General features: G+C 70.2%; 44 protein-coding genes (1 of these 44 running past the window's edge). 29 read left to right on the forward strand and 15 right to left on the reverse strand.

Going from position 1 to position 57671, the window contains the following annotated elements:
• The first annotated feature begins 80 nt into the window (after positions 1 to 80).
• The 5 genes from ACIO3P_RS24125 (at position 81) to ACIO3P_RS24145 (ending at position 6232) form a co-directional block, all read left to right on the forward strand.
• Positions 81 to 1103 carry a LacI family DNA-binding transcriptional regulator gene (locus ACIO3P_RS24125; RefSeq protein WP_401852132.1) on the forward strand — a complete coding sequence of 341 codons (1023 nt, stop codon included), beginning with the start codon at positions 81 to 83 and terminating at the stop codon, positions 1101 to 1103.
• 155 nt (positions 1104 to 1258) lie between these two features.
• Positions 1259 to 2608 carry an extracellular solute-binding protein gene (locus tag ACIO3P_RS24130; RefSeq protein ID WP_401852133.1) on the forward strand — a complete coding sequence of 450 codons (1350 nt, stop codon included), beginning with the start codon at positions 1259 to 1261 and terminating at the stop codon, positions 2606 to 2608.
• A gap of 7 nt (positions 2609 to 2615) precedes the next feature.
• Positions 2616 to 3575 carry a carbohydrate ABC transporter permease gene (locus ACIO3P_RS24135; RefSeq protein WP_401852135.1) on the forward strand — a complete coding sequence of 320 codons (960 nt, stop codon included), beginning with the start codon at positions 2616 to 2618 and terminating at the stop codon, positions 3573 to 3575.
• Positions 3576 to 3592: 17 nt separating this feature from the next.
• Positions 3593 to 4489 carry a carbohydrate ABC transporter permease gene (locus ACIO3P_RS24140; RefSeq protein WP_329825456.1) on the forward strand — a complete coding sequence of 299 codons (897 nt, stop codon included), beginning with the start codon at positions 3593 to 3595 and terminating at the stop codon, positions 4487 to 4489.
• A 75-nt stretch (positions 4490 to 4564) separates the two neighbouring features.
• Positions 4565 to 6232 carry a glycoside hydrolase family 13 protein gene (locus ACIO3P_RS24145; RefSeq protein WP_401852138.1) on the forward strand — a complete coding sequence of 556 codons (1668 nt, stop codon included), beginning with the start codon at positions 4565 to 4567 and terminating at the stop codon, positions 6230 to 6232.
• A gap of 60 nt (positions 6233 to 6292) precedes the next feature.
• Here the strand turns inward: ACIO3P_RS24145 and ACIO3P_RS24150 are convergent, their stop codons facing one another.
• The 5 genes from ACIO3P_RS24150 to ACIO3P_RS24170 form a co-directional block, all read right to left on the reverse strand.
• Positions 6293 to 7645, reverse strand: coding sequence for an MFS transporter (locus tag ACIO3P_RS24150; protein ID WP_329825458.1), 1353 nt, complete (start codon positions 7643 to 7645; stop codon positions 6293 to 6295).
• Between the two features lie 99 nt (positions 7646 to 7744).
• Positions 7745 to 8668, reverse strand: coding sequence for an amidohydrolase family protein (locus ACIO3P_RS24155; RefSeq protein ID WP_401852140.1), 924 nt, complete (start codon positions 8666 to 8668; stop codon positions 7745 to 7747).
• A 154-nt stretch (positions 8669 to 8822) separates the two neighbouring features.
• Positions 8823 to 9506 carry a 4-carboxy-4-hydroxy-2-oxoadipate aldolase/oxaloacetate decarboxylase gene (ligK, locus tag ACIO3P_RS24160; protein WP_401852141.1) on the reverse strand — a complete coding sequence of 228 codons (684 nt, stop codon included), beginning with the start codon at positions 9504 to 9506 and terminating at the stop codon, positions 8823 to 8825.
• Between the two features lie 25 nt (positions 9507 to 9531).
• Positions 9532 to 10557 (reverse strand): amidohydrolase family protein, encoded by a 1026-nt coding sequence (locus ACIO3P_RS24165; RefSeq protein ID WP_401790048.1) that lies wholly within the window; start codon positions 10555 to 10557, stop codon positions 9532 to 9534.
• Between the two features lie 52 nt (positions 10558 to 10609).
• The gene (locus ACIO3P_RS24170) at positions 10610 to 11806 is read right to left on the reverse strand and encodes a 4-oxalomesaconate tautomerase (RefSeq protein WP_401852143.1); all 1197 of its coding nucleotides are present in this window, start codon (positions 11804 to 11806) and stop codon (positions 10610 to 10612) included.
• Positions 11807 to 11966: 160 nt separating this feature from the next.
• Between ACIO3P_RS24170 and ACIO3P_RS24175 the strand changes: the two genes are divergently transcribed.
• Positions 11967 to 12647: a GntR family transcriptional regulator gene (locus tag ACIO3P_RS24175; RefSeq protein ID WP_401852145.1), complete on the forward strand. Its 681-nt coding sequence runs from the start codon at positions 11967 to 11969 to the stop codon at positions 12645 to 12647.
• A gap of 106 nt (positions 12648 to 12753) precedes the next feature.
• Here ACIO3P_RS24175 and ACIO3P_RS24180 read toward each other — a convergent pair whose 3' ends face one another.
• The 5 genes from ACIO3P_RS24180 to ACIO3P_RS24200 form a co-directional block, all read right to left on the reverse strand.
• Positions 12754 to 13845, reverse strand: coding sequence for a hypothetical protein (locus ACIO3P_RS24180; RefSeq protein WP_401852148.1), 1092 nt, complete (start codon positions 13843 to 13845; stop codon positions 12754 to 12756).
• Positions 13846 to 14036: 191 nt separating this feature from the next.
• A complete protein-coding gene (gene couO / locus ACIO3P_RS24185; protein ID WP_401852151.1) occupies positions 14037 to 14903 on the reverse strand; it encodes a 4-hydroxyphenyl-beta-ketoacyl-CoA hydrolase in 867 nt (288 codons plus the stop codon).
• A gap of 43 nt (positions 14904 to 14946) precedes the next feature.
• Positions 14947 to 16914 carry an acetoacetate--CoA ligase gene (locus ACIO3P_RS24190; protein WP_401852153.1) on the reverse strand — a complete coding sequence of 656 codons (1968 nt, stop codon included), beginning with the start codon at positions 16912 to 16914 and terminating at the stop codon, positions 14947 to 14949.
• Positions 16915 to 17045: 131 nt separating this feature from the next.
• Positions 17046 to 18356 (reverse strand): aspartate aminotransferase family protein, encoded by a 1311-nt coding sequence (locus ACIO3P_RS24195; RefSeq protein ID WP_401852154.1) that lies wholly within the window; start codon positions 18354 to 18356, stop codon positions 17046 to 17048.
• On the reverse strand, positions 18353 to 19714 hold the full coding sequence (locus ACIO3P_RS24200; protein WP_329825477.1) for an aminotransferase class III-fold pyridoxal phosphate-dependent enzyme: 1362 nt from the start codon (positions 19712 to 19714) through the stop codon (positions 18353 to 18355). The genes ACIO3P_RS24195 and ACIO3P_RS24200 overlap by 4 nt, the downstream gene beginning before the upstream one ends.
• A gap of 317 nt (positions 19715 to 20031) precedes the next feature.
• Here ACIO3P_RS24200 and ACIO3P_RS24205 point away from each other — a divergent pair, with 317 nt between their 5' ends.
• The 8 genes from ACIO3P_RS24205 to ACIO3P_RS24240 all read left to right on the forward strand — a co-directional run bounded on the left by ACIO3P_RS24205 (position 20032) and on the right by ACIO3P_RS24240 (position 29954).
• Positions 20032 to 21387 (forward strand): MFS transporter, encoded by a 1356-nt coding sequence (locus tag ACIO3P_RS24205; protein ID WP_329825478.1) that lies wholly within the window; start codon positions 20032 to 20034, stop codon positions 21385 to 21387.
• Complete coding sequence (locus ACIO3P_RS24210; protein WP_329825479.1) at positions 21384 to 22412, forward strand: hypothetical protein; 1029 nt, start codon at positions 21384 to 21386, stop codon at positions 22410 to 22412. The genes ACIO3P_RS24205 and ACIO3P_RS24210 overlap by 4 nt, the downstream gene beginning before the upstream one ends.
• Positions 22409 to 23389: a phosphotriesterase gene (locus tag ACIO3P_RS24215; RefSeq protein ID WP_401852157.1), complete on the forward strand. Its 981-nt coding sequence runs from the start codon at positions 22409 to 22411 to the stop codon at positions 23387 to 23389. The genes ACIO3P_RS24210 and ACIO3P_RS24215 overlap by 4 nt, the downstream gene beginning before the upstream one ends.
• 60 nt (positions 23390 to 23449) lie before the next feature.
• Complete coding sequence (locus ACIO3P_RS24220) at positions 23450 to 24166, forward strand: TetR/AcrR family transcriptional regulator (protein WP_329825481.1); 717 nt, start codon at positions 23450 to 23452, stop codon at positions 24164 to 24166.
• A gap of 200 nt (positions 24167 to 24366) precedes the next feature.
• Positions 24367 to 25020 carry a DUF4360 domain-containing protein gene (locus tag ACIO3P_RS24225; RefSeq protein ID WP_329825482.1) on the forward strand — a complete coding sequence of 218 codons (654 nt, stop codon included), beginning with the start codon at positions 24367 to 24369 and terminating at the stop codon, positions 25018 to 25020.
• A gap of 835 nt (positions 25021 to 25855) precedes the next feature.
• The gene (locus tag ACIO3P_RS24230; protein ID WP_401852159.1) at positions 25856 to 27397 is read left to right on the forward strand and encodes a hypothetical protein; all 1542 of its coding nucleotides are present in this window, start codon (positions 25856 to 25858) and stop codon (positions 27395 to 27397) included.
• Between the two features lie 171 nt (positions 27398 to 27568).
• Entirely contained in the window at positions 27569 to 29020 is a 1452-nt protein-coding gene (locus ACIO3P_RS24235; RefSeq protein ID WP_401852161.1) for a PQQ-dependent sugar dehydrogenase, read from the forward strand.
• Positions 29010 to 29954, forward strand: coding sequence for a LamG-like jellyroll fold domain-containing protein (locus tag ACIO3P_RS24240; protein ID WP_401852164.1), 945 nt, complete (start codon positions 29010 to 29012; stop codon positions 29952 to 29954). The genes ACIO3P_RS24235 and ACIO3P_RS24240 overlap by 11 nt, the downstream gene beginning before the upstream one ends.
• Before the next feature lie 46 nt (positions 29955 to 30000).
• On the opposite strand, the gene ACIO3P_RS24245 is transcribed toward ACIO3P_RS24240, so the two are convergent.
• Complete coding sequence (locus ACIO3P_RS24245) at positions 30001 to 32010, reverse strand: beta-galactosidase (RefSeq protein WP_401852165.1); 2010 nt, start codon at positions 32008 to 32010, stop codon at positions 30001 to 30003.
• On the opposite strand from ACIO3P_RS24245, the gene ACIO3P_RS24250 reads away from it, so the two are divergent.
• The 12 genes from ACIO3P_RS24250 (at position 32009) to ACIO3P_RS24305 (ending at position 48423) form a co-directional block, all read left to right on the forward strand.
• Positions 32009 to 32149: a hypothetical protein gene (locus tag ACIO3P_RS24250; RefSeq protein WP_401852167.1), complete on the forward strand. Its 141-nt coding sequence runs from the start codon at positions 32009 to 32011 to the stop codon at positions 32147 to 32149. The genes ACIO3P_RS24245 and ACIO3P_RS24250 overlap by 2 nt on opposite strands.
• Before the next feature lie 636 nt (positions 32150 to 32785).
• Positions 32786 to 34447: an ABC transporter substrate-binding protein gene (locus tag ACIO3P_RS24255; RefSeq protein ID WP_401852170.1), complete on the forward strand. Its 1662-nt coding sequence runs from the start codon at positions 32786 to 32788 to the stop codon at positions 34445 to 34447.
• A gap of 65 nt (positions 34448 to 34512) precedes the next feature.
• A complete protein-coding gene (locus tag ACIO3P_RS24260) occupies positions 34513 to 35496 on the forward strand; it encodes an ABC transporter permease (RefSeq protein ID WP_401852564.1) in 984 nt (327 codons plus the stop codon).
• 6 nt (positions 35497 to 35502) lie between these two features.
• Positions 35503 to 36402, forward strand: coding sequence for an ABC transporter permease (locus ACIO3P_RS24265; protein WP_329825488.1), 900 nt, complete (start codon positions 35503 to 35505; stop codon positions 36400 to 36402).
• A 58-nt stretch (positions 36403 to 36460) separates the two neighbouring features.
• Positions 36461 to 37564 (forward strand): ABC transporter ATP-binding protein, encoded by a 1104-nt coding sequence (locus tag ACIO3P_RS24270; protein ID WP_329825489.1) that lies wholly within the window; start codon positions 36461 to 36463, stop codon positions 37562 to 37564.
• Positions 37561 to 38664, forward strand: a complete 1104-nt coding sequence (locus tag ACIO3P_RS24275) for an ABC transporter ATP-binding protein (RefSeq protein WP_401852172.1) — start codon at positions 37561 to 37563, stop codon at positions 38662 to 38664. The genes ACIO3P_RS24270 and ACIO3P_RS24275 overlap by 4 nt, the downstream gene beginning before the upstream one ends.
• Positions 38661 to 39704 carry a LacI family DNA-binding transcriptional regulator gene (locus tag ACIO3P_RS24280; protein WP_401852174.1) on the forward strand — a complete coding sequence of 348 codons (1044 nt, stop codon included), beginning with the start codon at positions 38661 to 38663 and terminating at the stop codon, positions 39702 to 39704. The genes ACIO3P_RS24275 and ACIO3P_RS24280 overlap by 4 nt, the downstream gene beginning before the upstream one ends.
• Before the next feature lie 227 nt (positions 39705 to 39931).
• On the forward strand, positions 39932 to 41524 hold the full coding sequence (locus ACIO3P_RS24285; RefSeq protein ID WP_401852566.1) for an FAD-dependent oxidoreductase: 1593 nt from the start codon (positions 39932 to 39934) through the stop codon (positions 41522 to 41524).
• 27 nt (positions 41525 to 41551) lie between these two features.
• A complete protein-coding gene (locus ACIO3P_RS24290) occupies positions 41552 to 43723 on the forward strand; it encodes a glycoside hydrolase family 3 N-terminal domain-containing protein (RefSeq protein ID WP_401852177.1) in 2172 nt (723 codons plus the stop codon).
• Positions 43724 to 43963: 240 nt separating this feature from the next.
• Positions 43964 to 45667 (forward strand): right-handed parallel beta-helix repeat-containing protein, encoded by a 1704-nt coding sequence (locus ACIO3P_RS24295; RefSeq protein ID WP_401852179.1) that lies wholly within the window; start codon positions 43964 to 43966, stop codon positions 45665 to 45667.
• Positions 45668 to 45836: 169 nt separating this feature from the next.
• Entirely contained in the window at positions 45837 to 47876 is a 2040-nt protein-coding gene (locus ACIO3P_RS24300) for a polymorphic toxin-type HINT domain-containing protein (protein ID WP_401852181.1), read from the forward strand.
• Between the two features lie 97 nt (positions 47877 to 47973).
• Entirely contained in the window at positions 47974 to 48423 is a 450-nt protein-coding gene (locus ACIO3P_RS24305; protein ID WP_401852182.1) for a hypothetical protein, read from the forward strand.
• Between the two features lie 1372 nt (positions 48424 to 49795).
• Here ACIO3P_RS24305 and ACIO3P_RS24310 read toward each other — a convergent pair.
• Positions 49796 to 51385, reverse strand: a complete 1590-nt coding sequence (locus ACIO3P_RS24310) for a hypothetical protein (protein WP_401852184.1) — start codon at positions 51383 to 51385, stop codon at positions 49796 to 49798.
• Between the two features lie 303 nt (positions 51386 to 51688).
• Here ACIO3P_RS24310 and ACIO3P_RS24315 point away from each other — a divergent pair, with 303 nt between their 5' ends.
• Both ACIO3P_RS24315 and ACIO3P_RS24320 read left to right on the forward strand, forming a co-directional pair.
• On the forward strand, positions 51689 to 52210 hold the full coding sequence (locus ACIO3P_RS24315; RefSeq protein WP_401852186.1) for a hypothetical protein: 522 nt from the start codon (positions 51689 to 51691) through the stop codon (positions 52208 to 52210).
• On the forward strand, positions 52207 to 52398 hold the full coding sequence (locus ACIO3P_RS24320; RefSeq protein WP_401852188.1) for a hypothetical protein: 192 nt from the start codon (positions 52207 to 52209) through the stop codon (positions 52396 to 52398). Before ACIO3P_RS24315 ends, ACIO3P_RS24320 begins: the two co-directional genes overlap by 4 nt.
• Before the next feature lie 49 nt (positions 52399 to 52447).
• Here the strand turns inward: ACIO3P_RS24320 and ACIO3P_RS24325 are convergent, their stop codons facing one another.
• Together ACIO3P_RS24325 and ACIO3P_RS24330 are read right to left on the reverse strand one after the other, a co-directional pair.
• Entirely contained in the window at positions 52448 to 53320 is an 873-nt protein-coding gene (locus ACIO3P_RS24325; protein ID WP_401852190.1) for an acyl-CoA thioesterase, read from the reverse strand.
• A 158-nt stretch (positions 53321 to 53478) separates the two neighbouring features.
• Positions 53479 to 55992 carry a DEAD/DEAH box helicase gene (locus ACIO3P_RS24330; protein WP_401852192.1) on the reverse strand — a complete coding sequence of 838 codons (2514 nt, stop codon included), beginning with the start codon at positions 55990 to 55992 and terminating at the stop codon, positions 53479 to 53481.
• 216 nt (positions 55993 to 56208) lie between these two features.
• Between ACIO3P_RS24330 and ACIO3P_RS24335 the strand changes: the two genes are divergently transcribed.
• A complete protein-coding gene (locus ACIO3P_RS24335) occupies positions 56209 to 57000 on the forward strand; it encodes a metal-dependent hydrolase (RefSeq protein ID WP_329825508.1) in 792 nt (263 codons plus the stop codon).
• Positions 57001 to 57036: 36 nt separating this feature from the next.
• Here ACIO3P_RS24335 and ACIO3P_RS24340 read toward each other — a convergent pair whose 3' ends face one another.
• Positions 57037 to 57671, reverse strand: partial view of a class I SAM-dependent methyltransferase gene (locus ACIO3P_RS24340; protein WP_401852194.1) — the 3' portion only. Its footprint extends 307 nt past the window's final position; only the last 635 of its 942 coding nucleotides appear in the window; its start codon lies beyond the right edge, outside the window; the stop codon is at positions 57037 to 57039.

Consider the following 57671-nt stretch of genomic DNA (forward strand, 5'->3'; position numbering starts at 1 on the left):
CGGCACCGTCCCCGTATGTCCGTTGCAGAGTACCGCAAGTGGAGCAAGTGGCTTGCAATTCTTGCGCTACTCTTGCGCGCATGACACGACGACTTGCTCAGGTGGCGAAGAAGGTTGGGGTCAGCGAGGCCACGGTCAGCCGGGTGCTCAACGGCAAGCCCGGTGTCTCGCCGGCCACCCGGCAGTCCGTGCTGACCGCGCTGGACGTCCTCGGCTACGAGCGCCCCACCCAGCTCCGCGGTGAGCGCGCCCGGCTCGTCGGCCTGGTCCTGCCGGAGCTGCAGAACCCGATCTTCCCGGCGTTCGCCGAGGTGATCGGCGGCGCGCTGGCGCAGCAGGGCCTCACCCCCGTGCTCTGCACCCAGACCAAGGGCGGCGTCTCCGAGGCCGACTACGTGGAACTGCTGCTCCAGCAGCAGGTCTCCGGGGTGGTCTTCGCGGGCGGTCTCTTCGCCCAGGCGGACGCCCCGCACGACCACTACCGGCTGCTCGCCGAGCGCCGTATCCCGGTCGTCCTGATCAACGCGCCGATCGAGAACCTCGACTTCCCCTGCATCTCCTGCGACGACGCCGTCGCGGTCGAGCAGGCGTGGCGCCATCTGTCCTCGCTCGGCCACGAGCGCATCGGGCTGGTGCTCGGCCCGGCCGACCACGTACCGTCCCGGCGCAAGCTCGCGGCGGGGCACGCGGCGTACGCGGCGACGGGCGGCGCCGGTCCGGCCCTCCCGGACGAGCGGGTCGAGCGGACGATGTTCTCCCTGGAGGGCGGCCACGCGGCGGCCGCACGCCTGCTGGACCGGGGCGTCACGGGCATCATCTGCGCGAGCGATCCGCTGGCCCTGGGGGCGGTACGGGCCGCGCGGCGGCGCGGCCTCGCGGTCCCCGGCGAGGTCTCGGTGGTCGGGTACGACGACTCCGCGTTCATGACCTGCACCGAACCTCCGCTGACGACGGTCCGTCAGCCCATCGAGGCGATGGGCCGGGCGGCCGTCGAGATGCTCAGCGCCCAGATCCAGGGGGCCACGGTGCCCCCCGGTGAGCTGCTGTTCGAACCGGAGCTGGTGGTACGGGGCTCCACGGGCCAGGCGCCTCGCAGCGGCTGACCGCAGCCGCGTCCCGCTGCGGACGGATGACTGTCAACTATTTGCGAAATCGGAGCGACATATTGCGGGCATAGATGGTTGGTGGTTGAGTGAGCGCCGCCACACAGCGCGCTGCTGTGGGCTTCCCGCGCTGCTGCCCAAGAGGGGTCCCGCCGATGAGTAGTTCCGGGTTCCGCCGTACCTTCGCCACCGCGACAGCCACCGCCCTCGCCCTCACCGGACTGGCCGCCTGCGGCTCGGGCGGGGACAGCTCCGCCGACGGCAGGACGCGTATCACCGTCAACTGCATGCCGCCCAAGAGCGCCAGGATCGACCGCCAGAACTTCGAGGACGACATCGCGACGTTCGAGAAGGCGTACCCCGACATCGACGTCGTCGGCCGCGACGCCTTCCCCTGCCAGGACCCCAAGACCTTCGACGCGAAGCTCGCCGGCGGCCAGATGGAAGACGTCTTCTACACGTACTTCACCGACGCCCGGCACGTCGTCGACATCGACCAGGCGGCGGACATCACCGCGTACGTGAAGGACATGAAGGGCTACAGCGACATCCAGCAGTCGCTGCGCGACGTCTACACCGCCGACGGCGCGGTGTACGGCGTCCCGCGCACCAACTACTCGATGGGCCTCCTCTACAACAAGAAGCTCTTCCAGCAGGCCGGCCTCGACCCCGACAAGCCCCCGGCCACCTGGGAAGAGGTCCGCGCCGCCGCCAAGAGGATCGCGGGCCTCGGCCAGGGGTACGTGGGCTACGCCGACTACAGCGCGCAGAACCAGGGCGGCTGGCACTTCACCGCGGAGATGTACTCGCAGGGCGGCGACATCGTCACCGCGGACGGCAAGAAGGCGAGCGTCGACAGCCCCGAGGGCAGGGCCGTCCTCCAGAACCTCAAGGACATGCGCTGGCGCGACGGCTCCATGGGCACCAAACAACTGCTCATCCTCAACGACGTCCAGCAGATGATGGGTTCCGGCAAGCTCGGCATGTACCTCTCCGCCCCGGACAACGTCCCGATCCTGGTCAAGGAGAAGGGCGGCAGGTACGAGGACCTCGCGCTCGCCCCGATGCCCGGCGGCAAGGGCACCCTCATCGGCGGCGACGGCTACATGTTCAACAAGAAGGCGTCCCCGGAGCAGATCAAGGCCGGCCTGAAGTGGCTGGAGTTCCAGACCAACGCCCCCGGCTCCGGACTCAACGACTGGAAGCGCGCCGCCGACCTCAAGGCGCCGGTCGGCCTCCCCGAGCCCCGGCTGTGGAGCGGTGCCACCGATACCGAGGACCAGGAGCTGAAGAAGCGCTACGCCAATGTCCCGGTCGAGAACTACCAGGCGTTCCTGGACGGAAGCCAGGGGCTGACCGCGAAGCTGGAACCGCCGAAGGCGCAGCAGATCTACTCCGTTCTCGACGGCGCCGTCTCCGCCGTCCTCACCAAGAGGGACGCCGACATCGACCGGCTCCTCAAGGACGCCCAGGCGAAGATCGACGGAATCCTGGCCCGGGGCTGACACCCCCATGAAGACAGTCCAGGTTCCCCGGCGGTCCGTGCCGCCCTCCACACCGGTGCCGGGGCGCGGCGAACCGGCGGACCGCAGAGCCCCCGGCGCCCTGCGCCGTGCCCTGACGCACCAACTCCGCGCCTACGCCTTCCTCATCGGCGGCCTGATCTGCTTCGCGCTGTTCTCCTGGTACCCGGCGATCCGCGCGGTGGTCATCGCCTTCCAGAAGTACACCCCCGGATCGGAACCGGAATGGGTGGGCACCGCCAACTTCACCCAGGTCTTCCACGACCCCGAGTTCGGCGCCGCCTGGCGCAACACACTCACCTTTACCGTGATCGCCCTGCTCGCCGGTTTCGCCGTACCGTTCCTGATGGCGCTCGTCCTCAACGAGCTGCGCCACGCGAAATCCTTCTTCCGCGTGGTCGTCTACCTCCCGGTGATGATCCCGCCGGTCGTCAGCGCCCTGCTCTGGAAGTGGTTCTACGATCCGGGCGCCGGGCTCGCCAACGAAGCCCTGCGCCTCCTCCACCTCCCCACGTCGAACTGGACCAACGGCGCCGACACCGCGCTGCTCTCCCTGGTGATCGTCGCCACCTGGGCGAACATGGGCGGCACGGTCCTCATCTATCTCGCCGCGCTCCAGGGCATTCCGGGGGAGCTGTACGAAGCGGCCGAGCTGGACGGGGCCACCATCTGGCAGCGCGTGCGCCATGTGACCGTCCCGCAGACCCGCTTCATCATCCTGATGCTGATGCTCCTCCAGATCATCGCGACGATGCAGGTGTTCACCGAGCCCTTCGTGATCACCGGTGGCGGCCCGGAGAGTTCGACCGTCACCGTCCTCTACCTCATCTACAAGTACGCCTTCCTCTACAACGACTTCGGCGGCGCCTGCGCCCTGAGCGTGCTGCTCCTGATCGTGCTCAGCCTCTTCTCCGCCCTCTACCTGCGGCTCACCCGCACCGACGACTGAGAGGAACCCGCGGCGCCATGACCCGAGCCGAACCCGGCCAGGCCGTACGTACCCTCGTCTCCCCGCTCGCGCTGGCGAGCACCCGGGGCAAGACGCTCTACTGGACCGTCTTCGGCGGGGTCGTCCTCGCCTTCGTGGCCGCCTTCCTCCTCCCCGTGTACTGGATGGCGTCCGGCGCCATGAAGTCCCCGGACGAACTGGTCCGCACACCGCCGACCCTGGTCCCCGACACCTGGCACCTCGGCGCGTACACCGACGCGTGGGAGCTGATGCGGCTCCCCACGCACCTGGGGAACACGGTGGTGCAGGCCACGGGTGCCTGGATTCTCCAGCTCGTCTTCTGTACGGCGGCGGCCTACGCCCTGTCGAAGCTGCGGCCGGCGTTCGGGAAGGTGATCCTCGGCGGCATCCTCGCCACCCTGATGGTGCCCGCCCAGGCCCTGCTCGTACCGAAGTACCTGACGATCGCCGATCTGCCGCTGATCCACACCAGCCTGCTCAACGACCCGCTGGGCATCTGGCTGCCCGCCGTCGCCAACGCCTTCAACCTCTACCTGCTCAAGCGCTTCTTCGACCAGATCCCGCGCGATGTGCTGGAAGCGGCCGAGATCGACGGGGCGGGCCCGCTCCGTACCCTCTGGTCGATCCTGCTGCCCATGTCCCGGCCGGTGCTCGGGGTGGTGTCGATCTTCGCGCTGGTCGCCGTCTGGCAGGACTTCCTCTGGCCGCTGATGGTCTTCTCGGACACCGACAAGCAGCCCATCAGCGTCGCGCTCGTCCAGCTCTCCCAGAACATCCCGCTCTCGGTACTCATCGCCGCCATGGTGATCGCCAGTGTCCCGATGGTGCTGATGTTCCTGGTGTTCCAGCGGCACATCATCGCCGGGATCAGCGCCGGCAGCACCAAGGGCTGACCAGGGCCTGCCCGACCGGGCCCCCGGGACCTCTCCCCCCCCCGGACTTCTCACCCTCCCCGAAAGGAACACCGCATGGAAGGCAGCCCGCCGGCGCCCGCCGACACCCTCTGGTGGCGCGACGCCGTCATCTACCAGGTCTACGTACGCAGCTTCGCCGACGGCGACGGCGACGGCACCGGGGACCTCGCGGGGGTCCGGGCCAAGCTGCCGTACCTGGTCGAACTCGGGGTCGACGCCCTCTGGTTCACCCCCTGGTACCTCTCGCCGCTCGCCGACGGCGGCTACGACGTGGCGGACTACCGCACCATCGACCCGGCCTTCGGCACGCTCGCCGAGGCCGAGAAACTCATCGCCGAGGCACGCGAGCTGGGCCTCCGTACGATCGTCGACATCGTGCCCAACCATGTCTCCGACCGGCACGTCTGGTTCCGGGCGGCCCTCGCGGCGGGACCGGGCCGCCCCGAACGCGCCCTCTTCCACTTCAGGACCGGGCGCGGCGCGCACGGCGAGATCCCGCCCAACGACTGGGTCTCCGAGTTCGGCGGCCCGGCCTGGACACGGGTCGACGACGGCGAGTGGTACCTGCACCTCTTCGCCCCCGAGCAGCCCGACCTCAACTGGGCCCACCCCTCGGTGCGCAGGGAGCACGAGGAGGTGCTGCGCTTCTGGTTCGAGCGGGGCGTCGCGGGCGTACGGATCGACTCGGCCGCGCTCCTCGCCAAGGACCCCGCCCTGCCGGACTTCACCGCGGGCCGCGACCCGCACCCGTACGTCGACCGCGACGAACTGCACACGATCTACCGCTCCTGGCGCGCCCTCGCCGACACGTACGGCGCCGTCTTCGTCGGCGAGGTGTGGCTGCCCGACACCGAGCGCTTCGTACGCTACCTCCGCCCGGACGAACTCCACACCGCGTTCAACTTCAGCTTCCTGGCGTGCCCCTGGGACGCAGGGCCGCTGCGGGCCGCCATCGAGGCGACACTCGCCGAACACGCGCCCGTCGGCGCGCCCGCCACCTGGGTCCTCTGCAACCACGACGTGACCCGCACGGTCACCCGGTACGGGCGCGAGGAGAGCGGATTCGACTTCGCGGCCAAGGAGTTCGGCACCCCGACCGACCCCGGACTCGGCGCCCGCCGGGCGCGCGCCGCCGCCCTGCTCTCACTGGCCCTGCCCGGCGCCGTCTACCTCTACCAGGGCGAGGAACTGGGCCTGCCGGAGGCGGAGATCCCGCTGGACCGGATCCAGGACCCGATGCACGCGCGCTCCGGGGGCAAGGATCCGGGGCGCGACGGCTGCCGGGTGCCGCTGCCGTGGACGGCGGACGCGCCGTACGCGGGATTCGGCTCGGAGACCGAACCATGGCTGCCGCAGCCGGAGTTGTGGCCCGGGTACGCCGCCGACCTCCAGGCGGCCGACCCCGGCTCGATGCTCACGCTCTACCGGGAGGCCCTGCGGCTGCGGTGCACCGGACCCGGCTTCGGGGACGGCCCGATGAGCTGGCTGGAGTCGGCGCCGGGCGTGCTGTCGTTCGTACGGTCCGGGGACGCCGGGGCCGGGGACGCAGGGGACGCCGGGGACACCGGGGCCGGCTCCCCGGGCGCCCTGATCTGTGTGGTCAACTTCTCCGTGGCGCCGGTGGAGTTGCCCCCGTACACCGAGGTGCTGCTCACCAGCGGCCCGCTGGTGGCGGGCCGCCTCCCCCAGGACACGGCCGTCTGGCTGCGCGCCGCCCCGTGAGGGCCCCACCGCACGTGCCGCCGGTGCACAGCACACCGGCGGCGACGGGGGCGGAGTGTGTCAGGCCGTCGTCGGGGTCTTCTCCGTCTGGGCGAGCCGGGCGGCCCGGGTCCTGGGGCCGAAGACCGCCAGGGCCACGGCGCCGAAGAGCCAGGTGCCGGCGATGAAGTAGAAGACGCTCTGATAGCCGGAGCTGTTGTAGAGGGCCGCGATGATCAGTGGCCCGGCCGCGTTCGACAGCCGCCCCAGCCCGTACGAGACGCCGGTGCCCAGGGACCGGCTGCGGGTGTCGAAGACCTCGGGTGAGTACGCGTACCCCAGCGCGGTGTAGCCGCGTTCGAAGAGGTTCACGAGGAAGCCGAAGACGACGATCAGGATCGGGTCGAAGGTGAGCCCGTAGAGAAGACCGCAGAACGCGATGATCGTGCCGAAGGCGACCAGACACCACTTGCGCTCGAACCGGTCGGTGACCAGGGAGGCCAGGAAGGAACCGAGCGGCGCGCCGACCGTCGTCAGGGCCACGTAGAACACCGACTTCTCGACGCTGAAGCCCTCCTTCGCCAGCAGGGTGGGCGCCCAACTGGAGTAGCCGAAGAAGCCGATGGTCTGGGTGACCCACACCACGGTGAGCAGCAGTGTCGGCGCGAGGTATTTCTTTTCGAGCAGCAGACGCAGGGTCGCCTTGGCGGCCGGCTCCTCGTCGACCGGCGGCGCGGGCTCGGGCAGGGGGCCCTTCTCCGCCGTGGCCTGGGCCTCCAGCTCGGTCAGGATCGCGTCGGCCTCGGCGTGCCGGCCCCTGCTCTCCAGCCAGCGCGGGGACTCCTTGAGGCTGCGGGCGAAGAAGACGAAGAGCAGGCCGACCGAACCCCACAGGTAGACCAGCCGCCAGGACCAGTCGCTGAGCGGCACCACGGCACTGGCGATCAGATTGGTGACGGGCGTGCCGCAGATACCGATGACGATCGCGTACGCCTGGTACTTGCCGCGGAAGGCCGCCGGATAGATCTCGTTGACGTAGATGACCGCCACCACGGTCATCGCGGACAGCCCGGCCGAGGTCAGCACACGGAACACACCGAGGGACACGATGTCCCAGGCGAAGACCGAGACGAACGAGAAGACCCCGAAGAACACCGTCGTCATCGTGAGCGCCTTCTTGCGTCCCCACCGGTCGGCGAGGCCGCTGGCGATGATGGAACCGAAGAACATGCCGACGAACGACAGCGAGGTGACGTAGGCCACCTGGTTCACGGAGACGCCCCACAGATGGATCAGCTTGGGCGCGGTGGTCGCGAAGCTGTTGATGTCCGCGAACTCGAAGAAGTAGGCGAAGGACACCACGAGCAGGGTGGTCTTGTGGAACCGGAACACCGGCAGGCGGTTCAGCCGGTTCAGCGCGTTGGAGTGGGACATGGGGGCCTCTGTCGGAGTGAGGAGAGGAAGAAGAAGTGGGGTCGAACGGGTCCAGCCGGCAGCAGTGACAAGGTGGGGGGTGTGCGGCGGGTACGGCCGTCAGCCGGCCGACTCGCCGGGCCAGTAGAGCCGCATCGGGTTGTCGACCAGCAGTTTCCGCTGCTGCTCGGCGGTGACCGCGACCTGCGGCACGTAGTCCACGAGGAGCCCGTCGTCGGGCATGTGGCCGGTGAGATTGGGGTGCGGCCAGTCGGTGCCCCACAGCACGTCGTCGGGGAACTCCTCGACGACCCGGCGGGCGAAGGGCACCACATCGGTGTACGGGTGCCGCTCGCCGTCGAGCGCCGGGGGACCGGTGACACTGAGCCGCTCGGGGCAACTCACCTTCACCCAGACGTCGTTACGTTCGACGAAGCGCAGGAAGCGGCTGAACTCCGGGCCGTCGGCCGGCTCGGTCACCTCCGGCCGCCCCAGATGGTCCACGACCAGGGGTGTGGGCAGTGAGCCGAAGAAGCCCTCCAGTTCCGGCAGGTCGGCGCTCTCGAAGTAGAGGACGACATGCCAGCCCAGGGGCGCGATCCGCCGTGCCACGGCGGCCAGTTCGTCCTGGGGCGCGGCGTTGACCAGCCGCTTCAGGAAGTTGAAGCGTACGCCCCGTACGCCCGCCTCGTGGAGGCGGCGCAACTCGGCGTCGCCGATGTCCGGACGTACGGTGGCGATGCCCCGGGCCCTGCCGCCGGACGCCAGGACGGCGTCGACCATGGCGCTGTTGTCCGCGCCGTGGCAGGTGGCCTGCACGACGACGTTACGGCTGACACCGAGCCGGTCGCGCAGTGCGAAGAGTTCCTCCTTCCCGCCGTCGCAGGGGGTGTACTTCCGTTCGGGGGCGAACGGGAACCGGTCCTGGGGGCCGAACACATGGCAGTGGGTGTCGACGGTCCCCGGCGGGAGGGTGAAGGCGGGCCGGGACGGATCGGGGTACCAGTCCAGCCAGCCGGGGGTCTTGGGGGCGCGGGTGCTCATCGGGGCTCCGGTCGTACGGGTGCGGGTGCGGGTGCGGATGCGGATGCGGATGCGGGCGGGATGGGGGACGGACGGGGGCGGGTACGGACGCGGTGGGACGGGTGCGGATTCGGGCGGACGGGGATGTGGGCGGACGGGGACGCGGGCCGGTGGCTCAGTCCACGTAACGGAGACCGGCCGCCCGGAGCGGCTCGCGCATCGCGTACATGTCGAGGCCGAGTTCCCCGGCCGCGAACCGCTGCCGCTTCTCCTCCTCGTTGGCCTCGCGGACCCGGGACGCCTCGGCGACCTCCCCGGCCCGCTCGGCCGGTACGACGACGACACCGTCGACGTCCGCGACCACCACGTCACCGGGCCGGACCAGCGCGTTGGCGCAGACGACCGGCACGTTGACCGAGCCCGGGGTGGCCTTGACGGTGCCCTTCGCGTTGATGGCCCGGCTGAAGACCGGGAAGTCCATCTCCTGCAGCGCGGCCACATCGCGGCAGCCGCCGTCGATGACCAGACCGGCGCAGCCCCGGGCGCGGACCGACGTGGCCAGCAGCTCGCCGAAGAACCCGTCCTCGGACTCGGTGGTGCAGGCCGCGACCAGGACGTCGCCGGGCCGGAGCTGTTCGGCCGCCACATGCAGCATCCAGTTGTCGCCCGGCTGGAGCAGGACGGTGACGGCCGTCCCGCAGAAGGCGGCGCCGGGATAGACGGGCCTGATGTACGGGCGCATCAGCCCGGTGCGGCCCATCGCCTCGTGGAGGGTGCTGACACCGAACGGCGCGAGGGCGTCGACGTCCGGGCGGGCGGCCCTGGTGATGTTCCGGTGGACGACTCCGAGTGTGTTCACGATCGTGCTGTTCCTTCCGCTCGGGTCAGCGACCCTGCCGCTTCAGCAGGGCGTCGAGACGTGGGTAGACGGTGCGCGCGTTGTGTTCGCAGAGGTCGGCCAGTGTCTCCGGGGACAGCCCGGCGGCCTCCACATAGCGGCGGGTGTCGTCGAAGTGGTGGCCGGTGTCCGGGTCGATGCCACGGACGGCGCCGATCATCTCCGAGGCGAAGAGGATGTTACGGGCGGGGATGACGTCGAGGAGCAGATCGATGCCGGGCTGGTGGTAGACACAGGTGTCGAAGAAGACGTTGCCCAGCACATGCGTGTCGAGCGGCGGTTTGCCGAGCGCCGCCGCAAGACCGCGCAACCGCCCCCAGTGGTACGGGACGGCCCCTCCGCCGTGCGGGACGACGAGCCGCAGGCCGGGGAAGTCGGCGAAGAGATCGCCCTGGACGAGCTGCATGAACGCCGTGGTGTCGGCGTTGAGATAGTGGGCGCCGGTGGTGTGGAACGCCGGGTTGACGCTCGTACTCACATGGACCATCGCCGGGATGTCGTACTCGACCATCTTCTCGTAGACCGGGTACCACGAGCGGTCGGTCAGCGGCGGCGCCGTCCAGAGGCCGCCGGACGGGTCGGGGTTGAGGTTCAGCGCGACGGCCCCGTACTCCTCGACGCAGCGGACCAGTTCGGGGACGCAGGTGGCCGGGTCGGCGCCGGGGGACTGGGGGAGCATCGCGGCGGGGGCGAAGCGGTCCGGGTACAGCGCGCAGATCCGGGCGACCAGCTCGTTGCAGAGGGCCGCCCACCGGGCGGAGGTGCGGAAGTCACCGATGTGGTGGGCCATGAAGGACGCCCGCGGGGAGAAGACCGTCAGGTCGATGCCACGCTCGTCCATCAGCCGCAACTGATGGTCCTCGACGCTCCGGCGCAGTGCGTCGTCGCTGATCCGCAGATCGGCGGGGTCGGGATCGAGCGCGGGATCGGTGAGTCCGGCGATCTGGCGGTTGCGCCACTCCTCCAGCGCCGGGGGCGCGGTGGTGTAGTGGCCGTGGCAGTCGATGATCATCGCTGCTCCTCCTGGGGCTCGTTCGGGTCGTTCGGGTGGGCCTTCGGGTGGATCAGAGCCGCTGGTGGCGGTAGGCGCGGCGGGGGACCAGGACCTCGCCGGCCATGATCAGCCGCGCGGTGCGCACCAGGGCCGAGGTCGTCACGCGTCGCGGGGGGTCCGCGCTCAGGCCGAGCCGTACGGTGAACTCGCCGGCCGGGTGTTCCACCGAGACGCTGACGTCGGTACCGGACGGGACGTCGGCCAGTTCGGCGGCGACCGATCCGTCGAGCACGCAGGCGGTGGCCGCGGTGACGGCGGCGAGCACCCCGATCGACCCGTGGCAGACGTGCGGGATGAAGCTGCGGGTGTTGATCGTGCCGCCGCGCGCGGCGGGGGAGACCAGGGTCATCTTGGGGTAGTTCTTCGCGGTCACGTCCCCGAGCCCCATCAGCTCGCCGCAGACCAGCCGCAGCGCCTCCAGGCGCTCCTTGAGCTCCGTGTCGGCGTTGAGCGCCTCGGCGGACTCGTGGCCGGTGCGTCCCAGGTCCGCCGCGTCGACGATCACGAGGGGCTGCCCGTTGTCGATACAGGTGACGTCGAGGGGGCCGACGCCCGGGGCCTCCACCCGGTCGCGGACGTTCCCGGTGGGCAGCAGGCCGGAGCACACGGAGCCCGCCGTGTCGAGAAAGCCGATGGTGACGGCCGCGGCGGTGCCCGGCACACCGTCGATGGCGGTGTCCCCGGCGTACTCGACATACCGGCCGGACGGTACGTCGCCCCCGGACGCCTCCGCCGGCGGCGTACGGATGGAGATCTCGGCGACCAGTCCGGTGTTACGGGTGAGGACGCGGGCCGTCGTGGTGTCGCCGTCCGGGACCAGCAGTCCCGACTCGACGGCGAAGGGGACCACGGCCGCGAGCATGTTTCCGCAGTTCGCCGTGGTGTCGACGAGATCACTGCCGGGTTGTAGCTGCGCGAACCAGAAGTCGAGATCGACGTCCGGCCGACTGCCGGGGCCGACGACGCCGGCCTTGCTCGTCAGGGGGTTCGCCCCGCCGAGCCCGTCGATCTGGCGCGGGTCGGGCGATCCCATGGCCGCGAGGAGTACGGCGTCCCGTGCGGCACGGTCCGCCGGCAGGTCGGCGGCGCGGAAGAACGGTCCGCGTGAGGTGCCGCCGCGCAGGAACCAGCAGGGGACGGCCACCTGGCCGCCGCGGGTCCGCGGGCCGGGGCCGGGGGCGGCTTCGGCCGCCGTGGGTTGCGTCATTGCATTCCCTCCGTGCGATTGCGCTCGCCAACTTAACCGTCGACCAGATTGTTGACAATATGCTCGACGAAAAAGTTTCAGGCGTTGTTCACGTGCCGTGTGACGCCCCATAGACTGCGTTCCGACGGAGACGGACGGTGGACCGAGGAAGGCGGTAGGGGTGGCGCAGAAGCAGGTCACCGGGCAGGCGGGCCGGAGTGTGGTCGGCGCGGGGATCCGGGCGGCGCTGGCCGCGGGGGACATGGTCCCCGGGCAGCGGCTGATCGAGCAGGAGCTGTCCGAGACGTTCGACGCCACACGCAGCTCGGTCCGCGAAGCGCTGCAGGACCTCGCTGCCGAAGGGCTCGTCGAGCTGATCCCGCGCCGGGGCGCCCGCGTCCGGGTGATCCCGGTGGAGGAGGCCGTCCAGATCACGGAGTGCCGGGCCTCGCTGGAGGGCCTGTGCGCCCGGCGCGCCGCCGAGCGGGCGACGGAACACCACCACGAGCAGTTGCTGGAGATCGGCGCGGGGATGCGGGCGGCCGTGGCCGGCGGTGAACTCGACACCTACTCGGGGCTCAACCGGCGCCTCCACGACCTGGTCGCCGAGGTGAGCGGGCAGGAGGTGGCGAAGGCGCTGCTGGAACGGCTGAACGGGCAGATGATCCGCTACCAGTTCCGGCTCGCCCTGCGGCCGGGCCGCCCGACGCGGTCGCTGCCCCAGCACCTGGCGATCATCGACGCGATCGTGGCCGGCGACGCCGAGGCGGCGGAGGCCGCGGCGAAGGCGCACCTCGCCAGCGTCATCGAGGAGTTGGGCGCGACCCCGGACCGGGGCCGCGAGGAGTCCCGTACCGCCTGAGGGATACGGGACTCCTCGCGGCCACGGCCACGGGTACGCGTACGGCCGGCGTCCGGGCCTGTCCTGAGTGGTCGTCAGGGACGGGCGGGCCGCCGGCCGCTGCCGCTCACGACCGGGTGGCGGTCCCGCACTCGGCGTCGCCGGCCTCCCGCAGACGCGCGTCCATCGACGTACTCCGGTCGTACGGGTCGACCTCGGGGCCGTCCGCCGGGGCGCCGCGTTCGGCGCCGAACGCGGGGGTGAAGTAGCCGGTGTGGGTGGAGCAGCCGCCGTTGGTGGTGTCCATCGTGTAGGAGACGAGCGAGAAGGTCCCCGGCTCGGTGATCACCTTCGCCGGGTCGTCCCAGCTCATCACGGTCTCGCGGCGCACGATGGTCCGTACGACCTCGTCGCTCCCGGCGGCGGCGCGGACGACCGGGTAGACGTACGTGACATCGGCGGTCACCTCGACCGCGCCACGCTCACCCTCCCGGTAGGTGATCCGCCCCTCCGTCTTGACCACGTTCCCGACCAGCCGCACCTCCGTCTTCGCGAACCGGCTGAACAGCAGCAGGGGGTCGTTCTCCTCGCCGGGCTCCCGGAAGGCGGCCGTCACGTACTCCTGGACGTCCCGCTGATGCGGATTGAGCAACGCGATCGCCTTCCCCGGACGCTCCCCGCGCAGCACCCCGGTGTCCAGGCTGGACGCGGCGAGGAAGTCCCGGCTCCGGCCGAGGGCCCGCGCGACCTCCGCCTCGCTCATCCAGCCGGTCGCCCGTGCCTCGGGGAGCGCGAGCGCCGCCACCCCGTTCCCCCACCGGGCCGCGGGCGAACCCCTGAACGGCTCCTCCAGCGTGGGCCGTTGGACGGCTGCCTCGGTCGCCGGCGGCTGGTCGGGGCGCTCCGACTCCGCGGCGAGCGGCGCGCTCCCGCCGCCTTCGCCCCCGAACCACCCCGTCACCAGGCCCGGAGTCAGCGCCACGACCAGCAGACCGACCACGGCGACCAGACCGACCGCGTACCAGAGGGTGTTGCGCCGACGCCGGGCCGGCCGGTAGGTCCGCCATCCCTCCGGCGGACCGGGCTCCTCCCGCAGCCGCCGCGCCACCATCCGGGCCCGCGCCGACGGCTCCTTCGGCGCGTCCGGGGCCCCGGCCCCCGCGTCGCGCAGGAAGCGCTCCCACTCCTCGTCCGGTATGGACCCCTCGTCCTTGGCCATGCTGCGGCCCCGCCCCCTCACACATGACCGGTCACACCTGGACCGGTCGGCATCCCCGCATCATCACACAGGCCACTGACACCCCCGCGAAGCCCCGAATGTCCGGCGCCGCCCGCTTCACCGGAGGACTCCCCGAGCTGTTCGACGGCGTCAACACCGTGATGACCAGGCACAGCCCGTCGGGAGGGGACCTAGCTCAGACCCAGCATGCGTACCGCGTTGTCCTTGAGGATCAAGGGCCGTACGTCGTCCTCGATCTCCAGCTCGGTGAAGTCGGCCATCCATCGGTCGGGGGTGATGACGGGGAAGTCCGAGCCGAACAGCACCTTGTGCTTGAGGAAGCTGTTGGCGGCACGTACGAGCTGGGGCGGGAAGTACTTGGGCGACCAGCCCGACAGGTCGATGTAGACGTTGGCCTTGTGGCCGGCGATGGAGATCGCGGCGTCCTGCCAGGGCACCGAGGGGTGCGCCATGACGATGGTCAGGTCGGGGAAGTCAGCGGCGATGTCGTCGAGCAGGGTCGGGTCGGAGTAGCGCAGCTTGATGCCCCGGCCACCGGGGAGACCGGCGCCGATGCCGGTCTGGCCGGTGTGGAACAGGGCGGGGACGCCGAGTTCGGCGAGGGTCTCGTAGAGCGGGTAGTGGCGGACGTCGTTGGGCTGGAACGCCTGGAGGCTGGGGTGGAACTTGAAGCCGCGTACGCCGTGTTCGGTGACGAGCCGGCGGGCCCGGGTGATCGCGGCCTGTCCGGCGTGCGGATCGACCGACCCGAAGGGGATCAGTACGTCGGCGTGTTCAGCGGCCTGGTCGGCGATCTCCTCGCTGGAGAGGGCCGGATGGCCGGTCGCGGTGGTGGCGTCGACCGTGAACACGACTGCGGCCATGCGCCGGGCGCGGTAGTGCTCGGCGATATGGGCGAGGGTGGGCGTGCGGTTCTCGGAGGATTTGAAGTAGGACGCCGAGGCGTCCATGAGCTCGTCGTCGAGTGAGTAGCAGCCGTGGACGTCCTGTTCGACGTGGACGTGGACATCGATGGCGTCGAGTGCGGTGAGTTCCATGGTGTGTTCTCCTGGTACGGAGGGCCGCCGCGGTGCTGTCGGGTCAGTGCGCGGGGCGCTGGGCGGCAAGAGCGGTGAACGGGTCCAGCGAGGTCGGCTCGGCCAGGGTGTCGCGGCTGACGACGTCGGACAGGGCGGCTCCCAACAGGAGCTTCTTCGCGGGCAGTTCCAGTTTCTTGCCGGTGCGGTTCCGCGGGATCACCGGCACGGAGGTGATGCTGTCGGGTGCGTGGCGCGGGGAGAGTGCGCCTCGTAGCGCTGTTGTGATGCGAGCGCGCAGGGCGTCGTCCAGCCCGGCGCCGTGGTGCAGGGTGACGAACAGGAGCAGTTCGCCGGGGCCGCCGGCGGGGTCCTCCAGGTGGACCACCAGGCTGTCGTCGACTTCGGGCAGTTCCTCGACCACGCGGTAGAACTCGGCGGTGCCCAGGCGTACTCCGCCGCGGTTGAGGGTGGCGTCGGAGCGTCCGGCCACCGTGCAGCGGCCCGTCGCCGCGTCGAAGCGCACCCAGTCGCCGTGGCGCCACACGCCCGGATAGGTGTCGAAGTAGGCGTCCCGGTAGCGGGATCCGTCGCTGTCGCCCCAGAAGCCGACGGGCATCGAGGGCATGGGCTGGGTGATGACCAGCTCGCCGAGTGCGTCGGTCACCTCCTGGGCCCGCTCGTCGTACGCGGTGGCGGCGACGCCCAGGCAGGTGCCGGAGATCTCTCCCGCCCAGACCGGCTGCAACGGGCCGCCCTGAAGGATTCCCGTGCACACATCGGTGCCGCCACTGCCCACGTTGAGCAGTACACCTGAGCCGAACTGCTCGGCCACCCAGCGGTACCCCTCGGGTGGCAGGGGGCTTCCCGCCGCGCCGATCTGACGCAGCCGGGACAGGTCGTGATCCTTGGCCGGGGTCATGCCTTCTTTCCGGCAGGTCATCAGGAACCCGGGGCTGGCGCCCATGAGGGTGGCGCCGGTCTCCTCGGCGAGCTGCCACTGCCAGTCCGGGCCGGGGTGGAGGGGGTTTCCGTCGATCATCACGATGGAGGCGCCCACCAGCAGCCCGGAGACCAGGGAGTTCCACATCATCCACGCGGTGGTGGTGAACCACAGGATGCGGTCGCCGGGGCGCAGGTCCCAGCTCAGGGAGTGGTTCTTCAGGTGTTCCAGCAGGATCCCGCCGTGGCCGTGGACGATCGCCTTGGGTTTGCCCGTGGTGCCGGACGAGAACAGCACGCACAGCGGGTGCGCGAAGGGAACGGGGTCGAAGCCGGGATCGGCGGGTGCCGCGAGCATCTCCGCCCAGGCGACCGTGTCGGTGGGTTCCCCCGGCCCGTACGGTACGTGGACGGTGTGACGCACGGTGGGCAGGCCGGAGCGGATGACGGCGAGTTCGTCGCTCCGGTCGATGTCCTTCGCGCCGTAGCGGTATCCGGTGGTGGCGAGAAGGACGGTGGGTTCGATCTGCGAGAACCGGTCGATGACGCCGCGGGCACCGAACTCCGGTGCGCAGCTCGCCCAGATGGCGCCCAGGCTCGCGGTCGCCAGGAACGCCACCAGGGTTTCGGGGATGTTCGGCAGGTAGGCGACGACCCGGTCACCCCTGCCGACACCGAGACGGCGCAGACCGGCGCGGGCGTGGGCGACCTGGTCGGCCAGTTGTTGCCAGGTCAGCTCCATGGGCCCGCGGGTCTGCGAACGCGCCAGCACGGCCACGTCGTCGGGTGCGGCTCCGGCCGCCCGCAGGGCGTGTTCGGCGTAGTTGAGGGTCGCACCGCTGAACCATTCGGTGCCGGGCATGTCCCGTCGGCCCAGTACCCGGTCGTAGGGGGTGTGTGTACGGACGTCGAAGTGGTCCCAGATCGACGACCAGAAGCCTTCGAGGTCCGTGACCGACCAGTGGTGCAGGTCGCGGTAGCCGGTGAAGGTGAGATCCCGGGTGTGCTCCAGCCAGGTGAGATAGTCACCGATGGCGGTGGCGCGGAGCACGTCGGGAGCCGGTTCGCGGAGCAGCTCCGGCTCGCTCATGGGATGACCTCCTCTGGGTTTTCCGGCTGGTCGGGTGCATCAGGTGCATCAGGGCATCGGGTGCATCGGGTGCGGGGCCCGGCCGGCCGCGGGATCATGTCGGGGAAAGGCGTTCGGGAAAGGCAGGGGGATCACCGGGACGGAGTGGGGATCTCCATGTCCGCGAGCCGCTGGAAGGCGTGGGTGTAGGCCCGTGCGGCACGGTCGAGGTCGTCGGCGTCCAGGGCGGTGGACAGGTTGATCATTCCTCGCGGGGTGGTGTAGACGCCGTCGAGGAGCAGCACCAGGTGCAGGGCGCTGAGCAGGGGGGTGGTGGCGGCCGCGCGGGCCTGCTCGGCGTCGACCGGCGCGGTCGGCGTGAAGTGCACGTTCAGGATGGATCCGGCGCGGGTCACCGTGGCCGGGATTCCGGCCGCGGCGGAGGCGGCGGTGATGACGTCGGCGAGGCGGCGTGCGGCCAGGTCCAGACGGTCGATCGCGGGGGCGTCGAGATGCCTGAGGGTGACACTGCCGGCGGCCGCGGCGGTGAGGTGGCCGTTGAAGGTACCGGAGTGCGCGAGGTTGCGCTCCGTGGTCGCCGCGGTCAGCCGCAGCAGTTCCTCGCTTCCGCCGATCGCGCCGATCGGCATGCCCCCGCCGATGACCTTGCCCATGACCGTCAGATCCGGGTGCAGACCGAGCCCGGTCTGCACGCCGCCGACGGCATTGCGCAGTGACTGCACCTCGTCCAGGACGAACAGGGCCCCGCGCTCACGGGCGAGCTCGGCGGTGGCCCGCAGGAATTCCGGACGGCCGGGGATCACACCGCCGGCGCCGAGGAAGGGTTCGGTGAACACCGCGGCGATGTCCTCGGTGAGCGCGTCCCGTACGGCGTCGATGTCGTTGTAGGGGACGGTGACGACCTCGGGGCCGTCGGCCAGCAGAGGAGGCGCGCTCCCGTGATAGGCACCGTTGAACAGCAACAGCCGCCCGCGCCCGGTGGCGCGCTGGGCCAGCCGCGCGGCGAGCACCGACGCCTCGGTCCCGGAGTTGGTGAAGCGCACCCGCCGCACCGACGGGATGCGGGTGACGAGCAGTTCCGCGAGTTCCCGTTGCAGCTCGTGCGGGCTGGGGAAGACCGCCCCCGAGGCCAGTACCGCGGCGGCCGCCGCCATGGCCGGTGGATACGCGTTGCCGTGGATGAGCGAGGTGTAGTTGTTGACCAGGTCCAGGTACTCGATGCCGTCGACGTCGAGCAGCCGCGAGCCGTGGCCCTCGGCGAGGATGACGGGGTACGGCGGGAAGTAGGTGACGAACCGGGTCTCGCCTCCGGGCAGCACCGCGGTGGCCCGCTGGTAGGCCGCCGCCGATCCGGGGGTGCGGGCCCGGTACTCGGCGAGCAGGGTCTCCGGCACGGCGGAGTCCCGGGTGGGGCGCGGAGGGTCGGCAGGCAGTGTCGTCATGCGGTGGGGCTCGTCTTCTTGCTCAGTGTGGTCAGGGTGGCGTCGAGGAGTTCGAGCAGCAGATCGGTCTCCTCGGCGGTGACGGTCAGCGGCGGGGCGACGAGGACCGCGTCGTTGATCCCGCCGGTCGCCGGGTAGACGAGCAGTCCGTGGTCGCGGGCGGCGAGCACGACGGCGCGGGTGAGGGATCCGACCGGGTCGCCGGGGCTCCGGGTCGCGCGGTCGCTCACCAGCTCCAGTCCCTGGAGGAGACCGAGGCCGCGTACCTCTCCGATGATCTCGTGCCGCTCGGCCAGCGCTTCCAGCCCCGCGCGCAACTGCTTGCCGCGCGCAGCGGCGTTCGCCACCAGATCCCGGGACTCGATGGCCTCCAGGACGGCCAGGGCCACGGCGCTGCCGAGCGGGTTGCCGCCATGGGTGTGCCCGTTGGTGACCGCGGCGGTCCCGGCGGCGATGGTGTCGATGAAGTGCTCGCCGACCAGCACCGCCGACACGGGCGCGTATCCGGCACCCATTCCCTTGCCGAGGACCACCATGTCGGGGCGTACATCCCAGTGCTGCGCGGCCAGCATGGTGCCGGTGCGGCCCATGCCGGTCATGATCTCGTCGGCGATCAGTGGCAGTCCGCGCTCGCGGCACAGGCCGGCCAGCGCGGGCAGGTAGCCGTCGGGCGGTGTGATGGCGCCGCCGGCCGCGCCGCCGACGGGCTCGACCACCACGCCGGCCGCGGTGGAGCCGTGGGAGTCCAGCACCTGGGCGGCCCGCTCGGTCAGGAGCGCGGTGAACGACGCGTCGTCGCGGCCCTCGGCGAATCGGTAGGAGTAGGGCGGAGTGAGTTCGTTGAATCCATGCAGCAGGGCTTCGGCGACCCAGCGGCGCTGCGGATGGCCGGACAGCGACAGCCCGCCGAGGGTGGCGCCGTGGTAGCTCACCGCATGGGAGAGGAACCGCGACCGCTCCGGCTCGCCCCGCTCCCGCCAGTACTGCAGGGTCAGCCGTAGCGCGGTCTCCACCGCCTCGGACCCGCTGTTGCACAGGAAGACGTACGGGTAGCCCGTCATCTCGCCGAGCCGGTCGGCCAGGCGCTCCGACTGCTCGCTGTGGAAGGACCCGCGGTGCGCGAAGGTGATCTGCTCGGCCTGCTCGCTCATGGCGCGCAGCAGTTCGGGATCGGCGTGGCCGAGGTTCGCGGTCACCGCCCCGGAGCATCCGTCGAGGTAGCGACGCCCGTCGGTGTCATGGACGAACACTCCGCGGCCATGGCTGACGAAGGGGAGTTCCTCACCGAAGGAGAACTTGATCAGTCGACTGCCGTCGGGCTGCATAGCCGTACGGGGTGGCGGGGTGGCAGGACGCATGCTGGACTCCTGGATCGGGCGCGGACCTGGAAGGGAGCGGGCACAGTGCGGGTATCCGTGGCGCATCCCGCCGCATGTCGCGCGGACCTCACTCGGTCGTGTACGTCGGCCAGTATGCATTGTACGTCGGACAAGAGTCGAGAGGGTGTTCGTGCCGGGTTCGGCGACCGGCCGGACAGGGGTTGCGAGACGTTTCGGCAGAGTTACGCCTGTGCCGACCCATTGACCGTTGTACGCAGGACAAGTAAATCTGTCCAACGTACAGCTCCCACTGCGGCTGCCCTGTGCCCGCTACGTCGATGCCTCCCGGAGTCACCATGACGGCAACCTCCCCCTCCCCGGACCGAACCTCCTCCGTGCCCCCGGAGAAAGAAACCGCGCCCTCCGGCTCCCGCCGGGTGCTGGTCTCGGCCTACCTCGGCAGTGTCATGGAGTGGTATGACTTCCTGCTGTACGGCACGGCCTCCGCACTCGTGTTCAACAAACTCTTCTTCCCCGAACTCAGCACGACCGCCGGCACCCTCGCCTCGTTCGGGACCCTGGCCGTCGGCTACGGAGCCCGCCCTCTCGGCGGCATCCTCTTCGGACACTTCGGCGACCGCCTCGGCCGCAAGAGCATGCTGGTGACGAGCATCCTGCTGATGGGCGTGGCCAGCACCCTGATCGGGCTGCTGCCCACGTACAACACCATCGGCATCTGGGCCCCCGCGGCCCTGGTGCTGCTGCGCCTCGTACAGGGATTCGCCGTCGGCGGCGAATGGGGCGGCGCGGTCCTGATGACCGTCGAGCACTCCGGCAAGGGACGGCGCGGGCTGTGGAGCAGCGTGGCGCAGATGGGAGCGCCCACCGGTCTGCTGCTGTCGACCCTGGTCTTCTCGCTGGCCGCCCGGCTGCCCGAGTCCGCCTTCATGTCCTGGGGCTGGCGAGTGCCGTTCCTGATGACCATTTTCCTGGCCACGGTGGGGCTGTGGATACGCCTCGGTGTGTCCGAGACCCCGGCCTTCACGGCCGCGCAGGCCGAGCTGGCGGCCAAACGTGAGCGCGGTGAGCGGACCCGTCCGCCGCTCGTCGAACTGCTGCGCACCCAGCCCAGGCAACTGCTGCTGGCGTCGCTCATCGGGTTCGGCCCGTTCGCCGCCAACTCGGTGCTGATCACCTTTGTGATCTCGTACGCCACCCAGGTCGGGCACAGCCGCTCCACCGCCCTGAACGGCCTCATGGTCGCCTCGGCGGTCTCGCTGGTCTGTCTGCCACTGGCCGCCGCGTTGTCCGACCGGGTGGGCCGCCGCCCGGTCTATCTGGCCGGCGCGGTGCTGCTCGGTCTGAACTCCTTCCTCCTCTTCCCGCTGGTGAACGCGCAGTCCACCGGGCTGTTCCTGCTGGGCTACGGGCTGGCGCTGGGCCTGCACTCCCTGATGTACGGGCCGATGGGCGCCTTCCTGGCCGAACTGTTCGGTACCGGAACGCGCTATACCGGGGCCTCGCTGGGCTACCAGATCGCCTCCGTGGCGGGCGGCGCGCTGGCTCCGATCGCCGCGACCAGCCTGCTGGCGGCGGGAGGCGGAGCGCCGCACGCGGTGTATGTGTCCTGCTTCATGGCGGGCGCCTGCGCCGTGACCGCGGTGGCCGTCCTGCTGACCCGGGAAACCCACCAGAAGGACCTCGGCGCATGAGCGGCGTCGCCCACACCGTTCTCGGCCCTGTCGCGCCCGACCTGCTCGGCCACATCCAGCCGCACGAACACCTGCTCGCCGATCTGAGCCGCTACGCACCGGATGACTGCGTCGACGAGCCACTCACCCCCGCCAACTACTTCGCCACGCGAGTGGACCGCAACAACCGGCGGGACCTGGTGCTGGACGAGGTGGACACCGCCGCCGGCGAACTGGCTCTCTACCGCGAGGCCGGCGGCGGCACCGTGGTCGACGCCACTCCGGTGGGCCTGGGCCGTGACCCGGCCGGGCTGCGCGAGATCGCCCGCCGCTCCGGCGTCCACGTGGTGATGGGCAGCGGCTACTACGTCGCCGCGTTCCACCCGCCCCAGGTGGCCTCCCTCTCACGCGATGCCATCACCCGGCAGATCACCGATGACATCGAGCAGGGCGCCGACGGCACCGGCATCCGCGCCGGTGTCATCGGTGAGATCGGTATGTCATGGCCCGCGCATCCCGACGAGGTGAAAGTGCTCCAGGCGGCAGCCCAGGCGCAGGCGGCCACCGGTGCCGCCCTGCTGATCCACCCCGGACGGCACCCCGAGGCCCCGTTGCGGCACCTGCGGCACGCCGTCGAAGCGGGGGCGGACCCCACGCGCACCATCCTGTGCCATGTGGACCGCACCCTCTTCGAGCCCGACGAGATGCTCGCCCTCGCCGCCACCGGCTGCGTACTCGAATTCGACCTCTTCGGGACCGAGTCCAGCTACTACCCGCCGGATCCCACGGTCGATCTGCCCAACGACGGCATGCGGGTCCGCCGCATCGCCGAACTCGTCGCGGCCGGACACGGTGACCGGATCACCATCGCCGAGGACGTCTGCCGCCGCAGCCAGCTATCCCGCTACGGCGGCGAGGGCTACGCCCACATCCTGCGGCGGGTACTGCCGCTGATGCTGGCGCGCGGCATCGGTCCCGAGGACATCCGGAAGATCACCCGGACCACCCCCGCCCGCCTCCTCACCCTCCCCGGAAGGACCACATGACCAGCACGGTGTCCACCGCCCGCGGCCCGGTTGCCCGCCAGGAACTGGGCACGGTCCTGCCCCACGAGCACCTGTTCATCAACCTGATGCGGGAGCGGCGTGCCGATGGGCTCATCGCCGACGAGACCACCGTCACGGAGGAGCTGAATGTCTTCACCGCCCTGGGCGGCGGCACCGTCGTCGACCTGACCACCGCCGAACTGACCCCCGGCGCCTCCCCGGACGCCGGGGCTTCCCCGCCGCCTCCGCCCGGTGCCAGCCGGGACCCGGCCAATGTCCTCGCCGTGCGGAGGGTCGCCGAAGCCACCGGACTGCACGTGGTACTCGGTACGGGGCACTACCGCGACCCGTTCCTGGACCGGGACTGGTTCGACCGTCACGGAGTCGACGCCATCGCCGAGGAGATCGTCCGCGACCTCACCGAGGGCTTCCCCGGCACCGGGGGAGTCCGTGCCGGGGTCATCGGCGAGGTGGGCTGCGACAAGTGGTACATCTCCGCGGCCGAGGAGCGCTCGATGCGCGCCGCCGCCCGCGCTCAGCGGGTGTCGGGCGCGGCCATTCACACCCACGCGGCCCGCTGGCCGGTCGGCCTGGCACAGTTGGACCTGCTCACCTCCGAGGGAGGCGACCCGACGCGCGTCGCCATCGGCCACTGCGACACGGTGACCGCCCCCGGCTACGCCGAACGGATAGCCCGCCGCGGCGCGTATGTCGGCATCGACACGATCAACACCGACCACCCCGGCGAGGTGCGCCGCCGGGTAGGGATGGTGCTGGACCTGGTGAGGGCCGGCCACATCGACAACATCCTGCTCTCCCACGACGTGTGCCTGGTCTCGCAGCTCCGCGCCCACGGTGGCGGAGGGTACGGGTTCGTCCACACCGGATTCCGCGAACGGTTGCTGGCGGCCGGACTCGACGCGGGGGAGTTCGAACACATCACGACGGTGAACCCGGCCCGCCTGCTGTGCTCCTGACCCGAGCCCGCAGGCTAACGTGTCTCCGTCCGCAGCAACCGTGGAGAGAGGGACCGACCGATGGGCGAGAGCAGCGGCCGTCGCCGCGGCGGGCAGGCGGCCCGCAATCCGCTGTCGCGCGCGGAGGTGATCGACGCGGCCCTGCACTATGTGGACCGGCACGGCCTGGACGCGCTCACCATGCGGGCGCTCGCCACGGAAATGGGCGTCTATCCCACGGCGCTGTACTGGCACACCGGCACCAAGGCACAACTCGTGGCGGCCGTCTCGGCACGGGTGCTGGAGGACATCGTGCTCCCCACCGACCATGGCGTCGCCTGGGACGAGTGGCTGGCCGAGGTCGCCCGGCTGTGCCGCCGGGCGATGCACCGGCACCCCAACCTCGCTCCGATCCTGGGCTCCCAGTTGGTGGTGAGCACCACCGCCGTCCCGTTCGCGGAGCGCGTGGTGGCCGTACTGGAGCGAGCCGGGTTCTCGGGGCAGGACCTGGTCGAGGTGTACAACGCGGTGGTCGGATTCGTACTCGGCTGGGTCACCCTTGAGCTCTCCAGCGTGCCGGCGGATGTGGAGGAGGGCTGGCAGAAGGAGTACGCGGCCCAGTTGCGGGCGGTGAACCCGAATCTCTTCCCGGCCCTGACCCGCAATCTCGGTCTGCTGGAGAACAACTCCTTCCTGATCCGCTGGGACTCGGGCCGGGAGCGGCCCATGGACCGCAGCTTCGAGACCACACTGGAACTGCTGATCCTGGGGTTGCGCGCCAAGCTCGCCGCACCGTGATGAAGTGACAGTTGGGGCGGGAGATCCGTCAACGAGCGGACGGCCCCGCGCGGTCCGCGCCGTCGGTCTCCGAACTCGCCTGGGGCTCCTTCTCCGGACACCTTCACAGATGCTCCACAAGGTGGTGACATGTACGCGTAACGCGGGGGTGCGCCTCCGCCTCCGTCGGCGCAATTCCAGAGATCGACGAGGGAGAAACCGTGTACAGAGCTCTTGTGACGGGTGGTGCCATCGTGGCACTGGCCGCCTCGTCCGTGTCCGCGCAAGCCGCTCACCGGAAGGGGATCGACGTCCCGCCCGACAAGATCGTGATCGAACTCGCGACCGTCAACGGATCCGGATGTCCGGCGGGGACCGCCGCCGTGGCCGTCTCCCCCGACAACACGGCGTTCACCGTGACGTACAGCCAGTACCTCGCCCAGGTGGGCCTCGGTTCCCAGCCCACCGACTTCCGCAAGAACTGTCAGCTCAACTTAATCGTGCACGTCCCCGGCGGCTTCACCTACGCGATCGCCTCGGCCGACTACCGCGGCTTCGCACACCTGGAGAGGGGCGCCACCGGCACGCAGAAGGCGAGCTACTACTTCCAGGGAATGCCGGACACGGTGTCCAAGAGTCACGCGTTCTCCGGCCCGAAGGAGGACAACTGGCAGGCGTCCGACGTCACGGATGTCGCACAACTCGTCTACGCCCCCTGCGGTGAACGGCGCAACTTCAACATCAACACCGAACTGCGCGTCGCCGCGGGGACATCGGACCCCACCAAAACCACCAGCTTCATGACGATGGACTCGACGGACGCCAACGTCAGCACCGTCTACCACCTCGCCTGGAAGGAGTGCCCGGCCCGCTGACCCCGAGCCGGGAAACGCCCGACGCCCCGGGCTGACGGCCGACCACCCACCAGCCCGGAGGCCCGTCGAGGCGGCGCCGACCGATCAGTCCCTCCCGCGGCCGGGGAGGGGCTGGTACTGCCCGTGCTCGCAAGGGCTCATGCCTTTTCTCATGCCGTTTCGCGCGGTGGCCACTCGCTACGACAAGCGCGGCCACGTCTTCCCCGGCACAGCCACCGCCGCGACCTGCCGCCCTCCGGGCCTGTGCGGTCGCGCCCGCGTCGCGGAGCGCTCTCCGTGTCTGGAAGCCTGCCGCGGCACGGAGACGCACGGGACCGCTCCCGGCTCGTACGCCGGCGGAAAAGTGAGCGCTCTGCCACCTTGACGGTGGAATCAGCCACTCTAACGGAGTAATGCCCGACAGATCACGGGATAGTACATTAGAGATGGCAACGACGAAGACAAGTGACTGAGCCTCAGATTCCTGTGTCCGAGCGCCCAACGCGGTTTGCCCAGCAGCGGTAGCGGAATCGCGAAGAGGGGCCGACACGGCCGCTTCTCTTTCCCACCCCAAGGACATGACCGGCTGCGGGAACACGTAGCCGGATGACGATCGACGTCATGTCAGCCACGGCCCGGCGAGCGCTCCGCCGGACGGTCTTCTTCCGCTCCCCGGTCGCGGGGCCTGCTTCAGGTCCGCCGGTATCCCTCAACGCGCCTGCCCGCTCTCGACTTTCATCCGTCGCGGCCGACGAGCCGGCGCACCACCCTCTCGTGCCCCACCGCGCCACCGCGCCACAGCGGCACGGGGCACACCGTCACTGCCACCACCCCACCTCGCACAAGGAGTTGACCCATGAGTGGATGCGGTTGCGGGCAGTCCCCCATCGCCATCGGCGACTGTCAGCCCTCCAAGCCGGCCTGTCCTCCCGTCGCCTGTCCTCCCGTCGCCTGTCCTCCCGCCGCCTGTCCCGGCTCCACGCCGTGCGAGCACTGCGAGACGACCCCCCTGCGCGACTCCGCGCCGTACCGGGTCGCGGCGACCGTGAGCAGCACCGATCCGGCGCCGTACTACACCATCGCCAACACCCATGCCGCACTGGACCCCGTCGTCGCCCAGACCATCCTGAACAGTGGCACGGGCACGTTCCCGGCCGACGACGGGACGCACAACGGCCAGCACACCTGGCTCGCCGGCGTCGTGCACATCGACCCCACGTCACTGCGCGGCAACCCCACCAGCGTCACGGTCAGCGCCTCGGTCCATGTCCACAACGACGGCAGGAACACGGCCTGCCAGCTCTACGGCCGCTTCGCCCTGTGGAACGGCACGACCCCGGTCCGTACCGATCTCCTGGGCCCACCCGACCTGCCGGCGGGTGGTGACGACAACGGCGTCATCCTACCGACCACCGTGTCCCTCGCGGACGTCCTCGCGGGAAAGATCGTCGTCGAACTCAACCTGGAAACAGGCAACGACGACGCCTGCCGGGTCGGCCCCAAGCAGTGGACCGTCGACAGTTTCGTCCTCACCGTCCAGGCGTCCGCCCCGGGTTGCGGCAGACCGTTCCTCCGTACGACCTGTCGTAACTGCGACGGCGCGGTCACCTGCACGACCGACACCCTCGACGGCTCCTCGACTCCCTACGCCGCGGTCCCGCCGGTCGTCCCGGTCGCCTCCTGCCAGGACGGATGCGCCACCGCCCGCCCTCCGTGCCTCTCCACCGACCGGGGCAACGCCATCACCCGGGGCAGCGACGGGTGTCTGTACGCGCCCGACACGCCTGCTCTGGACCCGTCCCCGTGCAATGCCGCACGGAACACGACCGGTGGGCTGCTCGTGCCGCGGATCGGCCTGACGGGTATCGCTCCTGGCGGCAACATCGGCAGCGAACGGTCGGTGGACATCGACGTCACCGGGACGTCCGGCTGCCCCGAGAAGTGGGAGATCGGCGCCCGCCTCACGCCGGTGAGCGGGTTCCTCAACACCGAGAGGCAGCACGCCAACCTCCTGGCGCAGACCGGTACCGACGTGCCGATCCCCGAGTCCGACATCGTGCTCCCGGAACCCGGTGTCTACCACATCGACAGCGATGTACGGTACGCGCTCGGCTCCGCCACCGGCGGCAGCGGCTACATCATCGGCTGGCTCAGGGACGAGACCACGGACACCCTCCTGACGAGCTTCACCCAGATCGCGGCGATCAACGCGGCGAGGCAGGAGCAGCAAGGCGGAACCACACACATCATGACCGAGTACGCGGTCGCCTCCGGCCCCCGGACGGTCCGCCTGCACCTGATGTTCGTCCTCACCGGCGGCAAGATCTCCGACGCCGAGGCCGGCGGCACCGACAGCAACGGCGCAACCCGGATGCGCTTCCTCAAGGTCAGGGATTAGGACCTCGCTTCGCTCGCGGAAGGAGCCGATGGCTGGAATTGGCGTGTACATCACATCCGTGGTGTCGCACCCCTTGTCTCACCCCTGCCCCGCTTTGTAGCTTGGCGCAGGCGCTGCTGGAAGCGCTTTCTACGCATTCTCTGCGCACGGCGAACCGATGAGGTGAGCGGAATGCCCAGGTCAGGCCGGAGCCGGTTGGTGATCTCCACGGGTGTGCTGCTGATGGCGCTTCTCGCGCCACCGGCCCTCGCACAGGACGGCGCCCCGATCGACGACCCCTTGCCGGACCCCGTGGTCTCCCAACACGGTCTGGTGCTCAAGGAGTTCGCGGCCCTGCCGAAGTCGGAGCCGGTACCGCCTCCCACGGATGCCCGGCTGCAGCGCTGGGCCCGTATCAACTACCTCGGTGAAGTCCCGGACCGCTCGGGTCGGTTGTACGTCCCCGACCTCAACGGCAAGCTCTATCTGCTGGACCGCGCGGGCGCCTCGCGCGAATACCTCGACGTAGGGGCGGCCGCGGGCCCCGACTTCTGGTCGCACCGGGGGCTGGGCAGCGGGTTCGGCTTCGTGGCCTTCCATCCGGGCTTCGCGCGCAACGGCGTCTTCTACACCGTCCACACCGAGGCACGCGACGCGCTGACCACCAAGCCGGTCGATCTGCCGGCGCCCGCCACCACGCGCGTCCACTCCGTGATCACCGAGTGGACCGCAGACGATCCCGCGTCCGGCACCTTCAGCGGGACCCGGCGTGAGGTGATGCGTCTCGGATTCCAGGACGTCTTCCACAACATCCAGGAGATCGGCTTCGACCCGAACGCCCGCCCCGGGCAGCAGGAGTTCGGCCTTCTCCATGTCGCCGTGGGTGACGGCGGGGCGGGCGCGGGCGGCACCGTTCCCCAGGACCTGACCGCGCCGCAGGGCAAGATGCTCAGGATCGACCCCCGCGGCCACGACGGACCGGGCGGGAAGTACGGGATCCCGGCCTCGAACCCGTTCGTCGGGCAGCCCGGCCGGCTCGGCGAGATCTACGCGTACGGACTGCGCGACCCCCACCGCTTCAGTTGGGACACCGGCGGGCGCCACCAGATGTTCGTCGGGCACATCGGCGAGCACCGGATCGAGTCCGTCTACGAGGTCAGGGCGGGCGACAACTTCGGCTGGAGCGAACGCGAGGGCCCCTTCGCCTACCGCAAGGCCGACAACCCCACCTGCGGGGTCTTCCCGCTCCCGGCCGACGACGCCGGGAACGGCTACACCTACCCGGTGGCGGCCTTCGACCACAACCCGCCGGCGGGCCGCCCCTGCGCCGACAGCGGGAACGCGCTCATCGGCGGATTCGTCTACCGCGGACGGCTGATTCCCGAGCTGTACGGCAAGTACGTCTACTCCGAGGGCGTGAGCGGGCGCGTCTTCTACTCCGAGGTGCGCGAGATGCGCCGCGGTGGACCGCTCGCACGCGTCCACCAGCTCCAGGTCTTCGACGCCCAGGGCGCGGTGACCTCGATGCGGTCGCTGGCGGGCGACGAACGGGTCGACCTCCGCCTCGGTACGGACCGTGCGGGTGAGTTGTACGTCCTCTCGAAGGCCAACGGCAGGATCTGGAAGGTGTCCGGTGCGCGGTAACGGCGTTCTGAGAGCCACGGGGGTGCTGGTGCTGGCCGCCGCGCTGCTGGGCGCCACGCTCGCCCCTGCCGAGCGGGCGGCCGCCGCCTCCGCTCCCGTACCGGCGAGCCTGCGGCCGAACCTCGTCGCGTACTACGACTTCGCCCATCCCGTACGCGGGAATCCGGCCTGGGAGCGCGACCGCGGCCGGTCCGGAACCGACCTCCGGCTCGTCAACGGCGGTACCCGGATGCGGGTATGGGACCGCGCCCGCGGCCCCGTCCTGCGGACCGGGCAGATCGCGCCCACCACCGTCGGCAACGACGACTGGAAGGCCGGGGTCTACGCCCAGGACGGCGTGCACTCCCTGCGCGCGTTCAACGGCGTACGCGAGACCACCGTCATGGGCTGGTTCAAGATGACCGGCGAGAACCCGGGCCTCAACTCGAACTCCGCCGACCCCGGCGACCGTTACGGCGCGATCGGACTGGCCGGCGTCCTCTCCGGCACCTCCCAGGGGCACGATGTGCGCGCCCTCCTCGAACTCATCACGGTGGGCGGCGAGATGAAGGTGGTCGCGCTCGGCCGCCGTCTCGACGGCGGGAGTTCGGCGACCTTCGCCGCCGACGCCGACTGGACGACGCTGCTGCCCCGGGGGACCTGGGTGTTCCTCGCGGCCACCTTCGACTACGACGACGGCACCATGGCGCTCTACCGCAACGGCCGCCCGGTGCCCGGCTCCTACACCGCCACCGGCGACCCCTGGTCCGTGCAGGGCGAACCGGAGCCCGACGCCGCGTCACCGACCGACCCCCGGGGCATCAAGATCGGCGGCAGCTATCCGCAGAACACCAGGGAGGGCAACTCCTGCGACTGCCGGATGGACGACCTGATGTTCCTCGACCGGGCCCTGACCCCGGACGAGATCCTGGCCCAGTACCGGCGGAGCGGGTGAGGAGAGCGGGGAGGGCGGTCGGGTGCGGGCAGGCGGGTCGGCGAGGTCACCGGGGGCTCTCGGCCACGACGGCGACCTCGCCCGCCGGGACGGTGACCGCCCCCGGTGAACGGGTGCCCGAGAGGACATCGACCCCGGTCGCGGCCACCTGTGCGGGATGCGCGGTGTGGTTCACGGCGAAGAGCCAGCTCATGCCGTCGGGGGTGGTGCGGCGGGTGACCTCCACTCCGCGGCCGGCCCCCTGGACCGGAGCGGCGCAGCCCGCCTCCGCGGCCCACCGGGGAAGGAGCCGCAGGAGGGAGTCGGAGTCCGGACGGGTGGCCAGGTAGCGGGTGGTGCCGTGCCGCAGGACGGCCGGGCCGCCGCGCGCGGGTCCGTCGGCGAACCGGCTCTCCACCTCGGTGTCAGGATCGGGCAGGACCCGCTCGGCCCACAGGCGGCCGGTCGTGCCGTCGTCCAGACCCACCGACGCGCCGGCGGCGAGCGGAAGGTACTCGTCGACCCGCAGTCCGAGCAGGTCACGCAGCACACCGGGGTACGGTCCCGGGTGGACGCGGTCATGCGGGTCGACCACTCCGCTGAACGGGCCGACGACCAGGTGGCCGCCGCGTGCCGCGTACTCCTCCAGCGCCCTGGCCGTGTCGGTGGACAGGGCGTAGAGCGAGGGCACCAGCAGGAGGCGGTGTTCTCCGGGGGCGGGTACCACGTCGCAGGACAGCCCGAGGTTCCACAGGGCGCGATGCCAGTCGTGGACGACATCGGAGCAGGTCAGGTCGCCGCTGGGCCGGTGGGGCAGTTGCAGGGCCCACATGGCCTCGTAGTCCAGCAGGATGGCTGTGTCGGCGGGCGGGCAGGTGCTGCCCGCGAGGTCGGCGAGGCGGGCCACGGTAGCGCCGAGGGCCTTGGCCTCCCGCCAGATCCTGGTGTCCTCCCCACCGTGCGGAACCATGGCCGAGTGCCATTTCTCCGGGCCGTAGGCGGACTGGCGCCACTGGAAGAACAGGGCGCCGTCCGCGCCGCGGGCGAGGTGGGTCAGCGTGTTGCGGGTCATCTCCCCAGGAGTCTTGGCGACGTTACGAGGCTGCCACTGCACCGCGGAGGTGGAGTGCTCCATGAGGATCCAGGGCTGCCCGTCCGCGAGACCACGGGTGAGATCGGCGGCGAAGGCCAGATCGGCGGCGCGGTCGGGGTCCTCGGCCATGAGGTAGTGGTCGGTCGAGACGATGTCGACCTCACGCGCCCAGCGCCAGTAGTCGCTCCAGCGGAGCGCGCCGGTCATGAAGTTGGTGGTGACGGGGCGGCCGGGGGAGTGGGCGCGTACGATGTCCCGCTCCGCGCGGAAACAGGCCAGATGCTCGGAGTCGCCGAAGCGGTAGAAGTCCAGCCACAGCCCCGGCGGAAGGCTGCTGGTACTGGTGCGCGGCGGGATGACCTGCCCCCAGTCGCTGTAGCGCATCCCCCAAAGGGCCGTGCCCCAACGGTCGTTGAGGGCGTCCAGATCGTCTCCGTACGTGGTGCGCAGCCAGTCGCGGAACGCGTCGGCCGAGGTGGCGCACCAGCAGTGGGCGTTGCCGCCCGCGTACTCGTTGTTGATGTGCCACATCACCACGGCCGGGTGATCCCCGTAGCGTTCGGCGAGCCGCCGGGTGACCAGCGCCGCGCGTTCCCGGTAGACGGGTGACGACGCGCAGTACGCCTGACGGGAGCCGGGCGCGAGCGTACGCCCGTCGGCCGTCACCGGCAGCGACCCGGGGTACGCGTGGGAGAGCCAGAGCGGGGGCGCGGCGGTCGGTGTGGCCAGGTCGACGGCGATGCCCGACGTGTGCAGAAGGTCGATGACCTCGTCGAGGCCGGAGAAGTCGAAGGCGTCCGGCGTGGGTTCGATCCAGGACCAGGCGAAGACCCCGAGGGTCACCAGGTTGACCTCGGCCTCGCGCATCAGACGGACATCGTCCTTCCAGGTCGCCCTGGACCACTGCTCGGGGTTGTAGTCGGCGCCGTAGGCGGGGCGTGGGACGCGGCCCCAGGCGAGGCGCGGGCGGTCGGATCGCGGCATGGCGGAGCTCCTGAGTCCTGAGCTGCGAGGTGCGGGGGCGGGGAAGTACGAGGTCGGGAAGTACGGGGTCGATGCGTACGAGGTCGAGACGTACGAGGTCTGGAAGTACGGGGTCGGTCGGGGCAGTTGTCGGCGCTGATGCGGCGAGCGGGATGCGGCGAGCCGGATGCGGAAGTGGGAGTGGGGAGTGGGAGCGGGCTGAGGGGCGTGGGAGCCGACGGGGCGCGCGTCGGCGAACCCGGGGCGCGCCGGGCGGGGCGCGGAGCTGTCGCGGCCGGGGGTGCGATCGGGAGGGCGCGGGGACATCCCACGGGGCGGCGGTCGATGGTGTCCACGGCGAGCGCGCTCAACTTAGGCGGGGCGCGTGGGGGTGTCAATGCGTGTGCGTGTGCCGGCGACGGCACTCCGGAACGCTCGCACGGCCGCCGCCGACCTGAACTCCACGGGACTCCACGGACGCGAACGGGTATACGACCCGGCATCGGCCGTCACCCGCGAACTCCCCCCACCCGAGGGAGGTTTCCCGGGGCGTTCCCCACCTCCGGCCCAGGTGGGACGCACAAGTCCCGCGTGCGGGACTGCTGTTGATCTCACCGCTGACGAGGCTGGCCGAAAAATACCTTCCCGTCACACTCTTGACGCACCCTCGCAACCTCCGTACGTTCCCTGGTCATACGTAGAAGCGGAGACGCGGGAGTCTCCGGCGCTCCAGGTCATACGTATGCGCACTTCTTCCGTGCCCCGACCAGCCCTTACGAGGAGCCAGGAGTCAGCCATGACCACGAGAAGAACCTTTCTGGCGCGCGGCGCCGCAGCGGCCCTCGCGATCCCCCTCGGAGCGAGTGCCTGTACGGCCGGTACCGGCGGAGCCGGCGCGGGAGGAACGGGCACACCGGCGCTCGTGTTCGGCAAGACCGACGGGGGGACCACCTTCGTCCGCAACTACAACATGTTCGGACCCGCCACCCAGCGGTCCCCCAACAACGAGATGATCTACGAGCCGCTGGTGCGGATCGACTACAGCGACGGCGCGAAGATCAAGCCGTGGCTGGCCAGGAGCCTGGAGTTCGACGCGTCCGGCACCACCCTCACCGTGAAGCTCCGCGACGATGTGACGTTCTCGGACGGCAAGCCCATGACCGCCGAGGACGTGGTCTTCTCGCTGGGCATTCCGCTGAAGGACCCCGCCTTCAACACCGGCGGCACCACCTACGACCGCGTCGCCAAGAAGGACGCCACCACCGTCACCCTGCACTGGCAGCGTCCCGCCTTCAGCGAGCTGGGACAGCTCGCCTCCCCCCAACTGCCGGTCGTGCCGCGGCACATCTGGGAGGGCAAGGACCTCAAGAGCTGGACCAATCCGGACCCGGTGGGCACCGGACCCTTCGTCCTGGAGCGGTTCGCGGCCCAGCAGGTCACGCTCGGCGCCCGCACCGACTACTGGGGCGGCACCTTCACACTGAAGCAGCTCAAGATCATCCCGACCAGCGGCGACTCCGTACGGGCCCAACTGCTCCGCGGGGACGTGGACTGGGCGCTCGTGGCCTGGAACGGGGCCGAGCAGGAGTACGTAGGGAAGAACCCCCGGCACCACCTCTACCAGAAGTACGCCACGGGCGGCGCCTACTCACTCTTCTTCAACACCGCCCAGGCCCCCTTCGACAACGTCCATCTGCGGCGGGCGCTCGCGATGACCATTCCGCGCAAGGACATCGTCACCACGCTCCAGCGTCCCGGTACGGAGGCGGGTCCCACGGGACTGGTCGACGAGATCTACGCCGACGAGATCCTTCCCGCGTACCGGCACAAGGTGCAGCAGGTGGACGCCGCCGCTGCGGCGAAGGAGCTGGCGCTCGGCGGCTTCCAGGTCAAGGGCGGCAAGCTGGTCAAGGACGGCACCTCGTACACCCCGAAGCTCTCGTTCAACCAGGACTTCGGCTGGGACCCCTACGCCAACATCATGATCCGCAGTTGGCGCAAACACCTCGGGGTCGAGGTGAAACCGGTGGGCGCCCCTGGCGCCAATCTCTTCGAGCAGCAGCAGATCGGTGACTTCGACCTCACCATCAGCACCACCGGCGGCGCCGGGGTCGCCGGCGTCTACAGCGCGCTCAGCAGCCGGGCCTACCGCCCGCTGGGCGAGAAGGCCGCCACCAACATGGGGCGTTGGAAGGACGAGGCCACGGATGCCGCGATCGGCACACTGCTGGGAACGCAGGACCCCGCGGTGACCAGGAGCGCCGGGCACGAGCTGCAGAAGATCGTCGCCGAGCAGGTGCCGTACAGCCCCATCTACAACAGCTACTGGTTCATCGCCGTCAACGCGGGCCAGTGGACCGGCTGGCCCACCCCCGAGGACTTCGACCGGGTGCCGTTCCCGGGCCTGGGACCCGACACCACGCTCACCCTCCTCAACCTGAAGCGGACCGCCGAGTGACCGCGGCGACCGCCCCCGCCGTACCCGCCGCGCGCCCGGCGAGGGCGCCCCGGCGGTGGGGGTTCCTGGCGGGCCGGCTCGGCTTCTATCTGGCCGCCGCCTGGTCGGCCATCACCTTGAACTTCTTTCTGCCGCGGCTGATGCCGGGCGACCCGTCCGCCGCGATCGTCGACAAGCTCCAGCGGGTCAGCGGCCAGCAACTGTCCCCGAGCGCCCTGGAGTCGATCCAGAAGGTCTTCGGTGAACCGGACGCCAACCTCGGCCGCCAGTACCTCGACTACCTGGGCCAGTTGGCCCACTTCGACCTCGGTGTCTCGGTCAGCAACTTCCCCACGCCCGTGAGCGAGCTGGTGTGGCAGGGCCTGCCCTGGACGCTGCTGCTGGTCGGCACGACCACCGTGATCGCGTTCGTCCTCGGCACCAGCATCGGCGCGGTGGCGGGCTGGAAGGCGGGAGGCCGCTTCGACACCGTGGTCACCCCGCTCACCACCTTCGTCTCGGCCGTCCCGTACTTCTGGATGGCGCTGCTGGGGCTGTGGCTCTTCGCCTTCCTGCTGGGCTGGTTCCCGCTGTCCGGCGGATACGACGCCGACCTCCCGATCGGCTTCTCCCCGGCCTTCCTCCTCAGTGTGCTGCACTACGGGGCGCTTCCCGCCGTCACCATCGTCTTCTCCGCCTTCGGCGGCTGGCTGCTCGGCATGCGCAACATGACCGTGACCACCGTGCGTGAGGACTACGTCCTGCTCGCCCAGGCCAAGGGCCTGTCCCACAGCAGGGTGATGCTCCGCTACGCGGCCCGCAACGCCGTCCTGCCGAACTTCACGGGCTTCGCCCTCGCCCTCGGACATGTCGTCGGCGGCGCCCTGCTCACCGAAGTCGTCTTCAACTACCCGGGCGTCGGCTACCTCCTCTACACCTCGCTCCAGCAGCGCGACTACCCGGTGATGCAAGGGGTCTTCTTCCTCATCATGCTGACCGTCCTGCTGGCCAACCTGCTGGCCGACTCGGTGTACGCCCTGCTCGACCCGCGCATCAGAGAAGGAGGGTGACGGGCGGTGAGCACCACATTCCTCGCCAGTTGGAAGGTCCGTACCGGCCTCGCCATCCTGGCAGTCTTCTGCCTGCTGGCCCTGTTCGGCCCCTGGCTGGCACAGAGCCTGCTCGGCCTCGACCCGCGCGCCAACGACACCAGCGTCATCGCCCAGCCGCCCAGCGGCGCCCACCTGCTGGGCACCGACCAGTTCGGCCAGGACGTCCTCGCCCAGGTCATCGCCGGCGCCCGGGGCTCGATGTACGTCGGACTGCTCGGCGCGGTGGTCGGTACGGCGATGGCGATCCTGGTCGGCGTCCCGGCCGGATACCACGGCGGCCGGATCGACGCCGCCCTGAACTTCCTGACCAACCTCTTCCTCGTCCTGCCCGTGCTGCCGCTCATCCTCATCGTGGCCGGCTACTTGCAGGGCACCGGACTCACCACCATCGCCCTGATCATCGGTTTCTTCGGCTGGTCCGGCGGGGCCCGCACCCTGCGGGCCCAGGCCCTCAGCATCGCCAACCGCGACTTCGTACGGGCCATGCGCATGCTCGGCGAACGAGGCCACCGACTGGTCTTCGCCGAAGTGCTGCCCCATCTGACCGGCCTCATCGCGTCCATGTTCCTCCACGCGATGATCGGCGCGGTGATGGCCGAGGCCGGACTGGCGTTCCTCGGCATCTCCGACTCCTCGGCGATCAGTTGGGGCACGATGATCCAGTCGGCGCAGCAGCAGAGCGCCGTCCTGCGCGGCCTGTGGTGGTGGTTCGTCCCGCCCGGCCTGTGCATCGCCCTGATCGGTACGGCCGCGGCCCTGGTCAACTTCGGCGTCGACGAACTCGCCAACCCCAAGCTGCGGGTCGCCCGCCCTGTTTCGGCGCGGCGCGCCAGGCGGACGGCGCGAGCGGGCGGTGGGGCGTGATGACCGTCCGTCCGGTGCCGCCGCGTTTCCCGACCGTTCCGCCCGGAGGTGGATCCTGATGACCGTACAGGCCGAGCAGCACACGCCGTCCCAGGCTCCCGCCGGGCAGGCCGTCCTCGACGTACGCGGCCTGACCGTCGAGTACGCCACCGGGAGCGACCCCGTACGCGCCTGCACCGACGTCTCCTTCACCCTGCGCCGAGGTGAGATCCTCGGCGTCGCGGGGGAGTCGGGATCGGGCAAGTCCACGCTGATCACCGCCCTGACCCGGCTCCAGCGCCCGCCCGCCGTCACCACCGCCGGGCAGATCCTCTTCCACGGCCGGGACGGCGGCCCGCCCGTCGACCTCGTCGCGCTCGACACCCGGCGACTGCGCCGCTACCGGTGGACGGCGCTGTCCATCGTGCTGCAGTCCGCGATGGACGCGCTGAATCCGGTGATGCGGATCGGCGCCCAGTTCGCCGATGTCCTCAGGGCCCGCGACCGCTCGATGAGCAAACGGGACGCCTGGGCACGGGCCGCGGAACTGCTCGCCCTGGTCGGCATCTCCGCGGACCGGTACCGCGACTACCCGCACCAGCTCTCCGGCGGTATGCGCCAGCGCGCCGCCATCGCCCTGGCTCTGGCCTGCCGCCCCGAACTGGTGGTGATGGACGAGCCGACAACGGCGGTCGACGTGGTGATGCAGCGGCAGATTCTCGCCCAAGTGCTCAAGCTGAGAAGGGAGTTGGGTTTCGCGGTAGTGTTTGTCACCCATGACCTGTCGCTGCTGCTGGAACTGGCGGACCGTATCGCCATCATGTACGCGGGCCGTATCGTCGAGGTGGGCGAGGCCGCGACCCTCTACAGCGCCCCGAAACACCCCTACACCCAGGGCCTGCGGGACTCCTTCCCGCCGCTGCACGCCCCGCTGCGCACCCTGCGCGGTATCCCCGGCACCCCGCCCGACCTGCGCCGCCCACCGCCCGGCTGCCCGTTCCACCCGCGCTGCGCGCGGCGGACGGACGGCTGCGACCAGCGACTGCCGGTCCTGCTGCCGGTGGGACCGCGGCCGGGGCACGAGGCGGCCTGCCTCCTCAACGAGACGGGGACGGGACCCGGCCCCAGAGCCGTAACCGTGACCGGGAACGACAGTGGCGAGACAGGAGGCGGAGTCCGATGAGCAAGGTCCCACGCGAGAAGGCGCCGGCAGCGGAGGAACCGGAGTACATCCTGGAAGCACGGGACGTCTCCAAGCACTTCACCGTACGCGGCCCGCTCGGCCGTACCTCCGTCGTCCGCGCCGTCGAGGACGCGACCGTCCGGCTGAAGCCCGGACAGATCCTCGCCCTGGTGGGGGAGAGCGGCAGCGGCAAGACCACCCTGGCCCGGATGCTGGCCCGCTTCCACGAACCGACCCGGGGCGAGATCGTGCTGCGCGGTGAGCCCGTGGGCGGTGGCCGGCGGGCCCGGCGCGCCTACCACTCCGAGGTACAGCTCATCTTCCAGGACCCCTTCGGCTCGCTGAACCCGCTGCACCGTATCCACTACAACCTCGACCGCGCCCTGCGACTGCACCAGCCGCACCTGGACGCCGCCCTGCGCGAGCGGCGGATCACGGAGCTGCTGGAAGGGGTGAGCCTCACCCCGGCCGCCGAGTTCGCGGCGAAGTTCCCGCACGAGCTGTCCGGCGGGCAGCGCCAGCGCGCCGTCATCGCCCGCGCGCTCGCCGTGGAGCCCCGGGTGCTGCTCGGGGACGAGCCGATCTCCATGCTGGACGTGTCGATCCGGCTGGAGATGCTCAACCTGCTCCAGCGGCTGCGGACCGAGGACGGTCTCGCGCTGCTGTACGTCACGCACGACATCGCCAGCGCCCGCTATCTGTGCGACGAGATCGCCGTGATGTACGCCGGGCAGATGGTGGAGTCGGGCCCCAAGGAGGAGGTGATCGCCTCTCCGCGGCATCCGTACACCAAACTGCTCGTGGAGTCCTCCCCGGACCCCGAGCGCGGAGTGGGGGACCGCGACACCCTCTTCGAGGGGGCCGACGAACTGGGTGAGCCGCCCAGCCTGATCGACCCGCCGGCCGGCTGCCGATTCCATCCCCGCTGCCCGTTCGCGATGCCGGAGTGCCGCAGCGAGGCGCCGCCGCGCACCGAGTGGGGCGACGGGCACTGGGCGACGTGCTGGCTGCACGTCAAGGGCAGGGCCGGGGAACTGGCCGGGACGACACACGCCGCGGCGACCGCCGCCCGGCGCGACACACTGCAGGGGGCACCATGACAGCACGACGGCGTGACAAGGCGCCCAGCCAGGCGGACGTGGCGCGGCTGGCCGGTGTGTCCCAGTCGGCGGTGTCCCGGGTGGTCAGTGGCAACGCGGCGACCGCACGGATCCCGGAGGAGACCCGGCAGCGCATCTTCGAGGCGGTGCGCGAGCTGGGTTACGTGGCCAACCCCGCCGCCCGCGCGATGCGCAAGCGGCGCAACAACCTGCTGGGCGTGCACACCTTCGAACGGGTCTTCCCGCGCGCACGCGAGGACTTCTACTTCGAGTTCCTGCTCGGGGTGGAGGAGCGGGCCGAGGAGACCGGCTTCGACCTGGTGCTGTTCACCTCGACCGGGTCCGGCACCGACGGCGAACGCAAGATCTACAACAACGGCACCAACCGGCTCAACCTCGCCGACGGGAGCATCCTGCTCGGCGTCGCCACCGACCGCGGCGAACTGGTGCGCCTCTGGTACGAGGGCTACCCCTTCGTCCACATCGGCCGCCGTGAGGTGCCCGGCGCGGAGATCCCGCAGATCATCCCCGACTACCGGTCGGCGAGCGCGCGGATCGTCGAACGGCTCGCGCGCCACGGCCACCGGCGGCTCGGCTACGTACGCGACTGGCAGGAGATGGAACCGTACGAGGACCGCCGTGTCGGCTACGCCGGCGCCGTCGAGCGGCTCGGACTGACCGACACCTCCCCGGGTTTCCACGGCACCGTGGGCCTCGACGGAGCCTGGCTCGACGAGGTGGCGGGCGGCGCGGTGACCGCGATCGTGGTGGAGTCCGTGGGCCTCGCGACGTCCCTCCGCGAACAACTGGGCGCCCGCGGACGGAAGATCCCCGACGACGTGTCCGTCGCCGTGCTGGAGGCGGCGCCCGCGGACCTGTCCGGGCAGTGGGACTCCCTGGTGATTCCCCGCGTGGAGATCGGCCGTCTCGCCGTGGACCGGCTGCAGGCCATGCTCGACGACCCCGAACTGCGCACCGGCAGCCTGCTGGTGCCCTGCCCGCTGATACCCGGCACCACCGTCGCGGACGCGAACGAGTAGGCGCGGACACCGCGCGGCACGCCGGGTACCACCCGACACCGCCCGAAACACCGGCCACCGCCCGACACCGGGAGCTCCGGACGGCGCCCCACGGCCGAGTGGCGCGCCGTCCGCCGATCCCGTCCGCCGGTCCCGGCTGCCGCGAACCCGATGGCAGGACCGTCCGGCCGCTCCGGCCGCCCCAACCGGCCCAACTGGCAGAAGGAACCCCAGCCCCCATGAGAGAAATGCGAACCGAGGTCCTCGTCGTCGGCGGTGGCCTGGGCGGCGTGGCCGCCGCGCTCACCGCCGCCCGGCTCGGCCGGACCGTCGTGCTCACCGAGGTCACCGACTGGCTCGGCGGACAGCTCACCGCACAGGCCGTGCCGCCCGACGAACATCCCTGGATCGAGGGTCCTTCCGCCCCGCCGGGCTACGCCGAACTGCGCCGCCGGGTACGCGACTACTACCGCCGCAACTACCCCCTGGCACCCGATGCCGCGCGGGACCCGCTGTTCGACCCCGGTCTCGGTGTCGTGAGCCGGATGTGCCACGAACCGCGCGTGGCCGTGGCCGTCATCGAGGAGATGCTCGCCCCCTGGCGGTCCTCCGGCGCGATCACCGTCCTGACCGGGTACGAGCCGGTCGCCGCGCACACCGACGGCGACCGCGTCGAGGCGGTCACCCTGACCGACCGCCACGACGGACGCGAGATCACCGTCCACGCCGCCTATGTCGCCGACGCCACCGAACTCGGCGAACTGCTGGAGCTGGCCGGTGTGGAACACGTCATCGGCGCGGAGGGCCGCGACGAGACCGGGGAGCCGCACGCGCCCGAGACCGCCGACCCCCTCGACCAGCAGGCCGTGTCCTGGTGCTTCGCCCTGGAGCACCGGCCCGGCGAGGACCATGTGATCGACCGGCCCGCCTCCTACGACCACTGGCGCACCACAGTCGCCCCGTTCTGGCCGGGACCGCAGCTCTCCTTCACCGACGTCGTCCCCATCACCCTCCAGCACCGCACCTGGCCGCTGATGGACGCCGACCGAACGGCGGGCGACCACTTCGACCTGTGGCGGTTCCGCCGCGTCCTGGCCCGCGAACAGTTCACGCCCGGCGCCTTCGCCTCCGACCTCACCGTGGTCAACTGGCCGCAGATCGACTACTGGGAGACGCCGCTCCTCGGGGTCGACGCCGAGCAGCGGCAGCAGGCGCTCGACGCCGGCCGCGACCTCTCGCTCTCCTTCCTGCACTGGCTGCAGACCGAGGCGCCCCGCCCCGACGGCGGCACCGGTTGGCCGGGCCTGCGTCTGCGCCCCGATGTCACCGGCACACCGGACGGCCTGGCCAAGGCGCCGTACATCCGCGAATCGCGCCGTATCAGGGCCGAGTTCACCGTGGTCGAACAGCATGTGGGCGTCGAGGCACGCCCGCCGGGCGCGGGCGGCGCCGTGTTCCACGACAGCGTGGGCATCGGCGCGTACCGCATCGACCTGCACCCCAGCACAGCGGGCCGCACCTACATCGACATCGAGTCCTACCCGTTCCAGATTCCGCTGGGCGCCCTGATCCCCGTACGCGTCGACAACCTCCTGCCCGCCAACAAGAACATCGGCACCACGCACATCACCAACGGCTGCTACCGGCTGCACCCCGTGGAGTGGGCCATCGGCGAGGCGGTCGGCGCCCTCGCCGGATTCTGTCTCGACCGGGGCCTGCCACCGCGCAAGGTCCGCTCCGACCAGACCCAACTGGCCGACTACCAGCGGCTGCTGAGCCACACCCTCGCCATCCCACTGGCGTGGCCGGAGGAGATCCGCAGCCGGCCGCACCACTACTGAGACGCCGCCGCCCTGAGAGGAACCAACATGACCGGCCATGACCACGAGTCCCGTATCGGGGAACTCCTGAACCGGATGACCGTCGAGGAGAAGTTCGGCCAACTCCAGCAGTTGGCCTGGGCCTGGGACACCGGGCCCGGCGGTGGCGACACCGGGGCCGCCGAGGTCGCCGCGCGCAAGGGCCTGCTCGGCTCGGTGCTCAACGTCGTCGGCGCCGGGGCGAGCAACGCGCTGCAGCGCATCGCCGTGGAGGAATCCCGCCTGGGCATCCCCCTGGTCTTCGGCCTGGACGTGATCCACGGCTACCACACCACGTTCCCGGTCCCGCTCGCCCAGGCCGCCGCGTTCGACCCGGCGGTGACCGCGAAGGACGCCGAGGTCTCCGCACGTGAGGCCCGCTCCAACGGCGTCCACTGGACGTTCTCCCCGATGATGGACGTCACCCGCGAACCCCGCTGGGGCCGGATCGCCGAGAGCACCGGCGAGGACCCGTACCTGACCACCGCCTACGCCATGGCCAAGGTACGCGGCTACCAGGGCGACGACCTGACCGCACCGGACCGGATCGCCGCCTGCGCCAAGCACTTCGTGGCCTACGGCGGCGCCGAGGGCGGCCGCGACTACAACACCGTCGACGTCTCCGAGCAGCGGCTGCGCAACCTCTACCTGCCCCCGTTCCGGGCCGCCGTCGGCGCCGGCGCGGCCACCGTCATGGCCGGGTTCAACACCATCAGCGGCATCCCGGCCCACGCCCACCCGCACACCCTCACCGACATCCTCAAGGAGGAGTGGGGCTTCGACGGCGTCGTCGTCAGCGACTGGACCGGAGTCCTGGAACTGATCGCGCACGGCGCCGCCGCGCACGAGGCCGAGGCGGCACGGCGCTCCCTGACCGCCGGAGTGGACATGGAAATGGTGTCCACCACCTTCGCCGACCACGGCCGCGACCTGCTCGCCTCCGGGGCGCTGACGCGGGAGCGGCTGGACGACGCCGTGGCGCGGGTGCTCCGCCTGAAGCTGCGCCTCGGCCTCTTCGAGCGCCCGTACGTGGCGGAGAGCGCGGCACTGACCGCCCCGAGCGCCGAGTCGCGGGCGGCGGCGCGCGAGGTCGCCGGGCGGTGTGTGGTGCTGCTGAAGAACGACGACGGCCTCCTCCCCCTCGACAGGTCAGGGCCGCGTGCGCTGGCGGTCGTCGGGCCCTTCGCCGACTCGGGTGATCTGCTGGGCACCTGGACCCTGCCCGGCGCCCCGGAGGCGGTCCCCGTACTCGCCGGTCTGCGCGCGGCGCTGCCGGACACCGACATCCGCCACGCCGCCGGGGTCTCCCCGGAGGGGCTCGACACCTCCGGCATCGCGGAGGCGGTCGCGGTCGCCGAGGCCGCCGACGCCGTGGTCCTCGTGGTCGGCGAGCCGCCCGCACTCAGCGGGGAGGCCGCCGCCCGCAGCGAACTGGGCCTGCCCGGCGCCCAGGAGCAGTTGGTCCGTGCGGTCGCCGGGACCGGCACCCCCTGCGTGGTGGTGCTGGTCGGCGGACGCCCGCTCACGATCGGCACCTGGGCGGACCGGGTGCCGGCGATCGTCATGGCCTGGCACCCGGGCATCGAGGCCGGCCACGCCGTCGCGGACGTCCTGACCGGAGCCGTCGTCCCCGGCGGCAAGCTGCCCGTGACGTTCCCCCGCACGGTGGGTCAGATCCCGCTCTACCACAACCACGAGAGGACCGGCCGCCCGTACGATCCGGCCGCGCCCGGGACGAAGTACGTGTCGCGCTACCTCGACCTCGACGCCGGTCCCGAGTTCGTCTTCGGCCACGGGCTGAGCTACACCACCTTCGCGCTGGACGAACCCCGATTGAGCCGCGAGCGGATCGGGGTGACGGAGCTGCGCGCGGGGGCGACGGTGGAGGTGACCGTCCCCGTCCGCAACACCGGCGGGCGCGAGGGCGACGAGGTGGTCCAGCTCTACCTCCAGGACCCCGCCGCCACGATCGCCCAGCCGGTCCGCCGGCTGTGCGGCTTCCGCCGCGTCCGGCTGGCGCCGGGGGAGGAGCGACAGGTCCGCTTCACCCTGGGCGCCGACGACATCGGCTACTGGAGCGACGACCCCGCCGGCGAGTTCATCGTGGAGCCGGGCGAGATCCACCTCCACACCGGTGACAGCTCACGGACCCGGACCCGGCGCACCCTCCTGATCACCTGACCACCGGCTCGGCCCCCACGGGAACCGGCCGGAACCGGAAGGACCGTCTCGACCCGGACGACGCGAGCCGTCCGCCGAAGGGAGCGATGCGCCGAGGAGATCCCCTCACCCGCTCTTCGATCCACCTCGCCCGACGCCACGCCGGACCAGCCGTCCGCAGTGTGCCGTCGAGGCATGCCTCCACCACGAGTCGTCATCTGCGGGCCCGTGCGTCGTCGCGGTCCCGCAGCGGGGAGAAGCATGAGAGCAAGAATCGTCGCGGCAGCGGTGGCCCAGGGAATGCTGGGCCTGCTCCTGGCGGGTGCCGCCACGGGCACCGCGCACGCCGCCACCACCACGTACTACGTGTCGCCCGGCGGCAGTGACAGCAACACCGGTCTCTCGCCCGACCAGGCATGGAAGTCGACCGGGAAGGTCAACGGCTTCACCTTCCCGCAGGGCGCCACCGTCTCCTTCCAGGGCGGGCAGACGTTCACCGGCTGCCTGGTCTTCGACAGGGACAACGTGCCCGCGGCCTCGGCGGCGACACCCTTCAAGGTCACCTCCTACGGCACCGGGCGGGCCACCCTCAGCTCCGGCTGCACGGGCAACTACTCGGCCGCGGTCACCGCAGACAACGTGAGCGGCTTCCATCTGGACAACCTGAAGCTGGTCAACGGCGGTACGACCGCGGCCGGTGTGCTCCTGCAGAACCAGACGTCACCGACGGCGGCCACGGGCCTGAAGGTGACCCGCTCCGACATCTCCGGCTTCGCCACGCCGAGCGGCAGCGACAGCACCTTCGGCGGGCAGATCATGGTGCTCGGCTACGCGGTGAACGGCAACAGCGGACCGCTGGACGATGTGCAGATCCTCGACAACGAACTGCACGGAGCCTCCGTGACCTCGAACGCCGGACCGGGCGTCTACGGGTGGGGCGCGGGGCTCAACATCACCGACGTCAGGGTCGAGGGCAACACCGTCCACAACCTCGGCATGGCGGCGCAGAGCACGGGGGCCGCGCTGACCGCGAACGGCTGGAACGGCGCGGTCATCCAGCACAACGTGGTCCACGACATCGGCGCCAACGTGACCTCGTGCGGCGGCGCCAGCGGCATCATGACGTACACCTCCAACGATGTGACCATCCGCCGCAACGAGGTGTACAAGGTCCAGCCGGTTCCGGACTACACCGCCGGGTGCGACTGGGACGGGATCGACCTCGACGGCGGCACCACGAACTCGGTGGTGGAGTACAACTACACGCACGACAACGCGGGCAGCGCTCTGCTGGCCTACACCTCGACGGTCGGCTCACGGGTGTGGGGGCCGAACACCTACCGCTACAACATCTCGGAGAACGACGACTGGGCGAACGCCCAGGGCGGACTCTTCGACGTCGTGCCCAACGCGCCGAAGAACGCGCTGTCGATCTACGGCAACACCTTCTTCACGGGCAAGGACCAGAGCAAGAACAAGAGGGCGGGCGCCAGCGCGTGCTTCATGTTCGGCTACACCTCCGGGACCTGGGCCAGTGGTTCGCAGATCAAGGACAACATCTGCCACATGGCCAACAAGGGCACGTACGGCAAGACCGGCCAGCTCTACTACAACCCGTACGGGCAGACCGGCATGACCCTGTCGAACAACCTGTACTACGGGACGAACACCGGCGGTTGGCGCTGGAGCGGCACCACCTACCCCGACTTCGCCGCCTGGCAGGCGACCGGCCTGGAGCCGGGCGCGGTGTGGGGCGACCCCTTGTTCACCTCGCCCGGCACCGGCGGCACCTGCTCCTGGTCGCCGACCACGGGCACCGGACCGCAGCCCTGCCCGCAGGCGTACACCCTCAGGCCCGGCTCCCCGGCGATCGGCGCGGGCACGGCGGTGTCCGGCAACGGCGGGATCGACTACTACGGGACCACCGTTCCCGCCACACCGAACATCGGGGCGGACGCGGGCTAGGGTCTTTCGACTGATCGGGGGCCGGCCTCCGAGTGAGGTGGGGCCCTGGCAGCAGCCTGCTGCCAGGGCCCCACCCGTGCCTGCGCCGGTGTCAGCCGAGGGCCTTCATCGCTCTCCAGTCCTTGGCCAGGGCTACCTTGACCGGCGCGTTCGTGTTGGTCTTCGACGGGTGGTAGATCTGCATCTGACCGTCGACGCCCGAACGGGCCCAGATATCGGGGATGCCGTCGTTGTTGACAGCTCCACCGGCAAGCTGCTGGCCGCCTTCGACTACGACAAGGCGCCCGGCGGCAAGGGCATGCCGTACACCGCGACCCGCTACACGGACGGCGAGGCGTACACCCAGAAGGTCGACGCGGCGGGCGGCGCGCTGCTCCACACGCAGCGCACCTACGCGGCGCCGGGCGGCGCGGTCATGCGGTACGCGAACGGCGAGGGCGCCGAGCAGTTGGTCGCGCTGGCGGGTGACCACCAGGGCAGCACGTACGCCGAGGTCGCGCTGAACAGCACGAACACGGTCCGGATCCGCAAGCAGGACCCGTTCGGCAACCAGCGCGGCACCAGTACGGTCGGCGCCAACCTCCAGTCGCACACGGGCTTCCTGGGCGCGACCCGTGACGACTCCTCCGGCTTCCAGCCGCTGGGAGCGCGTCTGTACGACCCGCTGGTGGGCCGCTTCCTGTCGGCGGACCCGGTCCTGGACCTGAACGACGTCCTCCAGTCCAACGGCTACACGTACGCCCACAACAACCCCGTCACGATGTCCGACCCGACGGGCCTGGCCATCTCCCTGACGGCGTCGGAGCGCGCGGCGGCCCTGGCCGGCGCGGGCCTCTCGGCGGCCCAGGTCTCCCAGGCCCAGGCCATGATGGGCAAGTCCCTCACCTCGGTGATCCTCGCGGTAGCGTGGGACACCCTGAAGGACTTCATCGGCATCAACGACGCGATGTCCTGCTTCGGCGGCGACATGTGGTCGTGCGGCAGCCTGATCATCGGGGCGATCCCCTGGAGCAAACTGGGCAAGATCCCCTCGGTGCTGAAGGCGGTCGACCGCACCATCAACGCCGTCATGGCCTTCCGTACGGCCAAGAAGGCGGCGGAACTGGTCCTGAAGGCGGCGAAGGCGGCGGAAGCGGCGGCGCTGCGGGCCAAGAAGGCGGCGATCGAGAAGGCGAAGAAGGAAGCCGCCCAGAGAGCCAAGAAAAAGGCGGCCGAACAGGCGAAGAGAATCGCCGACCGGGCCGCGGCCCAAGCCAAGAAAACCGGCAACGCGGTCCAGAAACAGGCCCAGGCCAAGGCCGCCCCGAAGGTCTCCACCCACAAGGCATCCGGCGGCGGCGCCTCCAAGGCCGGCGGCTCCAAGCCGGGCGGCAGCTCCGGCGGCTCCTCCCGTACCAAGGGCGGTTCCAGCGGCAGCGGCGGTTCCGGCAAGGCCGGCGGGGGCGGGGGCGGTGGCTCCTGCGAGGTCGACAACAGCTTCGTGGCGGGCACCAAGGTCCTGATGGCCGACGGCACCACGAAGCCGATCGAGCAGGTGAGGACGGGCGACAAGGTCGTCGCGACCGACCCGAAGACGGGCGAGACCCACGTCGAGACGGTCACGGCCGAGATCAAGGGCCAGGGCCTGAAGCATCTGGTCAAGGTCGTCATCGACACGGACGGCGAGAAGGGCACGAAAACCGCCGAGGTAACGGCGACGGACGGCCACCCCTTCTGGGTCCCCGAACTCGGCGAATGGATCGACGCCACCGACCTGCGATCGGGCCAGTGGCTGCGCACGGGCGCGGGCACGCTCGTCCAGATCGCGACGGTCGAACACCGCACCGTCCCGGACGAAACGGTCTACAACCTCACCGTCGGTGACCTCCACACGTACTATGTGCTGGCGGGCGCCACACCGGTCCTCGTTCACAACTGCAACGAGAACATAATTTCCAATGCGGACGGGTTCGATAACTCGGCAGAACTTTCCCAGGTTGCAACGGGGGATGTTTACAGCGGAGTCTACGATCCGAACGGTGGGGTGTTTTTTGCCCGCCTGAGCGTCGACGACAAGGATCCTTCGAGATTCCCGAATGCTGTCCTGTCGCAAGGGGGGGGCATGGGGAAGTTAACTTCTGGCACTTCAGGGGCTCCAAGGAGACCGTCGCATTCAACATCTTCTTTGAGGAGGACGGTATATCTGTGGCCTGGTTCTCTCGAAGTGTGAACCGGAGGAACCATGGCGATTCCATGGCTCCTCTCGAAGGAAGGCAGGCGATCATGGACGCGATAGCCGGTGCAACTGGCAGGCAGGTGAGGTCCAGATGAATGGTGACGCAGAATTCTGCGAGTTGGTTTTCGATATGCCCCTCCCTGCTTGTCTGGTCGAATCGATCAAAGATTGCAGATGGATGGATCTGGCCAATTCCCCCAGAATTGAGGCAGTGTTCGGTCGGGCCTCCGTCCGTCCCGGATTCCATTCAATTTCCGGAATGACCGGAATGACGAAGTGGTGGCGTGAAGATCTCGATGAAGAAACTCTGCAGTGCTACTTCGGTACGTCCGAGGAGTGTGCCGCACCCGGCTATATGTCACGAATGAAGACCGTGATAATCGGGAACCTTGGACCAGATCTTCCTTTCGTTCTGGATTACAGGGAATCTTCTGTCGATCCAAGCGTGGCCTTTCTGGGGGAAGGGGATTCTTGGCAGAGGATTTCCGAGAACGTGTGTGACCTGATTCTCGCGCTCGACCCGCGGCGGGCCGATTACTGACCTTGGATGAAGATCACAGAACGAAGAGCTTACGCAAGGAACGACGGCATCAACGGGACTGAACTCAAGGCGCGTGAAAGAGGGCTATCTCTGGGGCGCGGGTAGCTCTGCCGGGTGGCCTGGTCGGTGAAGCAGGCGGAGATAGCCTTCGAAAGCGGAATTCCATGGGCGCATGTGAGCCGAATCTGGAAGAATGCTGAGTGGGGTGAGATCGACTTCGACTATGATGAGCCAATTTGTGAGAGGTAGCGATCCACCCCGGTCGATTGGGGAAGGGCTTGGAAGGTTCAGAGGCTCAAGGGCGACCGCTGCGCTATGGGTGTGACATAACCCTGGGTGATGTCACACGCCTGGAGTCGTTTCTCATGGCGCGAACTGCGGGACTTGCCCAGGCGGAGCGCGGATCTGACGAGCGGCAAATGGCGCGCACAGTCAGAAGTGTCCTGCATCACCTCGTGGTCACGCTTCAAACTTCTCTGCCTTTCTCGGATCGGGGCAATGAAGCACAACCATTGGTGCGCATGCGGGTCGCAGTGTCATGGAACGCCCTGTGGGCGCTGGTATCTTCATGGAAGTGGCATGAAGAGTACGATCTGGAGCGATGGCGCTCCGTCAAGTACTGGGATGAAAATCAAAAGGAAGCATTTGAAAAGTGTTTGGCTGATGAATTTTCCAGGGGTCAGTGCCGTGAGATCTCGGGGAATGATGGCCAATAAGCACTGAAGGTGCTGTGCATGTTTAGGAAATAAGTCGCGCAAATTTTTCCTGCTCTGGTAGAGGGGAGTTTTGAAGCCCCGCCGGGTTCCGATTCCGGTGGGGCTTCTGGGCGCTTGACAGCAACGTTGCCGGCAGCATCAGCGGACGACGGACGCGGTCGACCAGGGCCTGTCCATGGGATGGTGGCGTAGGCGGCGAAGACACCACCGATCCGGCAGTTGTCGATCTTTCTGGAAGTCCCCGTGTGCTGCCTCGGCATCCCGGCCGACGTACTCTCTCAGGTCGTCTCGGACGGCATCGGCGTCCCCAGCGGGCACCGTTGAGCAGATGCTGCAGCCCGGCAGAGTCACGATGTCCTGCGTACTCGGCCAGTTGCCAGCCGTTCCTACGGCCTACCGGCGCCGACAGGCCGTGGACACAGTCCCGCATCCACCACCGCAGGTCCACCCGCCTGAACCGGCCAGCCACCCGCGCGAAGACCGACTCCATTCTCTGCAACCCAGCCCTCGACCTCAGCCATCCTCTCCACGACCGGACAACGACGAGAAGAACCAGCTCAGGACATGAACTCCCACTGGAGTGCCAGGCCCCGGACCGTACGGAGACCCTGCGGCCGTCTCCCGTCCCGGGTCTCAGGTCCGGCCATGGCGCCCGGTCACCGGAGAGCGACCGATAGCCGGGAGAACTTCGCCCGCGCCGTGCCGTTGGAGGTCTGCAGGCCGACGTAGCCGCGCGCGGGGACCAGCGTGGGATCCGGGACGCGGAGCACGCGGGCGCCGTCCGCGTACAGTTCGAGGTTCTTGCCGTCGAGTACGAACCGCAGGTCGTAGCGGCGTCCGGGTTCGATCGTGTCCGCCGAGCCGACCCCCGCGAGCTTCCGGTTGCGGCCCTTCTCCATGACGCCGAGCCCGAAGGCGTGGCCCCACGAGCCCAGGCCCGCGTAGTAGTAGCTGTCCCGCCCGGTCATGCGCGCCAGAATCACATGGTCGGGATCGGCCGGTCCGTTGCCCTGCGGGGTGACGGAGACCCTGATCTCGTAGTCGGGGGCCTCGATCGGCACATTGCCCTGGAGGGTCTGCGGCAGATGGCCAGGGGCGTTCCCCAGCGACCACGCGCCCCGGTCCCGTACCTCGAACGAGGCCCCGGTGGGGATCTCGCCGCCCTGGGTCATCGTCCATTTCGCCGGGTCGACGATCTCGACGGCGTCGTCCCGGACGGCGAGCTGGATGGTCTCGTTCCAGCCGGGGCGGTTGTTCTTGACGTTGTAGAAGAGGTGTTCGCGCCCCTCGTGGACCACCGCGAACTGCCGGTAGATCATGCTGTCCTCGTCGCCCCCGACGACACCGAGGTCGAGTTCGAGGTCGGTGCGCTTCAGCTCCCAGTGGATGCCGTCGCGGGAGTGGAGGCGGCCGCCGCGCGACGGGTAGTCGGCCTGCCAGCCAAGGATCCGGGTCTCGTAGAGGTCGCGCCCCAGCTTCCGTACGTTGGGGCCGCCGACCCCGAGGGACGCCCAGCCGCCGTCGTCCATGGGGCGCAGCACCGGATTGGCCGGGTGCTTGTGCCAGGGGCCCCGGGGGTGGGTGGCGGTGGCGTAGCAGATGTAGCGCGGTTCGCCGCCGGCCGAGGCGATCTTGCCGGCGGTGTACCACATCTTCCAGATCTTCTCGTCGGTGTCGTACATCAGGGACGAGTTGTAGATGAACTCGTCCTCCCAGGGCGCGGTGGAGGCCAGAACGACGCCGTGTTTGGTCCACGGCCCTTCCGGCCGGGGCGCCGAGGCGTAGTGGATCCGGCCCGCGCCGCCGCCGTCGACGCCGAAGTACGTCATGTGCCACAGGCCGTCGTACGGGACGACGCTGGGCTGGTTGAGCGCCGACGACTCGGTGCCGAGGGTGGGTGCGAGGACGGGCCGCTCCTTCTTCTCCCACCGGCGGCCGTCCTGGCTGGTGGCGTAACCGATGCCGTGGAGCGAGCCGTACCAGAGCTTGAACACCGGTCCCGTGGGGCTGTTGTGGACGAGGCAGGGGTCCTGGAGCAGCGAACTCTCCCAGGGGAGGTCGGTCCGCATCACGACGCCCTCCCTGCGCCAGCCGGGGACGGGACCGAAGTCATCGGCCAGGACGACCTTTCCGGGCTGGCTCCGTGGAGCGCCGGCGGAGCCCGCGGCCACCGCGGGGACCGCGAGGGAGGTGGCCACGCCGCCGAGGAGGGCGCGGCGTGACAGGGCAGGAAGGGCATCGGTCACGGGCGCCTCTTTTCGTCATCTGTGCCTGTGGACATGCGACGAGGGCGTGCGGCAACGGTGCTCAGGACAACGGTGTTCAGGAACAAGGAATAGCGCACGCGCGTGGCGGTGACAATGTCCATGCCAAGGACGGTGGTCCGTCCCGCTGCGAACCCGCCGCCCGCGCGGGCCGCCGGGCCGGCGCGGGCCAGGAAGTAAGCATTTCTACGGACGTGGCGCCCGCTCGCCGCTCCTCCTGTCCTTCCACGAGCCCCCGGATCGGGATCACCGGGCCCGGGGCGAGGCCGAGGACGGAGAGCGGACATGAGTCGTTTGGCAGGCAAGGTCGCACTGGTCAGTGGCGGGGCCCGGGGGATCGGGCGGGGTATCGCCGACCTCTTCGTCGCGCAGAGGGCCATGGTGGTGGCCGCCGATGTCATCCGGCCCGACCCCGGGGCGCCGGACGGCCGGGTGGAGCACGCCGAGGGTACGGGGACCGTCGCGTTCGAATGGCTCGACGTGACCGACGAGGACGCCTGCACCGTCGCGGCGGCCCAGTTCGAGATGCGCGAGTTCGACTTCCGCGAGGTCGACTTCCGCGAGGCGCTGGGGCCGCTGGCCGAGGGGCTGCTCCGGGCGACGGTGACGGGCACGTACGCCGATCACATCGGCCGTTCCTTCGCGGCGCGTTACCGGGTGCCGCACGGTGTCGCGCCCGGCAGGTCGCACGCGGGGATCGCCTACGACCGGGCGCGGATGATCGCCGGGGCGTGGTCGCGCGTGGACGCCCCCGGGACTACCGGCGGGTCGCCACTGCGCTGCGGACCACGATCCACCGGGGCGTGAACGGCGCCTACTACCCGGCCGGTCCCGGGCAGGCGGCGCTGGCCTATCCGGAGCTGACGCCGGACCCGTCGATCGGCCAGGCTCACCTCGTGCACCAGATCCAGGACGGCCGGCACCGCATCCTCGCGCCGTCCCCGTACGCCGACGGCCGGTTCCGGCCGCCGCCGCCCCGGTTCGGACCGGTGTGAGGCAGCGTGGAGCACAGGCGCGCCGTGCGGATACGGGTGGCGGCGCTGGTCAGTTGTCCAGCTTGCGGAACAGCCCCTCCTGCACCACCGACACCAGCAACTTGCCCTCACGGTCGTAGATACGGCCCCGGGCGAGCCCCCGGCCGCCCGTCGCGATCGGCGACTCCTGGTCGTACAGGAACCACTCGTCCGCGCGGAACGGCCGGTGAAACCACATCGCGTGGTCCAGCGACGCCATGTCGAAGCCCCGCGGCCCCCACAGCGGCTCCACCGGGATGCGCACCGCGTCCAGGAGCGTCATGTCGCTCGCGTACGTCAGCGCGCACGTGTGCACCAGCGGGTCGTCGCCGAGCGGGCCCACCGCGCGCATCCACACCGCGCTGCGCGGCTCCGCGCCGCTGATCTCCTCCTGGGTCCAGCGCAGCCCCTCCACGTACCGGATGTCGAACGGCTGGCGCCGGACCATCCGCTCCAGCGACTGCGGCAGCCCGCCCAGATGTTCGCGCACCTCGTCGGAGACGGTGGGCAGCGACTCGGGGTCGGGGAAGTCCAGCCGGGGCGGGAGTTGGTGCTCGAAGCCGCCCTGCTCGGGGTGGTGGAACGAGGCCGTCAGATTGAAGATCGTACGGCCCTGCTGGACGGCCGTGACCCGGCGCGTGGTGAACGCCCGCCCGTCCTTGATCCGTTCGACCTGGTAGACGATCGGGACGCCCGGGCGCCCCGGCCGCAGGAAGTAGGCGTGCAGTGAGTTGACCGGCTGCAGGCCGTCGGTGGTGCGGCCGGCCGCGACCAGCGCCTGACCCGCCACCTGCCCTCCGAAGACCCGCTGGAGGGACTCCTCGGGGCTGCGCCCGCGGAAGATGTCGACCTCGATCCGCTCCAGGTCGAGCAGATCGACCAGCCGCTCGGCGGGGTTCGTCATGGTGCCGTGTGCTCCCGTTCTCGGTTCACGATCGTTCTCAGATGCTGTCGTTCTCAAGGGCTGTCGTTCTCAAGGGCTGTCGTTCTCAAGGGCTGTCGTTCTCAGGTGCTGTCGTTCTCCACGGCTGTACCGCGCCGTACAGCCGTGGAGTGGATACGTCAGAGCTGGCCCACGGACGTGACACGTACGACCGCGAGCCCTTCCTCGTCGGAGGCCGCGAGGTCGACCTCGGCGCCGATGCCCCAGTCGTGGTCGCCGTTCGGGTCGGCGAAGGTCTGCCGGACCCGCCACAGCCCGTGCTCCGGGTCCTCCTCGATGGCGATCAGCTTGGGCCCGCGGGCGTCGGGCCCGGTGCCCAGGTCCTCGTACTCGTCCCAGTACGCGTCCATCGCCTCGCCCCAGCGGTCCGCGTCCCAGCCCGACTCGCCGTCCAGCTCGCCCAGTTCGTACACCTTGTCCAGCGCGGCCAGCTCGACCCTGCGGAACATCGCGTTGCGTACGAGGACCCGGAAGGCGCGGGCGTTGGCCGTGACCGGCCTGACCTGGTCGGCCTTCTCCTGCGCCTGCTCGGCCGTCTCCACCTCGGGGTTGGCCAGTTGCTCCCACTCGTCCAGCAGGCTGGAGTCGACCTGCCGGACCATCTCGCCCAGCCAGGCGGTCAGGTCCTCCAGGTCCTCCGACTTCAGATCGTCCGGAATGGTGTGTTCCAGTGCCTTGTACGCGCCCGCGAGATAGCGCAGCACAATGCCCTCGGTGCGCGCCAGCTCGTAGTGGGACGTGAACTCCGTGAAGGACAGGGCCCGTTCGTACATGTCCCGGATCACCGACTTGGGCGAGACCGGATGGTCACCGACCCACGGATGGCTGGTGCGGTAGGTGTTGTACGCGTGGACGAGCAGTTCCTCCAGCGGCTTGGGGTACGTGACCTCCTGCAGCCGCTCCATCCGCTCCTCGTACTCGATCCCGTCCGCCTTCATCGCGCCGATCGCCTCGCCGCGCGCCTTGTTCTGCTGGGCCGCGAGGATCTGCCGCGGATCGTCCAGCGTCGACTCGACGACCGAGACCATGTCCAGTGCGTACGACGGCGATTCGGGGTCCAGCAGCTCGAACGAGGCCAGCGCGAACGTCGACAGCGGCTGGTTGAGCGCGAAGTCCTGCTGGAGATCGACGGTCAGCCGGACGACACGGCCCTCCGCGTCCGGGGTCTCCAGCCGCTCCACCACTCCGCCGTCCAGCAGCGAACGGTAGATCGCGATGGCCCGCCGGATGTGCCGGAGCTGCTGCCTGCGCGGCTCGTGGTTGTCCTCCAGCAGTCTGCGCATCGCCTCGAACGCGTTGCCGGGACGGGCGATGACCGACAGCAGCATCGTGTGCGTGACCCGGAAACGCGAGTTCAGCGGTTCGGGGTCGGAGCCGATCAGCTTGTCGAAGGTCGTCTCCGACCAGGCGACGAACCCCTCGGGCGCCTTCTTGCGCACCACCTTGCGGCGCTTCTTGGGATCGTCGCCCGCCTTGTTCAGCGCCTTCTCGTTCTCCACGACATGCTCGGGCGCCTGCGCGACGACGAAGCCCGCCGTGTCGAACCCGGCCCGCCCGGCTCGCCCCGCGATCTGGTGGAACTCCCGGGCGCGCAGGGTGCGGACGCGGGTGCCGTCGTACTTGGTGAGCGCGGTGAACAGCACGGTACGGATCGGTACGTTGACGCCGACGCCGAGCGTGTCCGTACCGCAGATGACCTTCAGCAGCCCCGCCTGGGCCAGCTTCTCCACCAGCCGCCGGTACTTGGGCAGCATGCCCGCGTGGTGCACCCCGATGCCGTGCCGTACGTACCGGGAGAGGTTGCGGCCGAACTTGGTGGTGAAGCGGAAACTGCCGATCAGCTCGGCGATCTTGTCCTTCTCCTCGCGCGTGCACATGTTGATGCTCATCAGCGACTGCGCCCGCTCGACGGCCGCCGCCTGGGTGAAGTGCACGATGTAGACCGGCGCCTGCCGGGTCTCCAGCAGCTCGGTCAGCGTCTCGGTGATCGGGGTGAGGCGGTACTCGTAACTGAGCGGCACCGGGCGGGTCGCCGACCGTACGACGGAGGTCGGCCGGCCCGTGCGCCGGGTCAGGTCCTCCTCGAAGCGCGAGACGTCCCCGAGCGTCGCGGACATCAGGATGAACTGGGCCTGCGGCAGCTCCAGGATGGGGATCTGCCAGGCCCAGCCGCGGTCCGGCTCGGCGTAGAAGTGGAACTCGTCCATCACGACCTGGCCGATGTCGGCGTACTTCCCGTCGCGCAGCGCGATCGACGCCAGCACCTCGGCCGTACAGCAGATCACCGGGGCGTCGGCGTTGACGGAGGCGTCCCCGGTCAGCATGCCGACGTTCTCCGTGCCGAAGAGCTTGCACAGGTCGAAGAACTTCTCCGAGACCAGCGCCTTGATCGGCGCGGTGTAGAAGGTGACCTTGTCCTGTGCCAGCGCTGTGAAGTGCGCACCCGCCGCGACCAGGCTCTTTCCGGAGCCGGTGGGGGTGGAAAGGATCACGTTGGCGCCGGAGACCACCTCGATCAGTGCCTCCTCCTGAGCCGGATAGAGCGTGATGCCCTGGCCCTCGGCCCAGGAGGAGAAAGCCTCGAAGAGGGCATCGGGGTCGGCATCCGGCGGCAGGCGATCGATAAGGGTCACGTCCCCATCTTGCCCTCCTTCCGGCCGGATGAGGGAACCGGACAGCGGGCAGAAGATCACGAGAGATACGCTGCCGTGTCAACTGGGCATCAGGACAACTGGCTTCAGAGCCCTGAGTCTCACGACACACGGCTTCACCACACGCGGCTCCACAGGGGCGGAGCCTCCGCGACAGGAGGCTCACGACAACTGCAACGGGACGGGACGGATACGACCATGATGGGACCGGCACACTCTCTGTCAGGGGCAGCGGCCTGGCTGGGGGTGGGCGCCGCCGCGACCGCCGCCGGCTACACGATGCCCTGGCCCGTCCTGGTCGTCGGGGCGCTGATCTGCGCGGGAGCCGCGCTCGCCCCGGACCTCGACCACAAGGCCGCGACGATCTCGCGGGCGTTCGGTCCGGTGTCGAGAACGCTCTGCGAGATCGTCGACAAACTGTCGTACGCGGTCTACAAGTCGACCAGGAAGCCGGGCGACCCCCGCCGGACCGGCGGTCACCGCACGCTCACCCACACCTGGCTCTGGGCCGTCCTGATCGGCGCGGGCGCCTCGGCGGTCGCGTACACCGGGGGCCGGTGGGGGGTCCTCGCGATCCTCTTCGTCCACCTCGTCCTCGCGGTGGAGGGCCTGCTCTGGAGGGCCGCCCGGGTCTCCAGCGACGTCCTGGTCTGGCTGCTCGGCGCGACCAGCGCCTGGATGCTGGCGGGGATACTGGACCAGCCGGGCAATGGCGCGAACTGGCTGTTCACCGAACCCGGCCAGGAGTACCTCTGGCTCGGTCTGCCGATCATCCTCGGCGCGCTGGTGCACGACATCGGCGACGCGCTGACCGTGTCGGGCTGCCCGATCCTGTGGCCCATACCGCTCGGCCGCAAGCGCTGGTACCCCATAGGCCCGCCGAAGGCGATGCGCTTCCGCGCCGGAGCCTGGGTGGAGGTGAAGGTGCTGATGCCCGTCTTCATGCTGCTCGGCGGGGTCGGCGCCGTGTTCGCCCTCAATCTGGTCTGAGCGGCTGGACCACGGCGCCGGACCCGCGCGGTCCGCTCAGGCGCGGCGCGCGGCCCACACGGTGCGTTCGGTGCGGACCATGAGGTCGCCGCGGCGCAGGATGCTGAGGGGGCTGCCGGTGTCGAGCAGGTGGTCGAGGACGGTGAGGTCCTCGGCGGCAAGGGTGTCGGCGGCGGCGCCGCGCAGCCGCTTCAGGCTGCTGAGCGCGTACGGGCCGACCCTGTCGTTCCGCGAGCCGTCGATGTTCACGGTGATCGTGCGCTCGCCCTCGACGGTGAAACCGGCGGCGGTCAGCTTGGGGCCCCAGTCGGCGCCCCGGTGGGGCACGTGCTCGGCGTGGAGGTGCGCGAGGGCGGCGTGGCAGCGCTCCTCAACTCCGGGCCGCTCCCGCGGAGCGTCCTCGGGCAGGAAGCGCGGGAAGTCGGCCAGCTCCACGACGGCGAACAGACCGCCGGGCGCGAGCAGGCCGTGGACCGCACGCAGAGCGCGGTCCGGGTCGGCCATGTGGTGCATCGAGGCCGATGCCCACACCAGCTCGGGCCGGCCGAGCTCGGGCCAGTCCGCGTCGAGATCTGCCGATACGGTGCGCACCCGGTCGGCCAGACCGAGCGCCTCGGCCCTCTCCCGCAGGCGGCGCAGATGGCCGGCCGACGCGTCGACGGCGGTCACCT

This window comes from Streptomyces sp. NPDC087310 (genome assembly GCF_044744405.1).
Lineage (GTDB): Bacteria > Actinomycetota > Actinomycetes > Streptomycetales > Streptomycetaceae > Streptomyces.

What these genes read in the sequence shown, in the direction of transcription:
- ACIO3P_RS24125 (WP_401852132.1), top strand. Translation starts at nt 81, where the DNA reads ATGACACGACGACTTGCTCAGGTGGCGAAGAAGGTTGGGGTCAGCGAG.
- ACIO3P_RS24130 (WP_401852133.1), top strand. Translation starts at nt 1,259, where the DNA reads ATGAGTAGTTCCGGGTTCCGCCGTACCTTCGCCACCGCGACAGCCACC.
- ACIO3P_RS24135 (WP_401852135.1), top strand. Translation starts at nt 2,616, where the DNA reads ATGAAGACAGTCCAGGTTCCCCGGCGGTCCGTGCCGCCCTCCACACCG.
- ACIO3P_RS24140 (WP_329825456.1), top strand. Translation starts at nt 3,593, where the DNA reads ATGACCCGAGCCGAACCCGGCCAGGCCGTACGTACCCTCGTCTCCCCG.
- ACIO3P_RS24145 (WP_401852138.1), top strand. Translation starts at nt 4,565, where the DNA reads ATGGAAGGCAGCCCGCCGGCGCCCGCCGACACCCTCTGGTGGCGCGAC.
- ACIO3P_RS24150 (WP_329825458.1), bottom strand. Translation starts at nt 7,645, where the DNA reads ATGTCCCACTCCAACGCGCTGAACCGGCTGAACCGCCTGCCGGTGTTC.
- ACIO3P_RS24155 (WP_401852140.1), bottom strand. Translation starts at nt 8,668, where the DNA reads ATGAGCACCCGCGCCCCCAAGACCCCCGGCTGGCTGGACTGGTACCCC.
- ACIO3P_RS24165 (WP_401790048.1), bottom strand. Translation starts at nt 10,557, where the DNA reads ATGATCATCGACTGCCACGGCCACTACACCACCGCGCCCCCGGCGCTG.
- ACIO3P_RS24170 (WP_401852143.1), bottom strand. Translation starts at nt 11,806, where the DNA reads ATGACGCAACCCACGGCGGCCGAAGCCGCCCCCGGCCCCGGCCCGCGG.
- ACIO3P_RS24180 (WP_401852148.1), bottom strand. Translation starts at nt 13,845, where the DNA reads ATGGCCAAGGACGAGGGGTCCATACCGGACGAGGAGTGGGAGCGCTTC.
- couO (WP_401852151.1), bottom strand. Translation starts at nt 14,903, where the DNA reads ATGGAACTCACCGCACTCGACGCCATCGATGTCCACGTCCACGTCGAA.
- ACIO3P_RS24190 (WP_401852153.1), bottom strand. Translation starts at nt 16,914, where the DNA reads ATGAGCGAGCCGGAGCTGCTCCGCGAACCGGCTCCCGACGTGCTCCGC.
- ACIO3P_RS24195 (WP_401852154.1), bottom strand. Translation starts at nt 18,356, where the DNA reads ATGACGACACTGCCTGCCGACCCTCCGCGCCCCACCCGGGACTCCGCC.
- ACIO3P_RS24200 (WP_329825477.1), bottom strand. Translation starts at nt 19,714, where the DNA reads ATGCGTCCTGCCACCCCGCCACCCCGTACGGCTATGCAGCCCGACGGC.
- ACIO3P_RS24205 (WP_329825478.1), top strand. Translation starts at nt 20,032, where the DNA reads ATGACGGCAACCTCCCCCTCCCCGGACCGAACCTCCTCCGTGCCCCCG.
- ACIO3P_RS24210 (WP_329825479.1), top strand. Translation starts at nt 21,384, where the DNA reads ATGAGCGGCGTCGCCCACACCGTTCTCGGCCCTGTCGCGCCCGACCTG.
- ACIO3P_RS24215 (WP_401852157.1), top strand. Translation starts at nt 22,409, where the DNA reads ATGACCAGCACGGTGTCCACCGCCCGCGGCCCGGTTGCCCGCCAGGAA.
- ACIO3P_RS24220 (WP_329825481.1), top strand. Translation starts at nt 23,450, where the DNA reads ATGGGCGAGAGCAGCGGCCGTCGCCGCGGCGGGCAGGCGGCCCGCAAT.
- ACIO3P_RS24230 (WP_401852159.1), top strand. Translation starts at nt 25,856, where the DNA reads ATGAGTGGATGCGGTTGCGGGCAGTCCCCCATCGCCATCGGCGACTGT.
- ACIO3P_RS24235 (WP_401852161.1), top strand. Translation starts at nt 27,569, where the DNA reads ATGCCCAGGTCAGGCCGGAGCCGGTTGGTGATCTCCACGGGTGTGCTG.
- ACIO3P_RS24250 (WP_401852167.1), top strand. Translation starts at nt 32,009, where the DNA reads ATGGCGGAGCTCCTGAGTCCTGAGCTGCGAGGTGCGGGGGCGGGGAAG.
- ACIO3P_RS24245 (WP_401852165.1), bottom strand. Translation starts at nt 32,010, where the DNA reads ATGCCGCGATCCGACCGCCCGCGCCTCGCCTGGGGCCGCGTCCCACGC.
- ACIO3P_RS24255 (WP_401852170.1), top strand. Translation starts at nt 32,786, where the DNA reads ATGACCACGAGAAGAACCTTTCTGGCGCGCGGCGCCGCAGCGGCCCTC.
- ACIO3P_RS24270 (WP_329825489.1), top strand. Translation starts at nt 36,461, where the DNA reads ATGACCGTACAGGCCGAGCAGCACACGCCGTCCCAGGCTCCCGCCGGG.
- ACIO3P_RS24275 (WP_401852172.1), top strand. Translation starts at nt 37,561, where the DNA reads ATGAGCAAGGTCCCACGCGAGAAGGCGCCGGCAGCGGAGGAACCGGAG.
- ACIO3P_RS24280 (WP_401852174.1), top strand. Translation starts at nt 38,661, where the DNA reads ATGACAGCACGACGGCGTGACAAGGCGCCCAGCCAGGCGGACGTGGCG.
- ACIO3P_RS24285 (WP_401852566.1), top strand. Translation starts at nt 39,932, where the DNA reads ATGCGAACCGAGGTCCTCGTCGTCGGCGGTGGCCTGGGCGGCGTGGCC.
- ACIO3P_RS24290 (WP_401852177.1), top strand. Translation starts at nt 41,552, where the DNA reads ATGACCGGCCATGACCACGAGTCCCGTATCGGGGAACTCCTGAACCGG.
- ACIO3P_RS24295 (WP_401852179.1), top strand. Translation starts at nt 43,964, where the DNA reads ATGAGAGCAAGAATCGTCGCGGCAGCGGTGGCCCAGGGAATGCTGGGC.
- ACIO3P_RS24305 (WP_401852182.1), top strand. Translation starts at nt 47,974, where the DNA reads ATGAATGGTGACGCAGAATTCTGCGAGTTGGTTTTCGATATGCCCCTC.
- ACIO3P_RS24315 (WP_401852186.1), top strand. Translation starts at nt 51,689, where the DNA reads ATGAGTCGTTTGGCAGGCAAGGTCGCACTGGTCAGTGGCGGGGCCCGG.
- ACIO3P_RS24325 (WP_401852190.1), bottom strand. Translation starts at nt 53,320, where the DNA reads ATGACGAACCCCGCCGAGCGGCTGGTCGATCTGCTCGACCTGGAGCGG.
- ACIO3P_RS24335 (WP_329825508.1), top strand. Translation starts at nt 56,209, where the DNA reads ATGATGGGACCGGCACACTCTCTGTCAGGGGCAGCGGCCTGGCTGGGG.